The organism is Ferrovibrio sp., from assembly GCF_046297895.1.
Lineage (GTDB): Bacteria > Pseudomonadota > Alphaproteobacteria > Ferrovibrionales > Ferrovibrionaceae > Ferrovibrio.
Genome location: NZ_JBKBHC010000002.1, coordinates 1 through 50,550 on the forward strand (window position 1 = coordinate 1; position 50,550 = coordinate 50,550).

Here is a 50,550-nt window from a genome sequence, read left to right on the forward strand (position 1 = left end):
GCGGCGCGGCGATCGGCGATGCGGGCGGCGGCGGCTGGCGCCCGGGCATGACGGCTTCGCAGCCGGCCAGCAGCAGCGGCAGCGTCACGACGAGACCCGGTATTGCGGTTGGGCGGATGCGAATCGACATGTCCGGGACGATACGCAAGCCGCGTTGAGGGGGGAAGCCATGGGCGATCGGGTTTTCTGAACCTGCCTAAACAACTACAGGCTCCTCCTAAGTAAACACAATAGTAATTCCTGGGATAAACCTGTGACATTGCCGGTATATACTTGTGACTGATGAAATAAAGCGGAGACCTAGAGAAATACACATTGCCGAATACTTCGGAATCGCCAAGTCTGGTCATCGAGCGACGGGCCTCCCGGCCTCCCCAGTCTTATTGGCCAGTCTTTTGATCCAGTCTTTATGGCCGGCCCGTTCGCGCACAGAAGGAGGAATTCCCATGACGACGCATTCCACTGGATATTCGGCCTCCAGGCTCGCCCCGCGCCTGGCCGCCCTCGCCCTGGTCGGCCTGTTCGCGGTCGGCTGCAGCGGCATGAACGACCAGCAGCAGCGGGCATTGTCCGGCGGCGCGCTGGGCGCGGCCGGCGGCGCGGTGATCGGCGCCGTGACGGGCAGCACGGTGACCGGCGCGCTGATCGGCGCCGCGGCCGGCACGGCCGGCGGCCTGCTCTATCACGAGTCGGAAAAGGGCAAGAAGAAGTGAAGTAACGCCTTCAGGGTTTAGCGGAGCGGCGCGTCATGCCTGCCTCAACCCCGCGATGGAGCACCCCCTCCATCGTCGCGCCGTGGCCTGGTCGCCGACCCACCCTCGGCCTGGCCGCTGCCATCGTCGCCTCGGTGCTGTCCGGGGCGGCGATGGCTGATCCGCTGATCCATAATTCCGCTGCCCATTCCGCGCCGGCCGGCATGCTGCGCGGCCCCTCGGCGGCACCTTACGCCGTCTATTCCGCGCGGTTCGGCATCGACCGCGGCACCTGCGACCGCAGCCTGGTGGCCCGCGACATGGCCGGTCGCGACCTGACCGGCCGGCACAGGACCGCCGCCTCGGGCCAGCCGGAAACGCCGCCGGGCCCGGCCGGCCAAGCGGCAATGCTGCGCGGCATGGATGCCATCGACCAGGGCTGCGTCAGCCGCGTGCTGGAATTCGCGCCCGACCGCCAGACCATCCGCTGGTACGGCGCCGGGCGCGCGGGTTACGCCGACACGGCCTATGCCTTCACGCCGCTCGCCACGTTCGAGCGCAACGGATTCTACTGCCGGGACTTCCGCGCCGTCGCCACCCGCGACGGCCGCGACGACCAGGTCTACGGCACGGCCTGCCGCCGGCCCGACGGGGCATGGCAGAAGGACGGCTGAACCGCCACGGCGCGCCGCCGCAGGATTCTGCCGCGCGGATCGTATTCAGAACCATTGCAAGGGAGGCCTCCATGCTGACCAACACGCTGCTGATCTGCATCACCCAGGAAGCGCTGGCCAAGACCCGCGCCCGGCTGGCCGCCCGGCGCAAGGACAAATCCGGCGCCGACGGCACGCCCGCGACCAAACCCACGAGCAAATCCGGGGCCAAAGCGGGGCAGCCGGCGCCGCACCTGGATCTGGCGGCCTATCGGCGCCGCGAGCCGGCCGAGCGGCCGCGCATGGCCGCCCTGCGGCACTGAAGCCTCAGATCAGAACCTTGCGGATGCGGGCCGATACCAGATCGACCGCGCTGACCAGCAGGATGATCATGAGCATCACCGCGCAGGTCTGATCGAAGCGGAACCCGCGAATGACTTCCCACAGCACCACGCCGATGCCGCCGGCGCCGACCATGCCGACCACCGAGGCCGAACGCACATTGGCCTCGAAGCGGTAGAGCGAATACGACACCCAGAGCGGCATCACCTGCGGGATCACGCCATAGACGATCTCTTCCAGCGCGTTGGCGCCGGTGGCGCGGATGCCTTCCACCGGCTGCGGGTCGATGGCCTCCACGGCTTCGGAAAACAGCTTGGCCAGCGTGCCGGTGGTGTGCAGCCACAGCGCCAGCGCCCCGGCAAAGGGGCCCAGGCCGACCGCCACCACGAACAGCATGGCGAAAACCATCTCGTTGATCGAGCGCAGCGCGTCCAGCATGCGGCGCACCGGCTGGTAGATCCAGACCGGCGCGATGTTGGAGGCCGCCAGCAGGCTGAGCGGCACGGCGCAGATCACGGCGAGCAGGGTACCCCAGATGGCGATATGCAGGGTGACGATCAGTTCGTCGAGATAGTAGCGCCAGTCGGTGAAATCGGGCGGGAAGAAATCGCCCAGGAAGGTGGCCATGTTGCCGGCATCGGTGACCAGTTTCATCGGCGCGATCTCGGCGCCGCGCCAGGACCAGACCAGCATCGCCGCGATCAGACCGTAGATCAGCATGCGGCCGAGCGAGGTCTTCAGGCCCGGCTTCGGCGGATGGATCGGATGGTCGTGGATGACGGCAGTGCTGACGGACATGGATCAATCCCCGGCAAGGAAACCGGCGGAGCGACCTGCGCCGCTCCGCCGCGCAATAGGATGGTTACGAACCCATCTGCTTGTTGAGCTCGGCCAGCTTGGCCTCGATCTCGGCCAGCTTCCTGGCCTTCTCGTCGGCGGCCATGTTGGCATCGGCCTCGATCTTCAGCTTGTCGCGGAACAGGCCGAGCTGGCGGATCGGCAGCAGCTGCTTGTTCGACGATTCCTTGAACGGCGCCCATTGCAGGCCCGCCAGAACCTTCTTCTCCGCCTCGTCCTTGGTGCCGTAGGTGAGGAAGAAGGTCTTGATCTTCTTCTTGTCGGCATCCGACAGGTCCTTGCGCCACACGATCGGATCGGACGGGATCAGCGGCGACTTCCAGATCTCCTTGATCTGGGCATACTTTTCCGGCGCCGTCGTCTTCAGGCGATCCATGTTCTCGGTATTGTTGGTGGCGACATCGACCTGCCTGTTGGCCACGGCCAGCGCGTTGGTCTCGTGATTGGCCGTCACCACGCGGGTGAAATGCTTGCGGATGTCGATATTGTTCTGGCCCCAGGCGAAATAGCTCGGCACCAGGAAGCCGGACGTGGAATTCGGGTCGCCGTTGCCCAGCGTGTATTTGCCCGGCGCGGCGAGCAGGTCCTTCAGGGAGTTGATCGGGCTGTCCTTGTGCACCAGCAGCAGCGACCAGTAGCCCGGCGAACCGTCAGCCGCAACCGACTGCACGAAGACCTCGCCGTCGGCGCGGTCGACGGCCTGGATGGCCGAGGCGTTGCCGTACCAGGCGATCTGCACCTTGTTGAAGCGCATGCCCTCGATGATGCCGGCATAGTCAGGTGCGAAGAAGCCGTTCACCTTCATGCCGAGCTGCTTTTCCATGTCGGCCAGGAAGGGCTGCCACACGGTCTTGAGGTTGGCGCTCGACTCGGTCGAGATGATGCCGAAATTCAGCTCCTTCAGGTCGGCGGCCTGGGCACCGCCGGCGGCGGCAAGCGCAACGGCCGCGACGGCGGCTTTCAGCATGGTACGGCGCAGCATAGGTTTGTCTCCCGGTTGGTTGGAACTGCGGAACGAAAGAATCGTCAGGCCAGTGCCGGCAGCATGCGCGGCACCGCGCGGCTGGCGGCGGCGGGTGCCTCGGGGGCCACGTTGTCGGCGGCGGGCTGCGGCAGGCTTCCCGTCTCCAGGGTGCCGAAGTCGAGATCGGTGTCGTTGCCGTAGATGCCGCGCAGCAGCGCGGCGGTAACGGCCGAGGCGGCGCCGTCGAACATCACCCTGCCGTCGCGCAGCGCGATCACGCGGCGGCAGTATTTCAGGGCGAAATCCACCTGATGCAGCGACACCACGACGGTGACACCATCGGCTTCGTTGATGCCGGCCAGCGCCTCCATCACCTTGCGCGAGGATTCGGGGTCCAGCGAGGCGATCGGCTCGTCGGCCAGGATGATCTTGGCCTGCTGCACCAGGGCACGGGCGATGGCGGCGCGCTGCTGCTGGCCGCCCGACAGCGTGGAGGCGCGCTGGAAGGCGCAGGGTGCGATGCCGACGCGGTCCAGGGCTGCGACGGCGATACGACGCTGCTCGTCGGAGAAGCGCCGGAACAGGCTGCGCCAGAGCGGCATGCGGCCGAGATTGCCGGCCAGCACGTTGGTGATCACCTGCAGGCGGCCGACCAGGTTGAACTGCTGGAACACGAAGCCGATGCCGGCGCGGGTCTCGCGGATGCCCTTGCCGAGTCTGCCATGCGCCTGCACCATGCGGCCATCCACCACGATCTGGGCATGCGCGTCGCGGTCGCCTACGGTGAGTCCGGCGACATGGCGCAGCAGGGTGGATTTGCCCGAACCCGAGGCACCGATCAGGGCCACCATTTCGCCGGGCTGGATGGTAAGGGTAATATTGTCGAGCGCCCGCTTGCCGGTCCGAAAGGTTTTCGATAGATGGGCGATCTCGATGGCGGCGCGCATGCGCTTCCCCTCTGCGGTCTGTGTCGTCGCAAGCAGGGGCGCTATAGCAATGCCATGTGACAGTTCGATTGCGGTTCGGCGACGCGGGGGTGAAATCCCCGGCCGTTTGCCGCGCCGTTAACTTACCCACAAGACCCTTTGCCGACTTGTCTAGGGATTCGACCCCGCATGGCGCCCCGCTTCGCCCTCTATGCCGCCCCGCCGGCCAATCATCCGCTGCACGGTTTCGCCGCGCGCTGGCTCGGCTGGGACGCCGAAAGCGGCGAGTCGCATGACGCCCAGCCGGCCGCCGGCCTGCCGGCCGAACGCATAGCCGCGATCACCGCCGAACCGCGCCGCTATGGCCTGCACGGCACCCTGAAGCCGCCTTTCCGTCTGCGGCACGGCTGCGACGAGGGGATGCTGATCGTGGCGCTGGAACAATTTGCCGCCGCCCATGCGCCGGTGCGGCTGCCGCCGCTGCAGGTCGCGGTGCTGGGCAGCTTCATCGCGCTGCGGCCATCCCTGCCCTGCCCTGACATCGATGCGCTGGCCGGCGCTTGCGTGCAGGCCTTCGATGCCTTGCGCGCGCCATCATCGGAAACGGAGCTGGCGCGACGGCGCAGCGCCGGACTGACCGCCCGCCAGGACGCCAACCTGATCCAGTGGGGCTATCCTTACGTGTTCGAGGATTTCCGCCTGCATTTCACCCTGACCGGCCGCATCGAGGATGCGGCCGAGCGTGCGGCCGTGCTGGCACATCTGACGGCCCAGACTGCGCCGCTGCTGCGGCGGGGCCTCGATGTGGAAGACATCTGCCTGTTCGTGCAGATGCAGAGCGACGGCCCCTTCCGCGTTGCCGGGCGCTACCGCCTGACGGGCTAGCCGCGCACGCCCTCGACGATTAGGCGAATCCCGAGCAGCGCCATCACACCGCCGGCCATACGGTCGATCCAGTGCTTGGCATTCAGATACAGCGCCCGCGGCCGGCCGGCGGAAAACGCCACCGCCACCAGCGCATACCAGCCGCATTCCACCACGAACACCGCCGGCACCAGCAGTGCGGCGAGCCAGACGGATGGCTGCGCCGGCATCAGCGCCGCGAAAATGCCGGCATAGACCACGGCGGTCTTGGGGTTGGAAAGCTGGGTGAGCAGGCCCATGCAAAAGGCCCGCAGGGTGCCGCGTTCCGCCGAGCCATTGGTGGTGGCACCGTCATCTGCCACGATCAGCGGCTGCCTGGCGCCGCGCCACAGCCGCCAGGCCAGCCAGCACAGATACAGCCCGCCGGCGAGTTTGAGCGCCAGATACAGCCAGCCCACCTGGGCCAGCAGGGCGATCAGGCCGAGCAGGGCCAAGCCGGCGAACACCGCGCCGCCGATGCCCATGCCGAAAGCGGCGGCCAGACCGGCCGGACGGCCGGCGGCAATCGCCGTGCGCGCCACCAGCACGAAGCTGGGACCGGGGCTGGCCGCGCCCAGGGCAATGGCAACGGTGATGCTGAACAGCGGAAGCAGGATATCCAGATTGTCCATGGGGCGGCGACTCCGGCAAGAAACGGTCGCCAGTATGCCGGATCAGGGCCGCTTTTGCAGCAGGGCCACGAAGGCCTGCACGGTGTCGGCCAGGGCGCCGTCGTTGTTGAGGATCGCCACGTCGTCGCCCTGAAGGCTGAAAGCGGCGGCACGGCTGAGGCGTTCCTCGATTTCGGCAGCACTTTCGCGGCCGCGCTGGTGCAGTCGGCGGCGCAGCACCTCGGGCGAGGCCGTGATGCCCACCACCAGCAGGCCGGGATATTTGCGCCGCGCTTCCGCGATGCTGGCCCGCGAGACATTCACCACCACCTGGCGGCCGGCGGCCAGATCGGCCTCGATGCTGCTCGGGATGCCGTAATGCAGGCCGTGGGCCGGCCAGTGCAGCGCAAAGTCGCCTCGGTCTGCCATGGCGGCGAAATCGGCCTCGCTGGCCGATATGTAATCCTCGCCACCCAGGCCCGGCGCGCGCGTCACCACGCGGCGCGGGAACACCACATCGGGATCATCCTTCAGGGCAGCGCGGGCGCCGTCCAGCACGCTGTCCTTGCCGACCCCGCTGGGGCCGACGACAAGCACAAGGCGCCCGGGCTTGCCCACGCCTTGGCCCATGCGGTCAGGCCGCCGGCTTCAGCGCGGCTGCGATGATCGGGCGGTAATGCGCCAGATCGGGCGTCTTCAGCCGCGGCGACTTGGCGGCGTCATCCCAACGGCGCAGCTTCACGGCATCCGCCGCAAAGGGCCGCGCCATGAAGGCGGCGGCCTCGGCCGCGCTGTAGATGCCGCCCTGCACCTCCAGGCTGGTTTTCGACGCGGGCGACAGGCCGGCCCAGTAGGCCGCCTCGGCCTGGCAGAGATAACGCTTGGCATCGACATGCAGGCGCACGGGCTGCACCACCGCCTCGGGGAAATGCCGCACCAGCCAGTCGGCGGCGACATGCTCATGCCCGGCATCGACGCCCTGCTCGGCCAGGCCCTCGTCGCCCGCGCCGACCAGATGGCCGACATCGTGCAGCAGGGCCGCCGCGATCAGTTCCGGCGTCGAGCCCATGCGTTCGGCATGCATGGCGCATTGCAGGGCATGCTCGAGCTGGCTGACGGCTTCCATGCCGTAGCGCTCGGCGCCGGCCTGCCCCAGCAGGGCGATGATCTGGTCGACGATCTGCATGGCGATACCTCCCGAGGCTACATCACGCGCTGGCCGGCGCGCCAGACCGCACGCACCACCGGGGTGTCGTCGATCAGGCTGACGCGCAGGAGATCGGCGCGTTTGCCCGGCTCGATGGTGCCGCGATCGGTCAGGCCGATCGATTCGGCCGGATTGGTCGCCGCCATCGCCACCGCCTTCGGCAGGTCGATGCCGGGCACCTGTCTGGGCAGCAGGAAGACCGACTGGATCATGCTGCTGGGCACGTAATCCGACGAGATGATGTCGAGATGGCCGCGTTCGGCCAGGCTGCGGGCCGAGATGTTGCCCGAATGCGAACCGCCGCGCACCAGATTGGGCCCGCCCATCATCACCTGCATGCCATGCCGGCGCGACAATTCGGCCGCTTCAAAGGTGGTGGGAAATTCCGCCACCACCATGCCATCGCCGGCCGCCTCGGCCACATGCTCGGGGGTGGCGTCGTCATGGCTGGCCAGCGGCAGGCCTTTCGCGCGGCACAGTTCGACCAGGGCGCGGCGATTCTTCGCGCCATGGGCCTCGGCGGCGGCGATCTGGGTTGCCATGAAGGCATCCATCTGCTCGTCGGTCATGCCGAACTTGCCCTGATAATATTCGCGATACTTCTCGGGCCTGACGAACTGGCGCTGGCCGGGCGTGTGGTCCATCACCGAGACCAGCTTGAGCCAGCTTATGTGCGACATCGGCTCGATCAGCTCCATCAGTGCCCCGAACGACACCTCGCAGCGCAGATGCAGCAGATGCTCGGCGCGCAGCATGCCGTCCTTCTGGCTCGCCTCGATGGCGGCGATCATGTCGCGCAGGATTTCCATGCGCACCGAGCCGTCGCGTACGTCGCCCACGGCAATCGCATCCAGCACGGTGGTGATGCCGGCGGCGGCCACCTGGGCATCGTGGCTGATCACCGCCAGCTTGCCGGGCCAGCGCACGCCGGGGCGCGGGGCGAAATGCTTTTCCAGGTTGTCGGTATGCAGCTCGACCAGGCCCGGCAGCAGGTAGTCGCCGCCGAAATCGACGGCGCCGGCAACGGGCCGGCTGCCGGTGTCGATATCGGCGATCACGCCGTCGCGCACCAGCAGGCTGCCGGCGGGGATTTCGGCAGCGCGGCCAACGATACGGGCGTTGGTGATGACCAGTTCGGGACTCATGCCGCAACTCCATGGGCTTGCAACGGCAACAGGCGGGTGGTGATGGCGGCGCGGGTTTCCGCATCATGCACGATGGCGACGATGGCGGTGCCGCGCCGGCGCGCATCATCGATCAGGTTTATGACAATCTTGCGATTGGTTTCGTCCAGCGAGGCGGTCGGCTCGTCCAGCAGCAGAATCGGGTAGTCGGCGCAGAAACCGCGGGCGATATTGATGCGCTGCTGCTCGCCGCCCGAAAAGGTCGAGGGCGGCAGGCCCCACATCTTTTCCGCGATCTGCAGGCGGGTGAGCAGTTCGGCGGCACGTTCGCGCGCCTTGTCATCGGCCACGCCGCGCGCCAGCAGGGGCTCGGCCACGATATCCAGCGTGGACACGCGCGGGATCACGCGCAGGAACTGCGTCACATAGCCCAGGCTGCGGCGGCGGATGTCCAGCACCCTGCGCGGCGCGGCGTCGACGATATCGACCATCTCGCCATCGTGGCGGATCAGGATGCGGCCCTGCTGCGGCCGGTAATTGCCGTAGATCGAGCGCAGCAGCGTCGATTTGCCGGCGCCCGAGGGGCCGTGCAGGGTGACGCATTCGCCGGCGGAAACGCTTAAAGACGTGCCGCGCAGCACCGGCAGGGCCACGCCGCCGCGCAGATGCAGGGTGAAGGTCTTGTCGAGGTTTTCGACGCGGATCATGTCCATGACGGTCTCACACGCTGAGCACGGAGGAGACCAGCAGCTGCGTATAGGCATGCTGCGGATCGTCGAGCAGCTGGTCGGTCAGGCCGGCCTCCACCACCTCGCCGCGCCGCATCACCATCAGGCGATGGGCCAGCAGGCGGGCCACGCCCAGATCGTGCGTCACCACGATCACCGCCACGTTGTATTCCTGCACCAGGCGGCGCAGCAGGTCGAGCAGGCGCGCCTGCACCGAGACGTCCAGGCCGCCGGTCGGCTCGTCCATCAGCACGATGCGCGGCCGCGTCACCAGGTTGCGGGCGATCTGCAGGCGCTGCTGCATGCCGCCCGAGAAGGTGCGCGGCAGGTCGTCGATCCGCTCGGGCGGGATCTCCACCGCCTGCAGCCAGTCCAGCGCGGTTTCGCGCAAGTTGCCGTAATGCTTCTGGCCCAGGGCCATCAGGCGTTCGCCGATATTGGCGCCAGCCGAGAAATCCATGCGCAGGCCGTCGCGGGCATGCTGCTGCACAAAGCCCCATTCGGTGCGCATCAGATGACGGCGCTGGGATTCCGGCGCGGCGGCCAGATCGACGATCCGGTCGTCAGCCGTGCGATAGAGCACCTTGCCTGAATCGATGCTGAGGCGGCCGGCAATGGCATTGAGCAGAGTGGACTTGCCCGAGCCGGATTCGCCCACGATGCCCAGCACCTCGCCGGGCCAGAGGTCGAAATTCACATCGCGGCAGGCGGCCTGGCGGCCAAAGCTTTTGTTCAGACCCTCGATGCAGAGCAGCGGCATCTCGGTCATTGGCGCATCGGTCATTCCGCGGCACTCCCAAGAGAGGATTCGGCGTAGGGCGCGGCCATGTGGCCGCGATGGCCGGCGGCCCGGCGTTCGCCGCAGTAATCGGTATCCGAGCAGACGAACATGCGTCCGCCCTTGTCGTCCAGGATCACCTCGTCGAGGAAGCTGTCCTGCGATCCGCACAGCGCGCAGGCCTCGGGCCAGCGCTCGACCTCGAAGGGATGGTCGTCGAAGTCCAGCGGCTTGACCTCGGTATAGGGCGGCACAGCATAGATGCGCTTCTCGCGGCCGGCGCCGAATAGCTGCAAGGCGGCATTCATGTGCAGCTTGGGCGTATCGAATTTCGGAATCGGCGAGCAGCGCATCATGTAGCGGCCGTTCACCAGCACCGGATAGTCGTAGGTGGTGGAAATATGGCCGTGCTGCGAGATATCCTCGTACAGCTTCACATGCATCACGCCGTATTCCGACAGGGCATGCATCTTGCGCGTTTCGGTCTCGCGCGGCTCCAGCCAGCGCAACGGCTCGGGGATCGGCACCTGGTAGACCAGGATCTGGCCTTCCTGCAGCGGCGTTTCCGGCACGCGGTGACGTGTCTGAATCAGGCTGGCCTCGCGCGTCTTCTCGGTGGTGGCCACGTTGGTCATGCGCACGAAGAAGCGGCGGATCGACACTGCATTGGTGGTGTCGTCGGCGCCCTGGTCGATCACCTTCAGCACATCGCTGCCGCCGATCACCGCCGCCGTCACCTGCATGCCGCCGGTGCCCCAGCCATAGGGCAGCGGCATCTCGCGGCTGCCGAACGGCACCTGGTAGCCCGGAATGGCCACGGCCTTGAGGATGGCGCGGCGGATCATGCGCTTGGTCTGCTCGTCGAGGAAGGCGAAGTTGTAGCCTTCCAGCGGCGCCTGCGCCGCACCGGCGGCGTAATCCTGCTGCAGGCTCATTGCGCGGCCTCCTCGAATTCCGGCTGCGGCCGGGCATGGGCCCCTGCGGCGACCTCGGCAGCCTCGATCTCGGCCCGCATCATGCGCACCAGCGTCAGTTCCGACTGGAAATCCACGTGATGCGGCAGCTTCAGGTGCTGCACGAAGCCCGAGGCCTCCACATTGTCGGCGTGGTACAGCACAAACTCGGTGTCCTGCGCCGGCGCGGTGACATCCTCGCCCAGCTCCTGCGCGCGCAGGCTGCGGTCGACCAGCGCCATCGCCATCGCCTTGCGTTCGGCATAGCCGAAAGCCAGGCCGTAGCCGCGGGTGAATTTCGGCTTTTCGCTTTTCGAACCGGTGAACTGATTGATCATCTGGCATTCCGTCACCGTGATGTCGGCGATATCGACGGTCAGCCCCAGTTCGGGGATTTCGATCTCCACGCCCACCTCGCCCGAGCGGATCTCGCCCACGAAGGGATGCGAGCGGCCATAGCCGCGCTGGGTGGAATAGCCGAGCGCCAGCAGATAGCCCTCGTCGGCGCGCGCCAGACTCTGCAGCCGCACGTCGCGGCCGGCCGGGAAAGCCAGCGGTTCGCGCGTCAGGTCGCCCACCGTCGCCTCGTCGGCATCGGGCGTTTCCTGCTCGATCAGGCCTTCGGCATTCAGCAGGTCGACCACCTGCGGCAATTCAGCCGCCAGGTCGCCGCGGCCTTCCGCCTGCGGGACCGCGCCGCCGGCCAGCAGGCTGAAATCCAGCAGGCGGTGGGTGTAGTCGAAGGTGGGGCCGAGCAGCTGGCCGCCCGGCATGTCCTTGAAGCAGGAGGAGATGCGGCGCGACACCTGCATCTTCGCCGTATCGATGGGCAGCGAGACCGCCAGGCGCGGCAGCGTCGTGCGATAGGCGCGCAGCAGGAAGATCGCCTCCACCATGTCGCCGCGCGCCTGCTTGATCGCCAGCGCGGCCAGGTCGGGATCGTAGACCGAGCCTTCGGTCATCACGCGGTCGACGCCGAGCGAAAGCTGCTCGCGGATCTGCTCCACGCTCAGCTCGGGCACGGCGGCAGCGCCGCGGCGGTCTTCGGCCAGCAGCCGATGGGCATTCCCGATGGCGGCTTCGCCGCCCTTCACGGCCACATACATGTCAGGCCTCCGTCAACGAAATCGCCGTGCTGCGCGGCAGGCCGACCACCTGCCGGCCGCAGCCGAGATAGATGTCCAGCCCGCGCGGAAACACCGCCGATAGCTGCGCGCGCTGGCGCCACACAGTCGCATCCAGTCCAAAGGGCGGCTGCGCCACGCTGTCCCTGATGCCGGGGCCGCGCCAGGTCATGGCGGCCGATCCTTCCAGCCGCGGCACCTGCACCAGTAGGGTGGCGCCGCGCTCGGGTGCCTCGTCGGTTCCCAGCGAAAAGAGATCCAGCGGCGGCATGGCAGAGGCATCCAGCAAAGCCAGCGCCGCCTGATCGGGTCTGGCCGCCAGCGGCGCCCCGGTATGGAAGCGCAGCCATGCCTTCACCGCATCCGTATCAAGGCCCGCGCCCAGCCAGACCGGCGTGTCGAGATCGGCCAGCGTGAGCAGGCCGGCCGCCAGCACCGGGGCCACGCCCTCGGGATGGCCGCATTCGCCGCCCAGTTCCAGCACACGGCCGGGCCGCGCCATGGCATCGAGCAGGGTGCGGAAGGCCTGCTGGCTCTGATGCACCGGATCGTGGAAACCGGCGGCGGGTGTAGTGATGGACATCTGGCTCATGGTTCAGTCCTCGCCGCGCACCAGCGTGAAGAAATCGACCTTGGTGGCCGCCACCTTGGCCGCGCGGGCCTGCCGCGCCGCCGCCGCAGCCTGCTGCACGGGCGTGAGCAACTCGGTCTCGATCGTCGCGGCATGCTGCGGCTGCTGGGCCAGGGCATCGAACAGGGCGGCCAGTTCGGCGCGCCGCGCGTCGCGCCCGGCGACATAGCCCACCCCCATGATGCCGGCCGCATCGAGCGCCACCACGCAGCGCGTGAGGGTCATTTCGCCCAGATTGAAACGCTGGCCGTTGCCGCCGGCCCGCGCCCGCACCATCGCCAGTCCGGTTTCGGGCTGCTTGAGGCGGCGGAAGGCCGGCTTGGGGTCCAGCCGGTCCCAGGCGCGTTCCAGCATGGCGCGATCCGCGCGCGCCAGCAGGCCGATGCGGCGGCGGCGCGCGGCCTGATCGTCGGCGGCCGGGGGAAGCGGGGCCGGGGGAACTGGGAACTGGGCGGACATCTGGACCTCTTGCGCAAGGGTCTAAATTCGTCTAGACATCTATATATCTAGCCCGCCAGCGCGGTTTCATCAAGCCACGTTTCGGAGAAGCTTTTATGACCGACCCGACAGGCCGAACCGAATCCGGCGCCACCGCAGCCGCCATCATCGAACGCGGCAGCGGCATGGCGGTCTGGCGCCAGATCGCGGCGGCGATGGAGCAGGCGATCCGGCGCGGCGACTACAAGCCGGGTGTGCAACTGCCGACCGAGAAGCAACTGGCGCAGGGCTTCGGCGTGAATCGCCACACCGTGCGGCAGGCGATGAACCGCCTGGCCGAGACAGGCCTGGTCAGCATCGAGCAGGGCCGCGGCATGTTCGTGGCCGAGGACAGCTTCGACTACATGCTGGGGGCGCGCACGCGCTTCACCGAAAACCTGCAGACCATGCAGAAGAAACCGACCCGCGAGATGGTCTTCGCCGAGCAGGTGGCCGCGCCGGCCGACATCGCCCGCGCGCTGGGCATCCCCACCGGCGCGCCGCTGTGGCAGATCGAGACGCTGAACAAGGCCGATGGCAAACCCGTGGGCGTCAGCAGCCATTATTTCCCGGCCGGCCGCTTTCCCGACATGCCCGAGCGCTTCCAGCGCGAGGGCACGATCACCGCGGCGCTGAAATCGGCCGGCGTGAACGACTATCGCCGCCGCAGCACGCGCGTCTCAGCCCGTCTGATCAGCGCGGCCGATGCGCGCCTGGCCGACCTGCCGCGCACCCGCCCGGTGCTGGTGAGCGAAACGGTGAATATCGATCCGCAGGGCAAGCCGGTGGAATTCGTGCGGGCGCGCTTCGTAGCCGACCACGTCACGCTGACCATCGAACATTATGAGTGACGTCAGGGCGCCGGAATGCGCCCCAGCACGGCCAGCCCCTCGCGCGCCAGCACCACCATCTCGCCGCTCTGCGGATAGACGCCGCTGAGCGCCGTCACCACCACCTGATGCGTCACCATGATGACGGGCCTGTCGCGCGGCAGGGCGGCAATCACGCGGCGCAATGCCGCCATCTGCTCTGGCGCGCGGCTGGAATCGCCGAAGAAGGAATTCAGCGACGGTTCGGCTTCCACCGGACCGAGGCCCAGCTCGGTCGCCGTGTCGCGCGCGCGGCACCAGGCGCTGCTTTTCACGGTGGCCGCCGCGATGCCGTTGCGGCGCAGCAATTCGCCGGTGCGGCGGGCCTGGGCGCGGCCCTCGGCCGACAGGTTGCGCTGGGTGGCGCAGTCGTCCACCCGGAAACCGGGCGGATCGCCGGTGCCCGGCGCCAGGGCATGGCGCATCAGCACCAGCGCCCGGCCCTCGCGCAGGGCCTGCCACAATTCCGCATTCGCCGGCGCATCGCTTGCCCGGGCCGGTGCCGCGACGCAGGCCAGCACCAGGATAATGGCAACCTGAACCAGATTCCGCATGCCCTCGCCTCTCCGAAACAGCGGACTAAGTGATAGGTCGGAACACGGACCCGACCAGCGGGATCCGGAAAATTTCGCCGCAGGCTGCAACTGCCATGCTTCAACCGGTTGCCGAAACCCTGAAACTGATCCTGCGTCCGCCGGCGCGGATAGCGCTGCCGCGCCACGGCCGCCTCTCGGCACTGTTTCTCGCCCTGCAGGCCGTGCCGCCGGCCCGGCCGGCGCACGAGATCGAGGACGAGATCTGGGCGATCTGGACCAGCCACGACGATCCCGCGCTGGAGGCCCGCATGCAGCGCGCCATCTCGGCCATCGCGCGGCGCCGCCTGTCCGAGGGCGCGACCCTGCTGGATACCCTGGTGCAGGATGCGCCCGACTGGGCCGAGGCGTGGAACAAGCGCGCCACGCTGCATTTCCTGGCCCAGCGCGATGACCCCAGCATCGCCGACATCCGCCGCACCCTGGAACTGGAACCGCGCCATTTCGGCGCCATCTGCGGCTTCGCACAGATCTGCCTGCGCCAGGGCGAGATTGCCGCCGCCATCGAGGCCCTAGCCGCCGCGCTGTACCTGAACCCGCATCTCGACGGCGCGCGCGCCATGCTGGCGCAACTGTCGCCGGCGCCGCCGCGCCGGCTCAACTGAGTGGCCTTGCGGCGCGCGGGTAAGACCGTCAAGCTGGCACGCCAACCCGGAGACTCTGCTTGACCGACCTGACCGTCATCGATGCCATGCGCGACGACCTTCTGGCCGGCAACCAGACGCGGCTGGCCGCACCCTTCCTCGCGCGCGGCCTGCGGCCGCCCGTGGTGCGCTGGAATCCGGCACCCGACGAGTTGCCGACGCAGCAGCTGCCCTTCCTGCTGCGGCACTGGATGGCCCTGCGCGACCGCCACGGCACCGTGCGGCCCGAGCATATCGACCCCCTCGAACTGCGGCCGGCGCTGGGCTACATCCTGCTGCTCGACGTGCTGGAGGATGGCGCCGATTATCGCTACCGCCTCTATGGCAGCGAGGTGGCCCGCATCGCCAGCTTCGACATGACCGGCAAGCGCACCTCGGAAATGGCGACCGGCTCGCTGGCCAGCGATTTCTACCTTGCCATCTATCGCGCCATGCTGCGGCGGCCCGAGCCGGTCTATAGCTGGCACGAGATGCCGATGGAAATCACCATCAACAGCTGGGACCGCATCGTGCTGCCGCTATGGGATGCCGAAGGCCGCATCGCGCGCATCATCACCTGCAACGTGCCGGGCCTGCCGGTGCCGGTGCCGCCGAAGGCGCTGGCCCCCTAGCCGCGCCCGCGCCGGCGACCCGGCGGGCGGCAAAATTGTACACAATCCGGGTTGACGATCCTGCCCCCGCTCGTTACGGCTTGACCCCGCTGCCGCGCCGCACAACACCGCTTCCGGCGCGGCCCGAGGGATGAGCATGATCGACCTGGCCCTGGAATGGCTCAATCTGGTGCTGCGCTGGATGCACCTGATCTTCGGCATCGCCTGGATCGGTTCGTCCTTCTTTTTCGTCTGGCTCGACAACTCGCTCCGCAAGGGGCTCGACCAGCAGCCCGGCGTGCTGGGCCAGGCCTGGCTGATCCATGGCGGCGGCTTCTATTTCACCGAAAAATACTCGGTCGCCCCGCCGCAGCTGCCCAAGGAACTGCACTGGTTCAAGTATGAGTCCTATTTCACCTGGCTGTCGGGCTTCTTCCTCATGGGCGCGCTGTATTACGTCGGCGCCGACCTCTACCTGATCGACGACAAGGTGCTGCCGCTCGGCCGCTGGGAGGCCATCGGCCTGAGCATCGCCTCGCTGCTGCTCGGCTGGATCGTCTACGACCTGCTGTGCAAATCGCCTTTGGGCAAAAACGACGCGGCCCTGGCCTGCGTGGGCTTCGTGCTGCTGGTGGCGGCCGCCTGGGGCTATACGCAGATTTTCTCGGCGCGCGCCGCCTACCTGCATGTCGGCGCCCTGATCGGCACGATCATGACCGCCAACGTGGCGCACAACATCATCCCCAACCAGCGCAAGGCGGTGGCGCAGATGCTGGCCGGCCAGGTGCCGGACCCGAGCTACGGCAAACAGGCCAAGCAGCGCTCGCTGCACAACAACTACCTGACCCTACCGGTGCTGTTCGCCATGATCAGCAACCATTACCCGGTCACCTACGGCCATCCCTATGGCTGGGTGATCCTGGCCGTGGTGATCGTGATCGGCGGCCTGGTGCGGCATTTCTTCAACCTGAAGAACCAGGGCCGCGGCCAGCGCTACGAATTCCTCGTCGTGGCTTTCCTGCTCACGGTCGGCCTGGTGTTCTTCAGCCAGTGGGATCCGCGCCACAAGACCCTGGCCGGCGGCGCCACATTCGAGGATGCGCAGAAGATCGTGGCCGCGCGCTGCGTCGCCTGCCATGCCGCGCGGCCCACATTCGACGGCATCGCCGAGGCGCCGAAAGGCGTGATGCTGGAAACGCCCGAGCAGATGCGCCGCTTCGCCGCCCTGATCAACCAGCAGGCCGTGCGCAGCGAGGCGATGCCGCCGGGCAACGCCACCGAGATGACCGAGGAAGAACGCGCCATCCTCGGCGCCTGGATCGCGGCCGGCGCCAAGCTGGACTAGGTTCCGCTTCAGTGCCGGTGCCGGTGCCCGCCTGATGCCGGCAAACCGGCATAGCCGCGCAGTTCATCGTACCGCCGCACCTGCGCGTCGCTGAGTGTGGCGCGGGTTTCCAGATGCGTCGCCAGATGCACGGCGCGCAGGCGGCCCTGCAGCCGGCCGATCTGCTCGCTGCGCGTTTCGATCTCGGTCGCATCGATCCGCCGTTCGGCGAACAGACGATCCAATGCCTGTTCCGCCGCGACGATCTGCTGTCCCAGCGCGATGGCGGCAGCGGCCATGCGACGCTGCTGGTCCTCCAGCGCCGCGATCTGGCGCGCATCGAGGCCAAGGGCCTCCCGCAGCTCCAGCGCATGCAGCGGGCCGGGATAGGAATTGAGTTCGGCTGCCTTGGCCAGCCCCATGCCGCGCCCGGCCAACAGATCGGCAATCTCGGACTCGGACAGAGCCTTGATTTCGCGGTCCTGCTGGCCGGCATAGGGCGCGGCATGCTGCGCCATCGCCGGCAGCGACAGGATCAGCATGGCAGACATGAAAAGGATGAAACGGGACATGAAACCTCCGATATGCCGCCGAAGATAGGCGGCAACCGGCCAGTCTCATATGATCCGGATCATAGGCTGCGCGGCAATGTGATGCCGGTTTTATCGCGCCGCAGGCGGCGGTCGCGCTGCAAACGCGCCAGAGCGCGGTAGACCGCTTCACGCGTGAGGCCCAGTTCGGCGGCGATCTCGGTCCAGGTCTGCGTCGGCGCCACCCGGCCGCGCTCGTCGGCCTGCAGGTGAAGCCACATTTCCAGCCGCGCGGCGGCGGAACGGACATTGCGCAGTTCCAGCCGCAGGCGCAGGTCGCGCACCTGCCGGCTCATCTGCGCAGCGAAGGCCAGCGCGGCTTCCGGATCCTGCCGCAGGCCGGCCAGCAGATCGCGCTTGGCCAGCGCCGTCACCACGCTCTCCACCTCGGCCACGGCATCGCAATGATAGCGGTCGGAAAACAATGCGGCTTCGGCGAAGCTCTCGCCATGGCGCGCCACATGCAGCGTGACGTGGCTGCCATCGGGCAGATGCCGCACCAGACGCAGGCGTCCGGATTCCACCCGGAAAATCGCCGTCGCGCGGTCGCCCTGACGGAACAGGCTTTCGCCGGCGGCCAGATGCCTACGCCGCGCCGTCGCCGCGTGGCGGGCCAGCCAGTCTCCGGCAGACGAGGGTGATCCCGCCACCTTAATACGGCACCTTGTCGGGTTTGGAATCCCATTCGCGGAACACGGCCAGCGCCTCGTCGCGCAGGATCTGCTCGCATTTCATGGTGCGGCGTTCGCGCGGCAGGGCGAGCTGGCGATAGAGGAAGGCATCGTCGAAATTGATCGCCGCCGCATCAGCCTGCTCGTTGGCGTAATAGACCGTGTCGATGCGCGCCCAGTAGGTGGCGGCCAGGCACATCGGGCAGGGTTCGCAACTGGTATAGAGCACCGCGCCCTTCAGGTCGAAGCGGCCCAGTTTCGCGCAGGCCTCCCTGATCGCCGTCACCTCGGCATGGGCGGTGGGATCGTTTGTAGATGTGACGCGGTTCCAGCCCTCGCCGACGATTGCGCCATCCAGCACCACCACGGCACCGAACGGCCCACCATGGCCGGCATTCATGTGTTCGCGGCTCAAATGAATCGCGCGGCGCATGAAGGCGGCATGGTCGGTCATGGCTTACGAGCCTCGATAGGTGGAAAAGCTCCAGGGCGAAACCAGCAGCGGAACGTGGTAATGCCCGTCGGGTTCCGCCAGGCCGAAACGGATCGGCACGATGTCGAGGAAGGCAGGCTGCGGCAAAGCCGCACCCAGCTTGCGGAAATAATCGCCGGCCTGGAACACCAGTTCATACTGGCCGGGCCTGAATTCCTCGCCGATCAGCAAAGGCGCGTCGGTGCGGCCATCGGCATTGGTGAGCACTTTTTTCACCAGCCGGCGTGTTTCACCCTCCAGCGCATAAAGCTCCACGGCCACGCCGGCGGCCGGCTTGCCGTTCATGGTATCCAGCACATGGGTGCTCAGGCGGCCCATCCGTCTCTCTCCTTCACTGACCCAGCAGCGCTTCGAGCCGGATGCGGGCGATCTTGCCCACCTCCGACAGCGCCGTGGTGAATTCGGTATCGCGGTCGTTGCCGATCCGCTGTTCGAAGGCGGCGAAAATCTGCGCCTTGGTGCGCAGCTTCACCGCGATGATGAAGGGGAAGCCGTGTTTGTCCAGATAGGCGGCATTGAGCTGCACGATTCTGGCTTTCTCCTCCGGCGTGAGCCGCGTCAGGCCGACGCTGTCCTGCTCGGATGTCGAATGCGCGGTCAGCGTGCCGGCCTCGGCTTCCTTGCCGGCGAGCTGGGGATGGGCGCGCAACAGGGCCAGCTTCTCGGCGTCGCTCGCGGCCCACATCGCCTCCACCATGGCACCATGCAGGCTGTCGAGGCTGGAAAACGGCCGCCGGGCGGAAACGCGCTCGGCCACCCAGGGCGAATGTTCGAAGATGCCGGCCAGCGCCGCCACGAAATCGGCAGCGGGCATGCGGTTCAGGTCGACAAGGGTCAGCGCGGCATGCGGCATGCGGCCTCCGGATTGCGGCGTCCTGTATAGCCTATCCGGACTGGCGGGGGAAATCCTGGCGGGGGAAATGCTGGCGCAGGCCGCGCCACAGCGCGGTGGCCTCGGCGCCGCCGGGATCGCGCGCCTGCGGCCGCACGGCGGTATGCACCATCACCAGCCGGCGCGCCGGATCGACAAAGATGGTCTGCCCGCGCACGCCGAGCAGGGCGAAGCTGCCGTCATTCTCGGGGAAGACCCAGGTCTGGAAGCCATAGCCGAACCAGCGGCCGGTCTGCGTGCTGGTGAAATGCGCCCGCGTCATCTCGCGCAGCCAGTCGGCCGGGATCACCTGGCGCTCGCCCACCCTGCCGCCATTGGCCAGCAGCATGCCCAGGCGCGCATAATCGCGCAGCACCGCGCTGAAATTGGCATAGGTGGTTTCCTGCCCGGTGCGGTCGATCACCCAGCTTGCATCGGCCTCGGCGCCGATGGGCTGCCAGATGCGCTCGGACAGATACCCCGCGACCGGCCGCTTCAGCGCGCCGGTCAGCACCAGGCCCAGCACCTGGGTCTCGGCCGAGGCGTAAGACCAGCGCACGCCCGGTTCGGCCTCGCGCGTGTCGAACTGGCGCACCGCGCCGGCACCGCCGGGACCGAACAGCACGGCGCGCGACAGCCTGACCGTATCGTCCAGACCGTCATACTCCTCGCGGAAACGCACGCCCGACGACATGGTGAGCAGGTGGCGGATCGGCGTGCGGCCGTATTCGCTGCCCTTCAGCGCCGGCACGTAGCGTTCGGCCGGATCGTCGATGGCGGCGATGGCGCCATCGGCCACCGCCAGGCCGACCAGCAGCGCCGTCACCGTCTTGGCCATGGAGAACGACGTCAGCCGATGCGTATCGGTGCGGCCATACTGGTAACGCTCGACATGGATGGTGTCGCCCACCGCCACCAGCAGGCCGGTGGCTGGATTGCGGGCCAGATAACCGTCGATGGTCTGCGATCCGCCGCCGCGCATCGGCGGCACGGCATAGCGCACTGCCGGTTCGACTGCCGCGCGGCGCCAGGGGCTGGGCGTCTGCGCGCGCGGCACCGGGCGGGCGGAGAAAATATCGTCCAGGCGCGAAAAGCCGTCGACGCTGTAGGCGGGCTGCCACCAGGTGGCGGCGGTGGCGCGCGGATACTGGCCGGCGGAATTGGTGTAGCGTTCGAGATCGGGACCGCCGGGATTGAAGCGGATGCCAGGCTGCTCCGCCGGCATCGCAGCCGGCGCCGATGCGCGGTAATCCGACTGCATCTCGCGACAGCCGGCGGCCAGCGCCAACGGCAACAGCAGGACAAGGCGGAGGGAGGCGGGCGACATGGGCGGAACCGATCGGGTCAGGTTCCGCCAGCATGACGCGATGGCTGGCCGGGTCAAGCCCGGCCATGACAAACCATAACCGTCATGCCCGGACTTGATCCGGGCATCCATGTCAAACTCTTGTTCACAGAATGAGAATCGCGCGGAAATCGTTGACGTTGGTCAGCGTCGGTCCGGTGGTGACCAGTCCGCCGGCGGCCTGGAAGAATCCATAGCCGTCGTTGTCGGCCAGGCAGGCCTTCGCGTCGATGCCCTTGATCGCGGCGCGCAGGATGCTGTCGGGTGCGAGGATGGCGCCGGCATTGTCCTCGCTGCCGTCGATGCCATCGGTGTCGGCGGCCAGCGCGTAGACATTCTCCATGCCGTCCAGCGCGACGGCGAGGGCGGCGAGGAATTCGGCGTTGCGGCCGCCGCGGCCCTTGCCGCGCACGGTCACCGTCGTCTCGCCGCCTGAGAGCAGCACGCACGGCGCGGCGCAAGGCTGGCCATGACGACGCACCTGGCGGGTGATGCCGGCCATCACCGTGGCCACCTCGCGCGCCTCGCCTTCGATGGCATCGCCCAGGATCAGCGGTGTGACGCCGGCCGCGCGCGCCACCTTTGCCGCAGCCTCCAGCGCCATCTGCGGCGTGGCGATCATCACCGTCTGCGTGTTGGCGAAGACCGCATCGCCGGGCTTGGGCGTTTCGCCTTCGCCGGCCTGCAGATGCCGCTGCACGCTGGCGGGCAGGTCGATGGCGTATTTCTCGATCACCGCGCGGGCATCGGCGAAGCTGGTCGGATCGGGTACGGTGGGGCCCGAGGCGATCACCGCCGGATCGTCGCCCGGCACGTCGGAAATCAGCAGCGACACCAGCCGCGCCGGCGCGGCCGCAGCGGCCAGCCTGCCGCCCTTGATGGCGGAGAGATGTTTCCGTACGCAGTTCATTTCCGCTATGTTGGCGCCCGATTTCAGCAGGGCCTGGTTCACCGCCTGCTTGTCGGCCAGCGACAGGCCCGGCGCGGGCAGCGCCAGCAGGGCCGAGCCGCCGCCCGAGATCAGGCAGATCACCAGATCCTCGGCGCCCAGCCCCCGCACCTTGTTCAGGATCAGGTCGGCGGCCTTTTCGCCGGCGGAATCGGGCACCGGATGCGCGGCCTCCACCACCACGATGCGCTCGCAGGGCAGGTCGTGGCCGTAGCGCGTGACCACGATGCCATCCAGCGGCGCATCCTGCGGCCAGTGCCGCTCCAGCGCCTGCGCCATGCTGGCGGCCGCCTTGCCGGCGCCCACCACCACCGTGCGACCCATCGGCGGCGACGGCAGATGCGGCGGCAGGCAGACGGCCGGATCGGCGGCGGCGCGCGCCGCTTCGAACATCGCTTTCAGCAGTGCTTCCGGGTCGAGCATCGGTTTTCCACAATTCCCCCTTGCCCTGCATGGCTAATCCATGCCGCCGCGCTTGGCCAGAGCCGGGCGGCGGTGTTATCGTTCCGGGAAAGTGTATACAATCCCCAGCCGATATTCCCGCAAGGATCGCTTCCATGGCCGCGAACCGTTTTGCCGACCGCATGCTGGCCCAGCTCGATGAACTGGGCCGGATCAGCGAAAGCCCGGATTTCCTCGTGCGCACCTTCCTGGTGCCCGAACAGAAGCAGGCCCATGAACGGGTGGCCGAGTGGATGCGCGAGGCCGGCATGGAGGTGGAACACGATTCCGCCGGCAACGTGGTGGGGCGCTATGTCGGCACCGACCCCAAGCTGCCCGCACTGATGACCGGCTCGCATCTCGACACCGTGCGCAACGCCGGCAAATACGACGGCATGCTGGGCGTGATCGCGCCGATTGCCTGCATCGCCGACCTGCACAGGCGCGGCAAGCGCCTGCCCTTCACGATCGAGGTGGTGGGCTTCGCCAACGAGGAAGGCACCCGCTTCGGCTCGTCGATGACCGGCAGCCGCGCCATCGCCGGCACCTTCGATCCCGCCATCCTGGAGGTGAAGGACCGCCAGGGCATCAGCATGGGCGAGGCCTACAGGGCCTTCGGCCTCGATCCGCACAAGGTGGGTTTCTGCGCCCGCAAGCCGGGCAGCATCGCCGCCTTCGTGGAACTGCATATCGAACAGGGCCCGGTGCTGGAGAACGAGGGCCTGGCCCTGGGCGTGGTGACGGCGATTTCCGGCGCCCGCCGCCTGCGCGTCGAGATCACCGGCCTGGCGGGCCATGCTGGAACGGTGCCGATGGGCCAGCGTCAGGATGCCCTGGTGGCGGCGGCAGAGATCGTGCAGTTCATCGAGGAACGCTGCACCGGCACGCCCACGCTGGTCGGCACGGTCGGCATGCTGGAGGCCCTGCCCGGCGCGATGAACGTGATTCCCGGCAAGGCGGTGTTTTCCATCGACATCCGCGCTGGCGAGGATGACGTGCGCGATACCGCCGCCGATGCCGTGCTGCGCGAGATCGAGCTGGTCTGCGCCCGCCGCAAGCTGACCTTCACGGTCACCGAGCTGTACAAGAGCACCGCCACGCCCTGCCACCCGAAGCTGATGGACATGACCGAGGCCGCCATCAAGGCCCAGCATCTGCCCACCATGCGGCTGCCCTCGGGCGCCGGCCACGATGCCGCCACGCTGGCGCCGCTCTGCCCGGTGGCGATGATGTTCATGCGCTGCACGCGCGGCATCAGCCACAACCCGCTGGAAGCCGTGCTGCCCGACGACGTCGAGCTGGCCACCCGCGCCCTGCTGCATTTCATCGAGCATTTTGACCCGTCCTTCGCCGCCAACTGAACGAGTTTTCCATGTCCCTCGACAAGGCCACCATCGCGGCCATCCACGATTTCGTTGCCGCCCAGCAGGGCAACATGCAAAGCCTGCTGGCCGAACTGGTGAAGGTGCCGTCCGACAATCCGCCGGGTGACTGCGCCCCGCATGCCAAACGCGCCGCCGAACTGCTGGAGAAGCTGGGCTTCGCCGTCGAGCGCCATCCGGTGCCCGACGATCTGGTGAAGCAGAACGGCATGATCTCGTGCACCAATCTGGTGATCCGCAAAAGATTCGGCAGCGGCGGCCCGGTCGTGGCGCTGAATGCCCATGGCGACGTGGTGGCGCCCGGCGAGGGCTGGAGCGTCGATCCCTACGCGGCCGTGGTGAAGGATGGCGTGATGTATGGCCGCGGCGTGGCGGTGTCGAAATCCGATTTCGTCACCTATGCCTATGCCCTGCTGGCCCTGGAGCAATCCGGCGCCAAACTGAACGGCACCGTCGAACTGCACCTGACCTATGACGAGGAGGCCGGCGGCGCCATCGGGCCGCAATGGCTGATCGAACAGGGCATCTCGAAGCCGGATTACGCCTTCTCGGCCGGCTTCTCCTATGCGGTGACCACCGCCCATAACGGCTGCCTGCACCTGGAAGTCACCGTCAACGGCAAGTCGGCCCATGCCGCCCGCCCCGATACCGGCCATGACGCGCTGGAAGCCGCCACCAAGGTGCTGACCGCGCTCTATGCCTATCGCGATACGCTGTCGGGGATTCACTCAAAGACCGAAGGCATCACCTCGCCTTCGCTGGTGGTGGGCCTGATCAAGGGTGGCATCAACACCAACGTGGTGCCCGACAAGGTCAGCCTGCGGCTCGACCGCCGCATCATCCCGGAAGAAAACCCCGAGCAGGTGGAAGCCAACCTGCGCAACCTGATCGCCCATGCGGTGCAGGACCTGCCCGGCATCACCGCCCATGTCAGCCGCATCATGCTGGCCCGCCCCTTCGGCATTGTGCCGGGCGTGGAAAAGCTGATCAACATCCTGACCCGCCATGCCAGCGAGATCATGGGCAAACCCGTGGGCACCGAGGGCATCCCGCTCTATACCGATGCACGGCATTATTCGGCCGCCGGCGTGAAGACCGTGCTGTATGGCGCCGGCCCGCGCAACCTGCTGGAAGCCAACGGCCACCGCGCCGACGAGAAGCTGGTGTTGAGCGATCTTTACAAGGCCACCGAGGTGGTGGCGCGCACGCTGGCCGAACTGCTGGGCTGAAACCATGGCCAAGAAAAAAGCCGCGAAGAAAAAAACCGCGAAGAAAAAGCAGGCGCCCGACATCGTCGCCAAGGCGCTGGGCAGCAAACCCTATCCGCGCGACCTGAAAGGCTACGGCGCCAACCCGCCCGACCCGAAATGGCCGAATGGTGCGCGCATCGCGGTCAGCTTCGTGGTGAATTACGAGGAGGGCGGCGAGCGCAGCATCCTGCATGGCGACCGCACCTCGGAAGTCTTCCTCACCGAAGTGCCCGGCGGCGTGCCGCGCGAGAAGATGCGCGACGAGCAGGTGGAATCGGTCTACGACTACGGCAGCCGCGCCGGCCTGTGGCGCATCTTGCGCCTGTTTGCTGAACGCGGCATTCCCTTCACCTCCTGGGCCGTGGGCATGGCGGTGGCGCGTTACCCGGAAGCGGCCGCCGCGATGCACGAACAGGGCCATGAAGTGGCCAGCCATGGCTGGCGCTGGTTCGATTACAGCAAGATCCCGCTGGCCACCGAACGCGCCCATATGAAGCTCGCCATCGAGGCGATCAGACAGGCGACAGGCGACCGGCCGCTGGGCTGGTATACCGGGCGGCTTTCCAGCAACACGCTGAAGCTCGTCGCCGAGGACGGTGGCTTCGCCTATTGCTCGGACTCCTACGACGACGACCTGCCCTACTGGACCCGCATCGGCAAAAAGCCCCTGCTGATGCTGCCCTATACCTTCGACAACAACGACATGAAATTCGGCCAGCTGCATGGTTTTGCCACCGGCGCCGATTTCGAGAGCCATGTGAAGGATGCCTTCGACCTGCTCTACCGCGAAGGGCAGGACGGCGCGCCGAAGATGATGACCGTGGCGCTGCATTGCCGCCTGATCGGCCGGCCTGGCCGGGCGGCGGCGCTGGCGCGGCTGATGGACTACATGCAGCGGCACGAGAAGGTGTGGTTCGCCCGCCGCATCGACATCGCGCGCCACTGGATGCAGGCGCATCCGTTCAACGCCGGGTAACCCCGTCCTGCACCGTCATGGCCGGGCTTGACCCGGCCATCCATGCCTTGTTTCGTTGAAAATGAATTCGTGGATGCTCGGGCCAAGCCCGAGCATGACGATTTCTTCTATCGGGTCTTCTTCCCCACCAGCCCGTCCCAGGCGGCCATGGCGCCGTCCACCACCGCCTGCAGGTCGGCGCGCCGGGCGCCGTCGCGGGCCTGGATCGACAGGCCCTGGATCACCGTGGCGTAGAAGGCGGCGATGCGGCGCGCATCGCTGCCGGCGGGCACGTCGCCCTCGCGGATGCCGCGCCGGATCCGCGCCTGTATGGCCTCCAGCGCCTGGCGGCGGCAGCGCGTCAGCAACTTGCGCACCGGCGCACTGTCGGGTGTGCCCACGGTGGCGGCCAGCACGATCATGCAGCCGGCCGGCTTGGCCGGATCGGTATAGTCGGTCACATGCCGGCGCAGCATCGCCTCAATGGATTGCCGCGCCGTGGGCTGGTCAGCCAGCGCGCGGCCGGCCGCCACACCCTCGGTGGCCTGATACAGCCCGACCGCCTCCTCGAACAGCTTTTCCTTGCAGCCGAAGGCGGCATAGAGGCTGGGCGCGTTGATGCCCATGGCCCTGGTCAGGTCGTTCAGCGAGGCAGCCTCGTAGCCGCGCTGCCAGAACACCGCCATGGCGTGTTTCAGCGCGGCGGCGCGGTCGAAGCTGCGCGGACGGCCGGCCATATCCGGTTCCTGCCTTTCCATTCGATTCTGTAGCAAATGATAAATAATGGGATTGACCCGCCCAGACAAGGCCCCTATCTGTCGTCCTCCATTCTGTATCAATCACTATAAAATGGAGAACCAGACATGACCGAGCTTTCCGGCAAGACCGCCTTCGTCACCGGCGCCAGCAGGGGGATCGGCGCTGCCATCGCGCTGAAACTGGCCGAAGCGGGCGCCGATGTCGCGCTCACCTACACGGCTTCGCCCGACAAGGCGCAGGCGGTGGCGCAGCAGATCGGCCGGCTGGGCCGCCGCGCGCTGGCCCTGCCGGCCGATGCCGCCGACCCGGCCGCACTGAAGGCCGCCATCGACAAAGCGGCGGCGGAATTCGGCCACATCGACATTCTGGTCAACAATGCCGGCATCGCCGAGATGGGCGCGCCGCAGGATCACGACCTGGCCGCCATCGACCGCATGCTGGCGGTCAACACCCGCGCGCCCTTCCTGGCGGCGCAGATGGTGCTGCCGCACATGCCCGATGGCGGCCGCATCGTCAGCATCGGCTCCTGCCTGGGCGAAAATGTGCGCTTCCCCGGCATCACGCTCTATTCCATGAGCAAGGCGGCGCTGACCGGCATGACACGCGGCCTGGCGCGCGACCTCGGCCCGCGCGGCATTACCGTGAATGTGGTGCAGCCCGGCCCGATCGACACCGACATGAATCCGGCCGATGGCGGCGATGCCGCTTCGCAGGCGGCGCTGACCGCGTTGGGCCGCTACGGCAAGCCGCACGAGATCGCCGCCGCAGTGGCCTTCCTGGCCGGACCGGGCGCCAGCTACATCACCGGCGCGCAGATCGCCGTGGATGGCGGCACCAATGCCTGATCGGGAAACATAAATCCGACTAACAACAAGCGTCATGCCCGGGCTTGACCCGGGCATCCACGACCTGCTCAAGAAAACGTGGATGCCCGGCACGAGGCCGGGCATGACGATTTTTAGAACCGCTAGCGCCGCGTGGCGGCCATCTGCGCGAAGACGCCCTGCAGGTCGACCGGCCGGCGTTTCGCCGCCGCCAGGTCGAGGCCGTCTTCCAGCCTTTGCAGATGTTCTTCCATGTAGCGCACGGCGCCGGCGACGTCGCGGGCGGCGAGTTTATCCAGCAGCGCGCCGTGTTCGGCATGGCTGCACATCGTGTTGCCCGGCGCCTCGTAAACCGCGATGATCAGCGAGGTGCGCGAGATCAGCGCGCGCAGGAAGCCACTGAGCGGTTCGTTGCCGATCAGCCTGGCCAGTTCGAGGTGGAATTCGCCCGACAGCCGGATGCCGGTGCTGCGGTCGCGCGCCGTCTCGGCGGCATGTTCGCGGGCCACGAAACGACGCAACGCGGCAAGCTGCGGCCGGGTGACACGGCGGGCCAGTTCGGCGGCGATGCCGGTTTCGACGATGCGGCGCGCGGCAAACACCTCGCGCGCCTCCTGCACGCTGGGCTTGGCCACCGAGGCGCCGCGATTATGCTGCAGCGTCACCAGATTCTCGTGCGACAGCGCCAGCAGCACCTTGCGGATGCGCGTGCGGCTGACGCCGAAGGCCCGGGCCAGCACATCCTCGGGCAGCTTGGTGCCCGGCATGATGATGTGGTCGACGATGGCGGTGTAGACGCTGTGGTAGATGGTGGCGTCGTCGATGGCGCCGCGCCGGCCGGCCGGGGCGCTTGCGCCGCGCCGGCGGGCCATGCGCTGGGGCACGGCCTGTGCTTCGGCCGCGGTGATCTTGCGGCCAGCCACAGGAATCTGTTTAGCCGGGATCTGTTTCACGCCAGCCTGCTTCATGGTTGCCCGCACCATATGCTGCGCCCCCGCGCGTCGACTGCGCCGCTGCCGGCCGTCGAATCGGCCGGACAATCCGGTGGCCGGATTGTATACGGTTGGCCGATTCAGGGTCCAGCGGGCAAACACGTATGCAGCATCGATGCCGACGCATTGGCGCAGACGGCATATCGCGCTACACACGGGCAGCCATGACCAACATTGCCGCCAGCCAGCATCCCGCCGCCTCGTTCATGCCTGCGATTGCCGCCGGGCTGCTGTCGGCCTTCGTCGGCTTCGCCTCGTCCTTCGCCGTGATCCTGCAGGGACTGACCGCCGTGGGTGCCAGCCAGGCCCAGGCCGCCTCGGGCCTGATGGCGCTCAGCCTTGCCATGGGTTTCTGCGCGATCATTCTGAGCTGGAAGACGCGCCTGCCGATCAGCATTGCCTGGTCCACGCCGGGCGGCGCGCTGCTGGCATCCTCGGCCATCGCCGAGTGCGGCTTCAATGCCGCCGTGGGTGCCTTCATCGCCTGCGGCATCCTGCTGACGCTGGCCGGTTTGTGGAAACCGCTCGGCCGCGCCGTGGCCGCCATCCCCGCAGCCTTGGCCAACGCCATGCTGGCCGGCATTCTGCTCGGGCTCTGCCTCGCGCCGGTGAAGGCGGTGGCGGCGATGCCGGTGGCGGGGCTTTCCATCGTGATCGTCTGGGCGCTGGTGGCGAAATGGAAACGGCTCTATGCCATGCCGGCCGCCGTGCTGGTGACGCTGGGCTTCATCCTCGCCGGCGGCGAGATCTCGGCCGACCGCCTGGGCGACCTGTGGCCGCAGGCCGAGGTCGTCATGCCGGTGTTTTCGCCTTCCGCCATGCTGGGCATCGCGCTGCCGCTGTTCATCGTCACCATGGCGAGCCAGAACATCCCCGGCATCGCCGTGCTGCAGGCCAATGGCTACAGACCCGATCCCACGCCGCTGTTCCGCGCCACCGGGCTCTTCTCGCTGTTGGCCGCGCCCTTCGGCGGCCATGCGGTGAACCTCGCCGCCATCACGGCGGCGATCTGCGCCGGACCCGAGGCGCATCCCGATCCGAACAGGCGCTGGGTGGCCGCCCTGGTGGCCGGGATTTTCTATGTGCTGTTCGGCTTAGGAGCCACGGCGGCAACGGCGATCTTCAGCGCCGCGCCGCCGATCCTGATCCAGGCGGTGGCGGGCCTTGCCCTGCTGGGCGCCTTCGCCGCCTCGCTGGTGGCCGCCTTGAGCGACACCGAAAGCCGCGAGGCGGCGGCGATCACCTTCATCGTGGCCGCCAGCGGGCTCACGCTGTTCGGGATCGGCGGCGCCTTCTGGGGGCTGATCGCCGGCGGCGCCATGCTGGCGCTGGCGCGGTGGCGGCGCGGCTGAACCTGCAGCGTCTTGGCTACCGCGCCTTGCCGGTTTTCGCATAGGCCGCCATCACCCGTTCGGCGGCGTGGCGGGCGCGCTGCTCCATCTCGGCCTTCGTCGGCGGTTTGACCAGACCCATCAGCAGGCGCAGCAGCAGGTCACCCCACAGCAGCGAGAAGAAAAAGGCGCTGACCTCGACCGGCGGCGCAGGCGCCAGCAGCCCGTCTTCCTGCGCCTTCTTGATCAGGTCGATGAACATGCGGCGCATCGGCTCGCGGCCGCGTTCGTCCAGCGCCCGGGCGATCTCGGGCGTTCTCAGCGCTTCCGTTATGGCGAAGCGGAACACGGTCAGCACATCCGGATCGCAGATGCCAGCCATCGCCGCGGTGCCGAATTTCGTCAGCGTGGACAGCAGCGCCTGCGGGTCTGACGGCCGCGGCAGCGCCAGCGGCACCTGCATCTGGCGCGTGCGCCACTTGATGCATTCCACCACGATGGACTGCTTGTCGGCAAACAGGGCGTAAAGCTCGCGCTTGGAAACCCTGGCGCGGGTGGCGATCTCCAGGGTGCTGGCGCCATCAAACCCCAGTTCGCGGAAGGCCGCGAACCCGGCCCGCAGCACGCGGTCCCGCATTTCGGCACGCTCTTCGGATTCTGCTGTTTTGGCTGTTTTGCCCACGAGGCCCTCTTGACTGGTACTATAGCGTACCATATAGCTTTGTCATGTTGGTACCCGTGAGTACCATTCCACCCCCAAGAGGCCCCGTCATGCCGAACCTCCTCACCATCCTCCAGAACACGCCCATCTGGGTGTTCGTGTTGTTTGCCATCCTGCTGGCGCTCGGCCTGATCGGCCTGCGCACCCGAACGGTGCAAGTCTGGCGCCTGCTGGTGGCGCCCGCCGTGTTCATTGCCTGGGGCGTCTATGGCCTGCTGCTCAGGCTGGATGCCTCGGCCCTGCTGCCGCTGTACTGGGCCGCCGCACTGGCGGTCGCCTCGCTGGGCGCATGGTATGGCACCAACCTCGACTCGATGCAGCCCGACCCGGCGCAGCGGCGCGTGCGCGTGGAGGGCTCGATCTTCCCGCTGCTGCGCAACATGGTGCTGTTCTTCGCCAAATACGCCATCGGCATCGCCATCGGATTCGGCCTATCCGACCCGATGACCCTTTACCCTGTCGATGTGGCGGTTTCCGGCGTGAGCGCGGGCTATTTCATCGGCTGGCTGCTGCGTTTTGCCCAGCGCTACCGGAAAGGCGCCATTCCTGCCTGAACGCCCAGCGGGAACCCGGGTTGCGGCGGATGGTTTCCTCTTCTGCAGCAGAGGAGGAAACCATGCCCGATCGCATCACCCCACCCCGTCCGCCACGCCAGTTCACCCTGGAACCCGGCGATGGCGGCAGCCCGCATGGCCCGGCCCATACCACGCCGCTGGTGAAGGGCTCGCCCGCGCAGCGGCGCTACGGCCCCGGCACCTATGGCAATGACCAGTTCGCCGCCGAGCATCATGACGACATCAGCAACGATCCCGCTCTGCCCGAAGGTCTGCAGGACAGGCAGGGCGAGGTTAAGCGCCCGACTCTGCGCCCTAAGGAAAAGCGTTACGGCCGCATCGGCGGAGACGGCAAAGGCTAGCGCCCTACCGCCTGGCTTCCAGCGCCATGCGCACGGCCAGGCCGGCCAGCACGGTGCCCATCAGCCAGCGCTGGATCAGCAGCCAGAGCGGCCGCGTGCTTAAGAATCCCGCGATGCTGCCGGCGGTGAGCGCGATCAGGGCATTGATGCTGACGCTGATCGAGATCTGCGTGAAGCCCAGCATCAGCGACTGGCCCAAGACATGGCCCGCTTCGGGATCGATGAACTGCGGCAGCAGCGAGAGATAAAGCATCGCGATCTTCGGATTGAGCAGATTGGTGATGAAGCCCATGGTGAAGAGTTTTCGCGGTGAATCCTGCGGCAGCTGCTTCACCTGAAAGGGCGAGCGGCCGTTGGGTTTCAACGCCTGCCAGGCCAGCCAGAGCAGATAGGCCGCGCCGCCGTAACACAAGGCCTCGTAGGCATAGGGCACCACCAGCAGCAAAGCCGTGATGCCGAAGGCGGCGGCCAGCATGTAGACCACGAAACCCAGCGCCACGCCGCCCAGCGAGATCAGTCCGGCCATGCGCCCCTGGCAGATCGAGCGCGAGATCAGATAGATCATGTTCGGCCCGGGCGTGAGCACCATGCCAAAAGCAACAAGCGCGAAGGCGATCAGGTTGGCGGTGGTGGGCATGGGCAGGCTCCGGCTGGGGTGCGAACAGCCTAACGCGGAGATCGGCGATGTGCAGCGGAAGAATTGTGCGCTGACAATCCGATCATTTCCCTCATTCGTCATGCCCGGCCCCAGAGACTTTTTCTTGTCCGGGCATCCACGTCTTGCCCCTGCAACACCGGAGTCGTGGATGGCCGGGATAAACCCGGCCATGACGGCGGAGATTATGCTCCCGTCGCCTTCTCGAACACGATCAGCTTCGCCGGGCCGATCCCGTCATCGATGGCGCGCCAGCTTAAGCTTTCATAGAACCCGCGCAGGTGCGGCCGTGCGGTGAGGAACAGCGTTTCCACGCCCAAAGCCCGGCAGCGCATGGCGGCATCGTCCAGCAGGGCGCGCGCCACGCCGCAGCCACGCGCCTCTTCATCCACCCAGAGCGCGGCGATCCAGGGCGTGAGATCCAGCCGCGCCGGTTCGTCGCTGGCGATCACCGAGACGGTTCCGCAAAACATCCCGTCGCGCTCGGCCGCCAGGGTGAAGGGCATGCCGTCTGTTTCCATGTGCCGGGCGAAGCCGGCACGGATATCCTCGAACGGCACGTCCTTGTGGCGCCAGAAGGCGGCCCAGATGCGCTGCGCCACCGTATCGGCAAAGGCCGGGCGGTCGCGCAGGTCGGAAATCAGCAGGCCGGTCATGCCTCCTTGCTGGCGGGACGAACGGGCCCTGTCAATCGGACGCTGTCAAACGGGGGCTTGATCGCGGCCATGTTCGCATTATGTTCCATGTTGCCGCCGGTCTGCCCGGCTGCCCTTTAGAAACAGGCCAGGCCGTTGGAGCAGATTCACCGATTCACGACATTTCAATGGGTTAACATAACAAAACCATCGCAAAACGACGCAAAACCGCTGCCGCCCGACGCAAAACTGGCCGCCCGCCCCGCCATCCCGCCTCCGCCGGAAGGCCAGTTGCCCGGCGGGGCCGGAGGGCGTAAACACGGCGCGGCTTTCCGGCGCCGTTCCCGCGCCCCGAGTCGCGTTCCTCCCGGTCCCGTTCTTCCCTGCTGAGGCATCCGCATGATCCCGCGCTACACCCGACCCGAAATGGCCGCCATCTGGGAGCCGGAGCAGAAATTCCGCATCTGGTTCGAGATCGAGGCCCATGCCTGCGACGCGCAGGCCGAACTGGGCGTGATTCCGAAGGCGGCCGCGAAGGAGGTGTGGAAGAAGGGCAAGTGGGAGATCAAGCGCATCGACGCCATCGAGCGCGAGACCAAGCATGACGTGATCGCCTTCCTCACGAATCTCGCCAAATATGTCGGCCCCGCGGCGCGCTTCGTGCACCAGGGCATGACCTCGTCGGACGTGCTGGATACCTGCTTTAACGTTCAGCTCGTGCGCGCCGCCGACCTGCTAATTGCCGGCGTCGACCGTGTGCTGGCCGCGCTGAAAGAGCGCGCCTTCGAATTCAAGCTGCTGCCCACCATCGGCCGCAGCCACGGCATCCATGCCGAGCCCACCACCTTCGGCCTCAAGCTGGCCGGCTTCCACGCCGAGTTCCAGCGCGCGCGCAAGCGCCTGGTGATGGCGCGCGAGGAAGTGGCCACCTGCGCCATCTCGGGCGCGGTCGGCACCTTTGCCAATATCGACCCCTTCGTCGAGGAATGGGTGGCGGCCAAGCTGGGTCTGGCCCCCGAGCCGGTCTCCACCCAGGTGATCCCGCGCGACCGCCATGCGGCCTATTTCGCGCATCTGGCCGTGGTGGCCTCGTCGGTCGAGCGGCTGGCGGTCGAGATCCGCCACCTGCAGCGCAGCGAGGTGATGGAAGCGGAAGAGTTCTTCTCGCCCGGCCAGAAGGGCTCGAGCGCCATGCCGCACAAGCGCAACCCGGTGCTGACCGAGAACCTGACCGGCCTGGCACGCCTGGTGCGCTCGGCCGTGATCCCGGCGCTGGAGAACGTGGCGCTGTGGCACGAGCGCGACATCAGCCATTCTTCCGTCGAGCGCGGCATCGGGCCGGATGCCACCATCCATCTCGATTTCGCCCTGCACCGCCTGGCCGGCGTGATCGAAAAGCTGGTGGTCTATCCCGACAACATGATGAAGAACCTCGACCGCTTCGGCGGCCTGGTGCATTCCCAGCGCGTGCTGCTGGCGCTGACCCAGGCGGGCCTGAGCCGCGAGGACAGCTATCGCCTGGTGCAGAAGCATGCGCTGAAGATATGGCAGCATGGCGGCGACTTCCTGCAGGCCCTGCTGGCCGAGAAGGAAGTCACCGCCAAGCTCAAGCCCGCCCAGCTCACCGCGCTGTTCGACCTCGGCTACCACCTCAAGCATGTGGATACGATCTTCGCCCGCGTCTTCGGCAAGGAAGGCGTGACGCCGGGCATCGGGGCCAAGCCTGCCCGCAAGGCCGCACCGAAGAAGACGGCGGCGCCGAAGGCCAAGACAAAGAAGCGTTGACATCCCGATCGCGGCGGCCTCTCCTGAAAGAAAAGGGAGAGGACGCCATGATCGAGGCCCTGCGCACGCCGGACGAGCGGTTTGAAAACCTGCCGGGCTACGATTTCCGGCCGCATTACCTGACCCATGAGAATGGCCTGCGCATGCATTACCTCGACGAGGGGCGGCATGCCGGGCGCACCTTCCTCTGCCTGCATGGCCAGCCAACCTGGAGCTACCTGTACCGGCGCATGATCCCGGTCTTCACGGCGGCCGGCCACCGCGTGGTGGCGCCCGACCTGTTTGGCTTCGGCAAGTCCGACAAGCCGCGCGATGAGAGCATCTACACTTTCGATTTCCATCGCGACAGCCTGGTCGCGCTGATCCGCGCGCTGAACCTGCGCGACGTGGTGCTGGTGGTACAGGACTGGGGCGGGCTCTTGGGCCTCACCATCCCGATGAAGATGCCCGAGCGGTTCTCCGGTCTCGTGGTGATGAACACGGCGCTCGGCACCGGCGACGTGCCGCTCGGCGAGGGCTTCCTAGCCTGGCGCGACTGGAACAACAAGAACCCCGATATGCAGATCGCCCGGCTGATGCAGCGCAGCTGCCCGCATTTGAGCGAGGCGGAAGCCGCTGCCTACGAGGCGCCCTATCCCGATGCCGATTACAAGGCCGGCGTGCGGCGCTTTCCCAACCTGGTGCCGGATTCACCCGAGGCGCCGGGCGCCGCGCTGTCGCGGCGGGCGCGCGATTTCTGGATGAAGGAGTGGACGGGCAAGAGCCTGATGGCGATCGGCATGACCGACCCCGTGCTCGGCCCGCCGGCGATGCGGGCCCTGCACAAGATCATCAAGGGCTGTCCCGAACCGCTGGAACTGCCCGAGGCCGGCCATTTCGTGCAGGAATGGGGCGCGCGCGTCGCGACGGAAGCGCTCGCCAGATTCTGAACTCCAATCTTCTCCCCGGCCTCAAGCCGGGGTCCCATTTTCATAGCATGCGCAGAATGGGATCCCGGGTCAAAAGCCCGGGATGACGGCAGCAGGCCGCCGTCACTTCGCGAAGATCATCTCGTCGTGGGCGAAGGCCTTGAATTCGAGCGCGTTGCCCGAGGGGTCGAGGAAAAACATGGTGTGCTGTTCGCCCACCTCGCCCTCGAAGCGCACGTAGGGCTCGATGATGAACTTGATGCCGGCGGCCTGCAGCTTCTCGGCCAGGGCCTTCCAGTCCGGAATGGTCAGGATGACGCCGAAATGCTTCACCGGCACGTCATGGCCGTCCACCGCGCCGGCCTGCTTGTAGCCGACTTCCTCGGGCGCCAGATGCGCCACCACCTGATGGCCGTAGAAGTCGAAATCGACCCAGGTGTCCGACGAGCGGCCCTCGGCGCAGCCCAGCAGTTCGCCGTAGAATTTGCGCGCCTCGGCAATGTCGCGCACCGGGAAGGCGAGATGGAAAGGGCGGATCGCCTTGGTGGTTGCGGCGGCGGTCTTGGTCGGGGCAAGGGCGTTCATCGGGGCCTCTGAATATCCGGGGGCTGAAACCGGCCGGATCATAGCGGCTGGCGCATCGGCCACAATCGATTTAATCTCGTCTCGCTATGAGTTTTTCTCATGACTTGCCCTCGCTGAACGCCCTGCGCGCCTTCGCCGCGGCCGGTCGGCATTTGAGCTTCACCCGCGCCGCCGAGGACCTGCATGTCACCCAGGGCGCGGTGAGCCGGCTGGTGAAGCAGCTGGAAGCGGAACTGGGCGTGACGCTGTTCCAGCGCGGCCCGCGCGGCCTGCAGCTCACCGAAGCCGGGGCCGCCTATCTGCCGGCCCTGAGCGATGCCTTCGAGCGCATGAGCGCCGCCACGCGCCTGATCGCCCGCGCCGGCCGCCCGGCCAACCGGCTGGCCATCACCATGCTGCCGACCTTTGCCATGCGCTGGTTCATGCCGCGGCTGGCCGATTTCCAGCATCTGCATCCCGAGATCGCCGTGGACGTGACCAGCGCCGACCGGCCGATCGACTTTGTCGCCGAGCCGGTGGATGTGGGTATTCAGTATGGCGGCGGCAGCGCCACCTGGCCCGCCGAGCTGAAGGCGGAATTCCTGTTTGCCGAAACCGTGATCCTGGTCGGCGCGCCGGCCCTGCTGAAAGCCAGGCCGGTGAAGAAGCCCGAAGACGTGAAGCGCCATGTGCTGCTGACCCATTCCACGCGGCCGGAAGCCTGGAGCGAATGGTTCGAGGCCGCCGCCCTGAAACCGCCCGCCCAGATCCGCGGCCCGGCCTTTGAGCATTTCTTCATGTCGATCGAGGCCGCCGTGAACGGCCTGGGCCTGGCCCTGGTGCCCGACATCTTCGTGCAGGCCGAGCTGGGCAGCGGCCGGCTGATCGAGCCGCTGCCGAAATGCCGCGTCCGGCGCAAGGGCGGCTATTACCTGCTGCACCTGGCCGGACGCGAACGCGAACCGGCGATCCGCGCCTTCCGCGACTGGCTGTTGCGCTGACGTGATGGCCCGCACAATAACCCCGAAGGCGGCTTTACGCGGCACACCCGCCGCGATAGCTGGTGCAGCCCATCCCGCTCCGTCATGAGACCATGCGCCAGTCCCGCTTCTATCCCCTGCTGCTGCTGATCGCCACCGGCGTCGCACTCGGTTTTGCACCACCCTTTGCCAAACTGGCGGCGGGTGCCGGCATTCCGATGATCGGCTTCGCCTTCTGGCAGAATCTGCTGGGCGGCCTGCTGTTGCTGCTGCTGGCCATCGCCAGCGGCGCCCGGCCGCCGCTGCAGCCGCGGCACCTGCGCTATTACGCCATCAGCGGCCTGATCACGCTGGCATTGCCGAACGTGATGGTCTTTCTGGCGGTCTCGCAGGTCGGCGCCGGCCTGCCCAGCATCGTCTATGCCTTCCCCGCCATGCTGACCTACATCTTCGCGCTCACCCTGCGCATGGAAAAGCTGGCCTGGCTGCGCGCCGGCGGCATCGCGCTTGGCCTGGCCGGCATCCTGATGATCCTGCTGCCGCGTTCAGGCCCGGTGGACGATGCCGCGCTGCCCTGGATGCTGCTGGCGCTGATTGCACCGGTATCGCTGGCGGCCGGCAACATCTATCGCACCCGCGCCTGGCCGCAGGATGCCGCCCCGCTGGCGCTGGCCGCCGGCACGCTGCTGGGCGCGGCTTTATGGCTGCTGCTGGGCGGCGTGGCCTTCGGCGCGGTCCATCTGCCCATGGGCAGCCTGGATGCCGACTGGGTGCTGGCCGCCGCCGGCCTGTTCGCCTGCCTGAGTTTCATCCCCTATTTCGAGCTGCAGCGCGTGGCCGGGCCGGTCTATTTAAGCCAGATCGGCTATGTGATGGCCGCGACCAGCCTGGGGATCGGCACCTTCGTCTTCGGCGAGCGTTACGGCCTGATCACCTGGCTGGCCGTGCTGGTGATCGTGGCCGGCATCGCGCTGGTGAACCGGCGGCCGGCGGCGCAATAAAAAGCCGCCAGCAACCCTGGCGGCTTTTCCGTCTCCGTGACTTTGTCTTTACGGCGTGCGGTCGAGCGCCCGTCAGGGCGTTCTCTCGATCATCGTGCCGACGCCATGGGCGGTGAAGAGCTCCAACAGCAGCACATGCGGGATGCGGCCATCGAGGATATGCGCGGCACTCACGCCGCCGCGTACAGCATCGAGGCAGGTCTCCACCTTCGGGATCATGCCGCCCGAGATGGTGCCGTCGCCCATAAGCACCAGCGCGTCCTTGGCGGTGAGGCTGGGGATCAGCTTCTTGTCCTTGTTCAGCACGCCGGCCACGTCGGTCAGCATCAGCAGCTTGCTGGCGCCGACCGCGGCGGCAATCGCGCCGGCCGACGTATCGGCGTTGATGTTGTAGGTTTCGCCATTCTCGCCGACACCGATGGGGGCGACCACCGGGATCAGATTGGAACTTTGCAGGCTGCGCAGGATGTCGGGATTGATGCGCATCGGCTCGCCGACGAAGCCGAGGTCGAGCAGCTTCTCGATATTCGAGCCGGGATCGCGCACGGAGCGGCGCAGCTTGCGTGCCTCGATCAGGCGGCCATCCTTGCCCGAGATGCCGATGCCGGTGCCGCCGGCGGCATTGATCGCGGTGACGATCTGCTTGTTGATCGAACCGGCCAGCACCATCTCGACGATCTCGACGGTGGCCTGATCGGTCACGCGCAGGCCGTCGACGAATTCGGACTTGATCTTCAGGCGCTCCAGCATGGCGCCGATCTGCGGCCCGCCGCCATGCACCACGATGGGATTGATCCCGACCTGCTTGATCAGCACGACATCGCGGGCAAACTGCATCGCCAGGGCCTCGTCGCCCATGGCATGGCCGCCGTATTTGATCACCATGGTCTGGCCGGCGAAGCGGCGCATGTAGGGCAGGGCCTCGGAGAGAACCAGGGCGGTTTCCTGCAGATGCGCTTCCAGCGGCTTCGGGCCGGTCGTTTTCATGGTGCTTCTCGGCGTTTCAGGTTGGTGCAGCGGTTATACGAGGGTCTAAGCCAGGGCCGCAAGCTCGGCCCGCATGTTCGGGATGCCGAAGCCGATTTCGCTGGAGGTGACGCGGATGACGGGATGGGCGGCGACGTGACGTTTCAGTGTCTCTGCCGTGACGGCCCTGACCTTGGCCAGGTCGGCGGCCGAGGACTTGTCGGCCTTGGTCAGCACCACCTGATAGACCACGGCCGACTTGTCGAGCAGGGTCATGATCTCTTCGTCGCCGGCCTTCAGGCCGTGTCGGCTGTCGACCAGCAGGCAGACGCGCTTGAGTTCGGGCCGCCCCTTCAGATACGCCCGGGTCGTGTCGGTCCAGGCCGCCGCCTTGGCCTTGCCGACTGAGGAATAGCCATAGCCCGGCAGGTCGACGAGGCTGAGCGTGCCGTTGCCCAGATCGAAGAAATTGAGCTGCTGCGTGCGGCCCGGCGTGTTGGAGGTGCGGGCCAGCGCCTTGCGGCCGCAGAGTGCGTTGACCAGCGAGGACTTACCCACGTTTGAGCGCCCGGCAAAGGCGATTTCCGGTCCGCGGGCGGGCGGCAACTGCGCCATGGTCATGGCGCCGGCGAAGAACTCGCAGGGCCCGGCAAACAGCAGCCGACCGCGTTCCAGCGCGGCCGGGCCGAATTCCTCTTCCACGGCCGGCAGGTCGGCCATGCGGCTTACTTCTTCGGCTTGGACGCGGGCTCGGGCGTCTCGGCGCCGCCGCCGATCTTCACACCCATCCGCTTCATGATCACATACTGCTGCAGGATGCTGAGCGTGTTGTTCCAGCTCCAGTAGATCACCAGGCCGGCGGCGAAATGGCCGAGCATGAAGGTGAACACCACCGGCATCAGCGCGAAAATCTTCTGCTGCACCGGATCGGGCGGCGTCGGGTTCATCTTCATCTGCAGCCACATGGAGACGCCCATGATGATCGGCCAGACGCCGATGGAGATGATCGACAGCGGCCCGAGATCAGGCACGGCCCAGGGCAGGAAGCCGAAGCCGTTGATCCACGAGGTGGGATCGGGCGCCGAGAGATCGCGGATCCAGCCATAGAACGGCGCGTGGCGCATCTCGATGGCGATGTAGAGCACCTTGTAGAGCGCGAAGAAGACCGGGATCTGCAGCAGGATGGGCAGGCAGCCAGCGGCCGGATTGACCTTCTCCTTCTTGTACAGCGCCATCAGTTCCTGCTGCATCTTGGCGCGATCCTCGCCATAGCGCTCGCGCAGCTTCTGCATCTCGGGCTGCAGCTTCTTCATCGCGCTCATCGCCACGTAGGATTTGTAGGCGAGCGGGAAAAACAGCAGCTTGACGATCACGGTGACGGCCAGCATGGCCAGGCCGATATTACCGAGCACGCCCTTGAGGAAGTCGATGCTGTAGAACATCGGCTTGGTCAGGAAGTGGAACCAGCCCCAGTCGACCGACAGTTCGAAGCGCAGGATCTTGTGCTGCTCTTCGTAGCGGTCGAGCAGGTTCACTTCCTTGGCCCCGGCAAACAGCAGCGTGGTGGCGCTGACGCTCTTGCCCGGCTCGAGCTGCTGGCCGGCACCGAGATAGTCGGCCTGATAGCGGTCGGTGCCGTTGTTGGGCTTGGCATGGGTGAAGCGTGCCTTCACGGTTTGCTCGACGCCGGGCACCAGCACGGTCTGCCAGTATTTGTCGGTGAAGCCGATCCAGCCGCCCACGGTGTCGTATTCGCGCACCTTGTCGTCGGCCAGGTCGCCATAGCCCAGTTCGCGCAGGGTGCCGTTGTCGCCGGCCTTGTCGCGGAATACGCCGAGCGGGCCTTCATGCAGGATGTAGAGGCCGTCGGTCTTGGGCGTGCCGTGGCGCGAGACCAACGCATAGGGGAACAGGGTGAGCGCCTTGTCGCCCTTGTTCTCGACTGACTGGGTGACGGTGAAGAGATAATTGTCGTCGATCTCGATCTTGCGCACGAAGACCAGGCCCTGGCCGTTATCCCAGCGCAGCGTCACCGGCTGGCCCGGCTTGAGCACCTCGCGGTCCGCGGTCCAGCGCGTCTGCGCGTTCGGCAGCGCCACGCCGTTGCCCGCCACGGTCCAGCCGAATTCGGCGTAATAGGGCGACGGCCCGCCGGCCGGCGAGAGCAGATGGATCGGCTTGCTGTCGGGCTGGATGGTTTCCTTGTATTCAGGCAGCACGACGTCGTCGATGCGGGCGCCCAGCAGATTGATCGAGCCGACCAGCCGCTTGCCCTCGATCTTCACGCGCGGGCTTTCGGCCAGCGCCTTCTCGCGGCTCACCGCCAGGTCGGCGGCCTGCTGCGCCAGGCTCGGCATCTGCGGCAGGCCCGAGGCGCCCGGCACGCTGGCGCCATCGGCGGCCGGGGCCTGACCCGGGGCCTGGCCCGGGGTCTGGCTCTGCTGGGTTGCCTGCTGCTCGCGCAGGCGCTCCTGCCGAGGCGCCTCCACCAGGAACTGGAAGCCGAACAGGATCGCCACCGACAGGACGATCGCGATGATGAGATTCTTCTGGTCGGACATCAGACTGAGCCTTGCTGTACGGAGGTGTTGTCAACGGAAACCGGGGGAACCGGGTCGTAGCCGCTGCTGCCGAAGGGATGGCAGCGCGCAAGCCGGCGCACGGCGAGATAGCCGCCGCGCGCCGCGCCGTGCTTTTCCAGCGCCTCAAGCGCGTAGCATGAGCAGGTCGGCTGATAGCGGCAGTTATGCCCGACCCACGGCGAGAGGATCAGGCGATAGGCCTTGATGGGCAGGCTGAGCAGGCTGGCCAGAAATGTCATGCCGCGCTTCCCTCCCCCGCTGCGGCAGCCATGACGGGCTGCCAGAGTTTCAGTTTCCTGAGGGCGCTTTCGAGATCGCGGCGCAGCGCCTGGAACTCGCGAGCCGGCGTGGCCTGGCGGGCCACCAGCACGTAATCATGGCCACTGGCGGCATGCAGCGGCAGGATCTCGCCAGCCAGGGCCTTCAGACGGCGTTTGGCCCGGTTGCGGGCCACGGCATTGCCGACCTTGCGGGAGGCGGTGAACCCGACACGGCGGCACCCGGCTTCGCCCGGTGCGGCCTGTAGCAGCAGACCGGGCAGCGCCACACGCCGCTCGGCCGCCTGCACCCGGAGATAATCCGCGCGGCGGCGGAGTCGTTCGACACCGCCCGTCGCCATCGCGGATAAATTAGGCCGAGAGCTTCTTGCGGCCGGCAGCGCGGCGGGACGCCAGCACCTTCTGGCCGCCCTTGGTGGCCATGCGGGCGCGGAAACCATGGCGGCGCTTGCGCACCAGCTTGGAGGGTTGATAGGTCCGTTTCACAGCGGCTCTCCGTCTGACAGCCGTCTTTATCCCGGAAAACCGCGGAAAAAGACGAATACACGCAAATAGAACCGGGGGCCTGCGGACCCCCGGCAAAATCGGTCCCGCTGTATACGGGGTCGGGCCGGTGGAGTCAACGCGCCTTTATGCAAAGCCCGGCCAGCACAAAGCCCGGCAAAACCGGGGTTTTTCCCAAGCGACGGGCCGGGCCGGGATTCGAGTTGACGGGTGGGGGGTAAGCCCCTATAACCGGCCGCCAAATTTACGACTCACACTGGAAAGTTAGAGGTTCATCATGGCCCGTCGTTGCGAAGTGACCGGCAAGGGCGTTCAGACCGGCAACAACGTCAGCCACGCCAACAACAAGACCCGGCGTCGCTTCCTGCCCAACCTGCATGTCGTGTCGCTGATCAGCGAGGCGCTGGGCCGCGATGTGACCCTGCGCGTCTCCAGCCACGGCCTGCGCTCGGTGGAGCATAACGGCGGCATCGACAACTGGCTGCTGAAGACCCGCGACGACCGCCTGTCGGACGAAGCCAAGGTGCTGAAGCGCAAGATCAAGAAGGCCCTGGCCGCCAAGGCCGCCTGATCCTCCTAAGCTTTCGGATTGCAAACGCCGCCGGCAGAGATGCCAGCGGCGTTTTTCATTGGCTGGCCGGCGTGATGCAGGCGACCTTGTTTAACTCGTCATTGTTCGACTCAAAAACCAGCAGGATGGTTCTTTGCTGGGTGTCAAGCTGCGGATTGTCGTCCGAGATCACGTAGACCCAGGCCTTGTTGTGCACACATCGCACGCTGAGGCCTTCCATGTTGTCGACAGGACTGTGGGGCCTACCAGGCTCAGATATGGTCCCTTCCAAGGCCATAAGCACTTCGGCTTTCAATACTGGCAGCTTTTCTTTCGACCACTCCGGACACACCGCCTCACTCTGATCACGGCAAAGCACGGCATTCATTTCACTTTGTTTTACCCATTTCAGTCTGGTTGCAGGAATGCGCGTTATACCTTCATGTTTCGTAACTGGTTTGGAAAGAAAGCGACGCTCTAGCACCAGAACACCGCCACCGGGCAAAGCAAATGCATCCGTAACCTGAAAAAAATCTGTTTGGCGCCAAGCTAATTTTTGAATAACCAAAGCATGCTGCGCTGATGTGGCATCTGGTGTTGATAATTTGGGCAGAAACCAGACCAAAGATACGGTTTCAACAGAATCGTTCTTGCCCTCTGCGAATAGTAACGCACTCAAATCAGGCAGTAGAGCGACGGCCTCAAGGCCCCGATCCTTCAACAAACTATTAGGGATGTGCCCCAAATTTATTGGCGGCCCAAATTTTTTATCAGCAGTCGCCCAGGCCAGAATCTCCTGGCGTGTGGATTTGTCGTCCTCAAACGAAACAAGCCATCGCCTGCTTTTGGCATGCCATTGAAGTGCTTCCGGATTATGGGGAAGCCGGTTATCGGTTATCTTCGTGACTCGTATATTCTTCAAACCAGTAGGCAGGTCATTCTGAGTTTCAATATCGGCCTCTAGCCAGTGCCTTTGATCCGATATGGCCGTAAATGTCCGACCATCCTCTGAGATAAAAAGACCAGAGTATCCACCCAGACAGTTTTCGCCTTGGCATTTACCTGACTTGAAACTTGAGCTCGAGAAATGAAATCCGGCCAGAAGCACAAAATCGCTTCTACTCGAGTCAGACCGCAGATTGGAAATCCGTGAGAGGTCGATGCTGGTCTGCGCCCCTGCAGACGAAATTCCGATAAGGGTAATATAGATTGCACAACCAATGAACAGAGTGCAGGTCAGCATTTGTTTCATCGGCAGCTCCTTTTTGCTGCACAATGCTAGTCACAAAGCTGAGGGTTGTGATTCAGATTCTTGCTTCAATCAAAAAACTTACGCTTGTATGCGCACTCACTCCTCCAGCCGGAACACCATCAGCAGCGTGCGCTGCAGGCTGTTGCGGTTGTCGTCCGACATCACATAGAGCCACAGGCTGCCGTCATCGGCGCGGCGCAGATCCAGCGCTTCCATATTGTCGACCGAGAACGGCCGCGCCCATTCCGCCAGCGTTTCCGGCTGCAGCACCGCACCAGGACGGATGGAGGCCATGGCCACGCGGCTGATGCGCGCCTTCGGCCCGGTCAGCGGCGTGAAGTAGCGCTCCAGCACCAGCACGTCGCCACCGGGCAGGGCGACGGCATCGGTGGGCCGGAAGCCGTCGCGGGCTGGCCAGGACAGGTCCGACCAGGCCTCGCCCTGCATTCCGCCCTGGCGCAGCCATACGGATGTATGGCCCGCCCCGGCCTCCTTCTCCTCGCTCAGCACCAGCAGGTCACCACTAGGCCATACGGCCACCGCCTCGGCCCCGCCATTGCCGGGCTGGGCCTCGAAGCCGGGTGGCAACGGCAAGGCATGGCGCGCGGCGGAGCCGGGTTCGTCATAGGTCCACAAGCGATGGGACCGTTCGAAACCGACCAGCCATGAGCCATCGGGCAGGCGGCGCAGGGCCTCGGCGTCGTTCAGCCCCTTGCGCAGGAGCGGCTGGCCGCGGGCATCCTTGAGCGGAACCTGCCGGGCGGCGGCGACCGCGACGGGCAGACCGGCCGCATCTCGGTCGAAATCCAGACGCAGCCAATGGCCCAGATCGGATACCGCCCACAGCCCGGCGCCGTCGGAATCAACGACTATTCCGGAATATCCGCCAAAAACATCGCCGTCGGCGGCCAGGATCAGGCCACCGAGGTAGCGCAGCGCGCCGACCCGAACCCGCTCAGGTTGGCCGGGATCGAGCGAAAGTTCCGCGCTGCGCACCGCCAGGGTTTCCGCGGCAGATTGCCCCATGGCCCGCCCCGGCAGCGGTTGGCCGCTGCCGAGCAGAAGAAGCAGGACTAGACTTATCAATTGTTTAGATTTGAATCCCATGATGACCCGCATGTTTCTCCGCAGCCCTGCCGGGGCCTGACCAGCCATGACGGCAGCACCGATCCTGCCTCCCAGAATCGCGCCGGCCGGCCGTGGCGTCATGGCGCTGCCGACCCTGTTCGTCGCCATGCTGGTGATCCTGCTCGGCAGCGTGCTCGGCGTGCAACTCTATCGCCAATATCATGACGAGATCGCGAATGGCGAGGCCACGGCCCGCTCGCTGGCGGTCATGATGGAGGAGCATGCCAGCCGCAGCTTCTCGGCTGTCGACGTCTTCCTGCTGAACTATACCGAGACGCTGGGCGGCATGGCCGGCACGCAGCCCTTCCATTCCCTGGCCGCGTTGCGCGAGCGGATGAATGCCCGCCTGGCGGAATTGCCGCAGGTGCGCGCCTTCCTGGTGCTGGACCAGGACGGCACTTCCATCAGCGACAGCGGCAGCCTCGATCCGCGTCCGTTCAATGGCGCCGACCGCGAATATTTCCGCGTCCATGCCGAGCGGCGTCATACCGGCCTGTTCATCGGCCTGCCGGTGCAGAGCCGCATCAATGGCCAGTGGGCGCTGAGCGTCAGCCGGCGCTTCAACAAACCCGATGGCAGTTTCGGCGGCGTGGTGGTGGCCGCCGTCGACCCCTTCTATTTCGTGAATTTCTACCGCGAGGCGGCAATCACCCACGACACCTCGCTGACCCTGCATCATGCCGCAGGCATCCGCATCGCCCGCACGCCGGAGATCGGACCCGGCATCGGCAGCGATGCGCGCAGCGTGCCGCTGTTCAGCGGCGAATACGACAGCGTCGATGCCGGCCTGTATCTCACCACCGGCCTGCCCGACGGCGTGCCGCGCTATCTGGCCTTCCGGCGCGTGCCGGGTTTTCCGCTGATCGTCGCCGCCGGCGTGTCGCGCGACGACATCTTGGCCACCTGGAACGAGAATCTCGCCTTCAGTGCCGCCGCCATGCTGCTGGCCGTGCTGGCCGGCCTTGGCTTCCTGATCATCCTGCAGAACCAGATCCGCCGCGCATCATGGGCAGAGCAGCGGTTGCGCGATGCCGTGGAATCGATGCCGGACAGTTTCGTGCTGTTCGACAAGAACGACAACCTGGCCCTGTTCAACCACAACACCCTCGACATGCTGCCGAACTTCAAGGCCTTCATCGGTCGGGAGGGTGTGAGTTACCGAGAAGTGCTTGAAATCACCGCGCCCGATTTCGGCGCGGCCTCAACACCGGAGGCCCGGCAACGCCACCTGGCATTCCGGACCAACCGCCTGCAGCGGGAAAAGCGCGGTTACCTGTATGAATGGCGCATGGCGGATGGCCGATGGCTGCGCTTCTCGATCAGCCCGACCAGCGAGGGCGGCTCGGTCGGCATCACCAGCGACGTCACCGCCCTGAAGATCGCCGAACAGCGCCTGCGCGACGCCATCGAGGCGCTAGGCAGCGGTTTCGTTCTGTACGGCAACGACGGCCGCCTGATGGTGGCCAACCACCGCTTCTACGAACTGACCAACCACGATCCCGAACAGATCCGCCCCGGCACCCATGTGGAGGAAATGCTGGAAATCATCACCCAGCGCCGCGTGGCGCGCTGGCCGGATTTCGATACCGCTGCCTTCAAGGAAATGCAGCGCAGGGAATTCTGGCACCCGTCGGGCAAACCGATGGATTCGGAAGTTCGCCCCGGCTACTGGTTGCGGACGCAGCGGCATCGCACCATCGACGGCGGCGTGATCTCGGTGATCGACGATATCACCGACCTGAAGCAGGCAGAACAGAACCTGCGCGATGCGATCGAAAGCCTGTCGGATGGATTCGTGCTGTATGGTCCCGATGGCCGCCTGCGGCTGGCCAACAGCCACTTCTACGGCCTGACCGGCCATAATCCCGAGATTATAAAGCCCGGTGCGACCTACGACGATGTGTTCCGGGAAATCCTGAACATGCGGCAGAAGCACTGGCCCAGTTCCGATCACGCCGGATTTGCCGCCGCGCTGGAACGCGATTACCGCAACCCGTCGGGCCGGCCGATCGACGGGGAGATCCGCCCCGGAATCTGGCTGCGCAGCGTGCGCCATCGTACCGCCGACGGCAGCACGATCTCGGTGGTGAGCGACATCACCGACCTGAAGCTGGCCGAGCAGCGCCTGCGCGACGCCATCGAGGCCCTGACCGAAGGCTTCATCCTGTACGACCGCGATGGTTACATGGTGATGGCCAACCAACGCTACTACGAGATGACGCGGCAGGATCCGGCCCTGGTAAAACCCGGTATCCACTTCCGCGACATCATGCGCATCACCGCCGAGCGGAGCAGGGAATTCGCGCCGGGCTTCGACGCCAAGGGCTATATCGATGCGATCAGCGCCGAATTCTCGCAGCCGACCGGGCAGCCGGTGGACAGCGAACCCTATCCCGGCGTCTGGCTGCGCATGCAGCGCTGCCGCACGCTGGATGGCGGCGTGATCACCGTATTCAACGACATCAGCGACCTGAAACTGGCCGAGCGACGGCTGCGCGATGCGATCGAATCGCTGGCCGAAGGCTTCGTGCTGTACAGCCGCGACGGCCGTATCATCACCCTGAACCGGCGGTTTTACGAACTGACCGGCCACGATCCGGCCCTGGTCGGGCCCGGCACCCACAACGACCAGATCCTGGCCGGCATCCTGGCCCAGGGCCAGGCGCAGGGCCGCATGGCCGAGGCCCAGGCCTATGTCGATGCCCTGCGCCGTGATTTCGAACAACCGAGCGGACAGCCCTTCGACATCGAGGCCAGGCCGGGATTCTGGCTGCGCACCGTGCGCCACGGCACGCCCGAAGGCACCGTGATCGGCATGGTGTCTGATATTTCCGATTTCAAGAACGCCGAGCAGCGCCTGCGCGACGCCATCGAATCGCTGGCCGAGGGCTTTGCCCTCTATGACCGCGACGGCCGTCTGGCCATGGTCAACAGCCGTTTCTACGACCTGACCGGACATGACCCGCAGACGGTCCGCGTCGGCATCCATTTCGACGAGATGATGAAACTGGTGGCCCGCCAGCAGGACCGCATGGATGAAAGCGTGGACGTGAATGACTACGTCGCGCGCCTGAAGGCGGACTTCCACGCTCCGTCGGGGCAGCCGATCGACGTGCAGCTCAGGCATGGCCGCTGGCTGCGCAATCAGCGCCGCCGCACCGCCGAGGGCGGCGTGATCGCCATCATCGACGACATCACCGATCTGAAACTGGCCGAACAACGCCTGCGCGACGCCATCGAGGCCATCAACGAGGGTTTCGTTTTCTACGATGCCGATGATCGTGTCGTGCTGTTCAACCGACGCTTCGTCCAATACTTCCCGGCCCTGCAGGACATCATCCAAGTCGGCATAACCTTCGAGGAGATGATCCGCACGGCGCTGGCCCGCGGTGCCATCGCCGTTCCCGAGGGCGAAAGGGAGGCCTGGATCGCCGAGCGACTTTGGCAGCACCGCAACCCGGAAGGTGTCTCGATCGAGCGGCAGATGAGCGATGGCCGCTGGCTGCTGATCCACGAGCAGCGCACCGTCGATGGGGGCCTGGTTGGAATCGGCACGGACATTACCGCGATCAAACAGGCCGAGCGACAGATGTTCGATGCCATCGAAAGCATCCCCGACGGCTTCGTGCTTTACGACAAGGACGAGCGCCTGGTTCTGTGCAACTCGAAATATCGCGAGTTCTACAGCGAGATCAGCGACCTGCTCGTGCCCGGCGCGAAATTCAGCGACATCCTGCGCACCAGCATCCAGCGCCAGATGGTGGACATGGAGCCCTCCTTCCTGGAGGAATGGCTGGCCGAGCGGGTGGAACTGTTCCGCAAGGGCAGCGGCAGCACCGAAACGCGGCTGGCCAACGGCCGCTGGCTCCGCAACACCGAACGCCGCACCAGCGACGGCGGCGTGGTCGGCATCCGCACCGACATCACGGCCCTGAAGCAGCAGCAGGAGATTCTGCAACGCAACATCACCGACCTGGAAGCCGCCAATCGCCAGGTCGAACAGCAATCCTTCCGCCTGCGCGAACTGGCCGACCGCTTCTCGGAGGAGAAGGAGCGCGCCGAGGAGGCCAGCCGCGCGAAATCGGAATTCCTGGCCATGATGAGCCATGAGATCCGCACGCCGATGAACGGGGTGCTGGGCACCATCGGCCTGCTGCAGAACACCGAGCTGTCGCAACAGCAGCACAAGCTGGTGGTGACGGCACGCGAATCCGCCGAGCATCTGCTCACCCTGATCAACGACATCCTCGACTTCTCCAAGCTGGAGGCCGGGCGCATCGACTTGGAATCGATCGATTTCGATCTGCCGCGCCTGATCGAAAGCGCCGTCTCGATGATGAACCCGCGCGCGGTGATGAAGGGCTTGCGGCTGAGTACCTGCGTGGCGCCGGAAGTGCCGCGCTTTGCCAAGGGCGATCCGGCGCGCCTGCGCCAGATCCTGTTCAACCTGACCGGCAACGCGATCAAGTTCACCGACCGCGGCGAGGTGGAGATCATCGTCGATGCCGTGCGGCTGGATGAAGAACGCTTCAGCCTGACCATCAAGGTCCGCGACACCGGAATCGGCATCGCGCCCGACAAGATCAAGCATCTGTTCGGCCGCTTCAGCCAGGCCGACAGCTCGATTGCGCGCCGTTTCGGCGGCACCGGCCTTGGCCTGGCGATTTCCAAGCAGCTGGCCGAACTGATGGGCGGCAAGATCGGCGTGGAAAGCACCGAGGGCGAAGGCAGCATATTCTGGTTCACCCTGCCCCTGCGCGACGGCCAGCCCGTTGAAATCGACATCCCGGCCGAGCAGGCCGTCGGCCCGGCCACGCAGAAGTCGCTGCGCATCCTGGTGGCCGAAGACAATCAGGTGAACCAGATGGTGATCGGCCTGATGCTGCGCCAGCTCGGTCACCAGGTCGATCTGGTGACCAATGGCATCGAGGCCTGCGAACAGGTGCAGAAGGCTCCTTACGATCTTGTGCTGATGGACATGCAGATGCCGGAGATGGACGGCCTGACCGCCACCCAGACCATCCGCCGCCTGCCGCAGGATTGCGCCAGGCTGCCGATCATCGCGCTGACCGCGAATGCGATGGAAGGCGACCGCGAGCGCTACATTGCCGGCGGCATGGACGATTACGTCGCCAAGCCGATCGCGCTGCCGCAGTTGATCGCCGCGATCAACCGCGTGCTGGGCACGCCTTCGGCCACGGCCGCGTGGCGGGCCGCGGCGGGGCCCCCCGCCGCGGGCGCCGCCCGGGCGGGGGGTACCCCGGGGCGAACACCCCCCACC

Annotated in this window: 56 protein-coding genes; 21 read left to right on the plus strand and 35 right to left on the minus strand. The window is 66.5% G+C overall.

Annotated features, from left to right (window positions below; genetic code table 11):
• Positions 1 to 446 precede the first annotated feature (446 nt).
• The 3 genes from ACK4FK_RS02540 (at position 447) to ACK4FK_RS02550 (ending at position 1,668) form a co-directional block, all read left to right on the plus strand.
• Positions 447 to 713, plus strand: coding sequence for a glycine zipper family protein (locus ACK4FK_RS02540; RefSeq protein ID WP_409740660.1), 267 nt, complete (start codon positions 447 to 449; stop codon positions 711 to 713).
• Positions 714 to 748: 35 nt separating this feature from the next.
• Complete coding sequence (locus ACK4FK_RS02545; RefSeq protein WP_409740663.1) at positions 749 to 1,366, plus strand: hypothetical protein; 618 nt, start codon at positions 749 to 751, stop codon at positions 1,364 to 1,366.
• A gap of 71 nt (positions 1,367 to 1,437) precedes the next feature.
• Positions 1,438 to 1,668 (plus strand): hypothetical protein, encoded by a 231-nt coding sequence (locus ACK4FK_RS02550; RefSeq protein WP_409740665.1) that lies wholly within the window; start codon positions 1,438 to 1,440, stop codon positions 1,666 to 1,668.
• 4 nt (positions 1,669 to 1,672) lie between these two features.
• Here ACK4FK_RS02550 and phnE read toward each other — a convergent pair whose 3' ends face one another.
• The 3 genes from phnE to phnC form a co-directional block, all read right to left on the minus strand.
• Positions 1,673 to 2,485, minus strand: a complete 813-nt coding sequence (gene phnE, locus ACK4FK_RS02555; RefSeq protein ID WP_409740667.1) for a phosphonate ABC transporter, permease protein PhnE — start codon at positions 2,483 to 2,485, stop codon at positions 1,673 to 1,675.
• Between the two features lie 64 nt (positions 2,486 to 2,549).
• Positions 2,550 to 3,527 carry a phosphonate ABC transporter substrate-binding protein gene (gene phnD / locus ACK4FK_RS02560; protein ID WP_409740670.1) on the minus strand — a complete coding sequence of 326 codons (978 nt, stop codon included), beginning with the start codon at positions 3,525 to 3,527 and terminating at the stop codon, positions 2,550 to 2,552.
• 44 nt (positions 3,528 to 3,571) lie between these two features.
• Positions 3,572 to 4,456 carry a phosphonate ABC transporter ATP-binding protein gene (gene phnC / locus ACK4FK_RS02565; RefSeq protein ID WP_409740673.1) on the minus strand — a complete coding sequence of 295 codons (885 nt, stop codon included), beginning with the start codon at positions 4,454 to 4,456 and terminating at the stop codon, positions 3,572 to 3,574.
• 168 nt (positions 4,457 to 4,624) lie between these two features.
• Here phnC and ACK4FK_RS02570 point away from each other — a divergent pair, with 168 nt between their 5' ends.
• Complete coding sequence (locus ACK4FK_RS02570) at positions 4,625 to 5,320, plus strand: DUF1045 domain-containing protein (protein WP_409740676.1); 696 nt, start codon at positions 4,625 to 4,627, stop codon at positions 5,318 to 5,320.
• Here the strand turns inward: ACK4FK_RS02570 and ACK4FK_RS02575 are convergent.
• From ACK4FK_RS02575 to phnG, 10 genes are read right to left on the minus strand one after another with little or no spacing between them, the layout of a single operon-like run.
• Entirely contained in the window at positions 5,317 to 5,970 is a 654-nt protein-coding gene (locus ACK4FK_RS02575) for a LysE family translocator (RefSeq protein ID WP_409740679.1), read from the minus strand. The genes ACK4FK_RS02570 and ACK4FK_RS02575 overlap by 4 nt on opposite strands.
• A 42-nt stretch (positions 5,971 to 6,012) precedes the next feature.
• On the minus strand, positions 6,013 to 6,579 hold the full coding sequence (gene phnN, locus ACK4FK_RS02580; protein ID WP_409740681.1) for a phosphonate metabolism protein/1,5-bisphosphokinase (PRPP-forming) PhnN: 567 nt from the start codon (positions 6,577 to 6,579) through the stop codon (positions 6,013 to 6,015).
• A gap of 4 nt (positions 6,580 to 6,583) precedes the next feature.
• Positions 6,584 to 7,135: a phosphonate degradation HD-domain oxygenase gene (locus ACK4FK_RS02585; RefSeq protein ID WP_409740683.1), complete on the minus strand. Its 552-nt coding sequence runs from the start codon at positions 7,133 to 7,135 to the stop codon at positions 6,584 to 6,586.
• A gap of 17 nt (positions 7,136 to 7,152) precedes the next feature.
• Entirely contained in the window at positions 7,153 to 8,301 is a 1,149-nt protein-coding gene (locus tag ACK4FK_RS02590; protein ID WP_409740686.1) for an alpha-D-ribose 1-methylphosphonate 5-triphosphate diphosphatase, read from the minus strand.
• Entirely contained in the window at positions 8,298 to 8,993 is a 696-nt protein-coding gene (phnL, locus tag ACK4FK_RS02595) for a phosphonate C-P lyase system protein PhnL (RefSeq protein WP_409740689.1), read from the minus strand. The genes ACK4FK_RS02590 and phnL overlap by 4 nt, the downstream gene beginning before the upstream one ends.
• 7 nt (positions 8,994 to 9,000) lie before the next feature.
• Complete coding sequence (gene phnK / locus ACK4FK_RS02600; RefSeq protein ID WP_409740692.1) at positions 9,001 to 9,792, minus strand: phosphonate C-P lyase system protein PhnK; 792 nt, start codon at positions 9,790 to 9,792, stop codon at positions 9,001 to 9,003.
• Positions 9,789 to 10,721: an alpha-D-ribose 1-methylphosphonate 5-phosphate C-P-lyase PhnJ gene (locus ACK4FK_RS02605; protein ID WP_409740695.1), complete on the minus strand. Its 933-nt coding sequence runs from the start codon at positions 10,719 to 10,721 to the stop codon at positions 9,789 to 9,791. The genes phnK and ACK4FK_RS02605 overlap by 4 nt, the downstream gene beginning before the upstream one ends.
• Positions 10,718 to 11,845 (minus strand): carbon-phosphorus lyase complex subunit PhnI, encoded by a 1,128-nt coding sequence (locus ACK4FK_RS02610; protein WP_409740697.1) that lies wholly within the window; start codon positions 11,843 to 11,845, stop codon positions 10,718 to 10,720. The genes ACK4FK_RS02605 and ACK4FK_RS02610 overlap by 4 nt, the downstream gene beginning before the upstream one ends.
• Before the next feature lies 1 nt (position 11,846).
• Positions 11,847 to 12,455, minus strand: a complete 609-nt coding sequence (phnH, locus tag ACK4FK_RS02615) for a phosphonate C-P lyase system protein PhnH (RefSeq protein WP_409740699.1) — start codon at positions 12,453 to 12,455, stop codon at positions 11,847 to 11,849.
• A gap of 3 nt (positions 12,456 to 12,458) precedes the next feature.
• Positions 12,459 to 12,953 carry a phosphonate C-P lyase system protein PhnG gene (gene phnG / locus ACK4FK_RS02620; RefSeq protein WP_409740702.1) on the minus strand — a complete coding sequence of 165 codons (495 nt, stop codon included), beginning with the start codon at positions 12,951 to 12,953 and terminating at the stop codon, positions 12,459 to 12,461.
• A gap of 95 nt (positions 12,954 to 13,048) precedes the next feature.
• Here phnG and phnF point away from each other — a divergent pair, with 95 nt between their 5' ends.
• Positions 13,049 to 13,822: a phosphonate metabolism transcriptional regulator PhnF gene (gene phnF / locus ACK4FK_RS02625; protein WP_409740705.1), complete on the plus strand. Its 774-nt coding sequence runs from the start codon at positions 13,049 to 13,051 to the stop codon at positions 13,820 to 13,822.
• Between the two features lie 2 nt (positions 13,823 to 13,824).
• On the opposite strand, the gene ACK4FK_RS02630 is transcribed toward phnF, so the two are convergent.
• Positions 13,825 to 14,394 carry a histidine phosphatase family protein gene (locus ACK4FK_RS02630; RefSeq protein ID WP_409740708.1) on the minus strand — a complete coding sequence of 190 codons (570 nt, stop codon included), beginning with the start codon at positions 14,392 to 14,394 and terminating at the stop codon, positions 13,825 to 13,827.
• A 95-nt stretch (positions 14,395 to 14,489) separates the two neighbouring features.
• On the opposite strand from ACK4FK_RS02630, the gene ACK4FK_RS02635 reads away from it, so the two are divergent.
• The 3 genes from ACK4FK_RS02635 to ACK4FK_RS02645 all read left to right on the plus strand — a co-directional run bounded on the left by ACK4FK_RS02635 (position 14,490) and on the right by ACK4FK_RS02645 (position 17,012).
• Complete coding sequence (locus tag ACK4FK_RS02635) at positions 14,490 to 15,038, plus strand: hypothetical protein (RefSeq protein WP_409740711.1); 549 nt, start codon at positions 14,490 to 14,492, stop codon at positions 15,036 to 15,038.
• Positions 15,039 to 15,097: 59 nt separating this feature from the next.
• A complete protein-coding gene (locus ACK4FK_RS02640) occupies positions 15,098 to 15,688 on the plus strand; it encodes a PAS domain-containing protein (protein ID WP_409740713.1) in 591 nt (196 codons plus the stop codon).
• Between the two features lie 136 nt (positions 15,689 to 15,824).
• Positions 15,825 to 17,012, plus strand: coding sequence for a urate hydroxylase PuuD (locus tag ACK4FK_RS02645; protein WP_409740715.1), 1,188 nt, complete (start codon positions 15,825 to 15,827; stop codon positions 17,010 to 17,012).
• 8 nt (positions 17,013 to 17,020) lie between these two features.
• Here the strand turns inward: ACK4FK_RS02645 and ACK4FK_RS02650 are convergent, their stop codons facing one another.
• From ACK4FK_RS02650 to ACK4FK_RS02680, 7 genes are all read right to left on the minus strand, one after another.
• Positions 17,021 to 17,563, minus strand: a complete 543-nt coding sequence (locus tag ACK4FK_RS02650) for a hypothetical protein (RefSeq protein WP_409740716.1) — start codon at positions 17,561 to 17,563, stop codon at positions 17,021 to 17,023.
• A 59-nt stretch (positions 17,564 to 17,622) separates the two neighbouring features.
• The gene (locus tag ACK4FK_RS02655; RefSeq protein WP_409740719.1) at positions 17,623 to 18,231 is read right to left on the minus strand and encodes a Crp/Fnr family transcriptional regulator; all 609 of its coding nucleotides are present in this window, start codon (positions 18,229 to 18,231) and stop codon (positions 17,623 to 17,625) included.
• A gap of 1 nt (position 18,232) precedes the next feature.
• Positions 18,233 to 18,706 carry a nucleoside deaminase gene (locus tag ACK4FK_RS02660; protein ID WP_409740722.1) on the minus strand — a complete coding sequence of 158 codons (474 nt, stop codon included), beginning with the start codon at positions 18,704 to 18,706 and terminating at the stop codon, positions 18,233 to 18,235.
• 3 nt (positions 18,707 to 18,709) lie between these two features.
• On the minus strand, positions 18,710 to 19,063 hold the full coding sequence (uraH, locus tag ACK4FK_RS02665) for a hydroxyisourate hydrolase (protein WP_409740724.1): 354 nt from the start codon (positions 19,061 to 19,063) through the stop codon (positions 18,710 to 18,712).
• 13 nt (positions 19,064 to 19,076) lie between these two features.
• A complete protein-coding gene (gene uraD / locus ACK4FK_RS02670) occupies positions 19,077 to 19,598 on the minus strand; it encodes a 2-oxo-4-hydroxy-4-carboxy-5-ureidoimidazoline decarboxylase (protein ID WP_409740727.1) in 522 nt (173 codons plus the stop codon).
• Between the two features lie 31 nt (positions 19,599 to 19,629).
• A complete protein-coding gene (locus tag ACK4FK_RS02675; RefSeq protein ID WP_409740728.1) occupies positions 19,630 to 20,943 on the minus strand; it encodes a serine hydrolase domain-containing protein in 1,314 nt (437 codons plus the stop codon).
• A 124-nt stretch (positions 20,944 to 21,067) separates the two neighbouring features.
• Positions 21,068 to 22,333: a glycerate kinase gene (locus tag ACK4FK_RS02680; protein WP_409740730.1), complete on the minus strand. Its 1,266-nt coding sequence runs from the start codon at positions 22,331 to 22,333 to the stop codon at positions 21,068 to 21,070.
• 134 nt (positions 22,334 to 22,467) lie between these two features.
• Between ACK4FK_RS02680 and ACK4FK_RS02685 the strand changes: the two genes are divergently transcribed.
• Genes ACK4FK_RS02685 through puuE form a run of 3 tightly spaced genes read left to right on the plus strand, consistent with a single transcriptional unit; the run spans position 22,468 to position 25,959 of the window.
• Positions 22,468 to 23,712 (plus strand): allantoate amidohydrolase, encoded by a 1,245-nt coding sequence (locus ACK4FK_RS02685; protein WP_409740733.1) that lies wholly within the window; start codon positions 22,468 to 22,470, stop codon positions 23,710 to 23,712.
• A gap of 11 nt (positions 23,713 to 23,723) precedes the next feature.
• On the plus strand, positions 23,724 to 24,962 hold the full coding sequence (locus tag ACK4FK_RS02690; protein ID WP_409740736.1) for an ArgE/DapE family deacylase: 1,239 nt from the start codon (positions 23,724 to 23,726) through the stop codon (positions 24,960 to 24,962).
• 4 nt (positions 24,963 to 24,966) lie between these two features.
• The gene (gene puuE / locus ACK4FK_RS02695) at positions 24,967 to 25,959 is read left to right on the plus strand and encodes an allantoinase PuuE (protein WP_409740738.1); all 993 of its coding nucleotides are present in this window, start codon (positions 24,967 to 24,969) and stop codon (positions 25,957 to 25,959) included.
• A 107-nt stretch (positions 25,960 to 26,066) separates the two neighbouring features.
• Here puuE and ACK4FK_RS02700 read toward each other — a convergent pair whose 3' ends face one another.
• Positions 26,067 to 26,675: a TetR/AcrR family transcriptional regulator gene (locus tag ACK4FK_RS02700; protein ID WP_409740740.1), complete on the minus strand. Its 609-nt coding sequence runs from the start codon at positions 26,673 to 26,675 to the stop codon at positions 26,067 to 26,069.
• Between the two features lie 126 nt (positions 26,676 to 26,801).
• Here ACK4FK_RS02700 and ACK4FK_RS02705 point away from each other — a divergent pair, with 126 nt between their 5' ends.
• Complete coding sequence (locus ACK4FK_RS02705) at positions 26,802 to 27,542, plus strand: SDR family NAD(P)-dependent oxidoreductase (RefSeq protein WP_409740742.1); 741 nt, start codon at positions 26,802 to 26,804, stop codon at positions 27,540 to 27,542.
• 122 nt (positions 27,543 to 27,664) lie between these two features.
• Here the strand turns inward: ACK4FK_RS02705 and ACK4FK_RS02710 are convergent, their stop codons facing one another.
• A complete protein-coding gene (locus tag ACK4FK_RS02710; RefSeq protein WP_409740745.1) occupies positions 27,665 to 28,504 on the minus strand; it encodes a GntR family transcriptional regulator in 840 nt (279 codons plus the stop codon).
• A gap of 173 nt (positions 28,505 to 28,677) precedes the next feature.
• Here ACK4FK_RS02710 and ACK4FK_RS02715 point away from each other — a divergent pair, with 173 nt between their 5' ends.
• Positions 28,678 to 29,865, plus strand: a complete 1,188-nt coding sequence (locus tag ACK4FK_RS02715) for a benzoate/H(+) symporter BenE family transporter (protein WP_409740748.1) — start codon at positions 28,678 to 28,680, stop codon at positions 29,863 to 29,865.
• A gap of 16 nt (positions 29,866 to 29,881) precedes the next feature.
• Here the strand turns inward: ACK4FK_RS02715 and ACK4FK_RS02720 are convergent, their stop codons facing one another.
• Positions 29,882 to 30,526, minus strand: a complete 645-nt coding sequence (locus ACK4FK_RS02720) for a TetR/AcrR family transcriptional regulator (protein ID WP_409740751.1) — start codon at positions 30,524 to 30,526, stop codon at positions 29,882 to 29,884.
• A gap of 89 nt (positions 30,527 to 30,615) precedes the next feature.
• On the opposite strand from ACK4FK_RS02720, the gene ACK4FK_RS02725 reads away from it, so the two are divergent.
• Both ACK4FK_RS02725 and ACK4FK_RS02730 read left to right on the plus strand, forming a co-directional pair.
• Positions 30,616 to 31,119 (plus strand): DUF6622 family protein, encoded by a 504-nt coding sequence (locus tag ACK4FK_RS02725; RefSeq protein WP_409740754.1) that lies wholly within the window; start codon positions 30,616 to 30,618, stop codon positions 31,117 to 31,119.
• Between the two features lie 62 nt (positions 31,120 to 31,181).
• Positions 31,182 to 31,481 carry a hypothetical protein gene (locus tag ACK4FK_RS02730; RefSeq protein ID WP_409740758.1) on the plus strand — a complete coding sequence of 100 codons (300 nt, stop codon included), beginning with the start codon at positions 31,182 to 31,184 and terminating at the stop codon, positions 31,479 to 31,481.
• A 4-nt stretch (positions 31,482 to 31,485) separates the two neighbouring features.
• On the opposite strand, the gene ACK4FK_RS02735 is transcribed toward ACK4FK_RS02730, so the two are convergent.
• Together ACK4FK_RS02735 and ACK4FK_RS02740 are read right to left on the minus strand one after the other, a co-directional pair.
• On the minus strand, positions 31,486 to 32,118 hold the full coding sequence (locus ACK4FK_RS02735) for a LysE family translocator (RefSeq protein WP_409740760.1): 633 nt from the start codon (positions 32,116 to 32,118) through the stop codon (positions 31,486 to 31,488).
• 203 nt (positions 32,119 to 32,321) lie between these two features.
• Complete coding sequence (locus ACK4FK_RS02740; RefSeq protein WP_409740763.1) at positions 32,322 to 32,792, minus strand: GNAT family N-acetyltransferase; 471 nt, start codon at positions 32,790 to 32,792, stop codon at positions 32,322 to 32,324.
• A gap of 378 nt (positions 32,793 to 33,170) precedes the next feature.
• On the opposite strand from ACK4FK_RS02740, the gene purB reads away from it, so the two are divergent.
• The gene (gene purB, locus ACK4FK_RS02745) at positions 33,171 to 34,556 is read left to right on the plus strand and encodes an adenylosuccinate lyase (RefSeq protein ID WP_409740766.1); all 1,386 of its coding nucleotides are present in this window, start codon (positions 33,171 to 33,173) and stop codon (positions 34,554 to 34,556) included.
• Positions 34,557 to 34,603: 47 nt separating this feature from the next.
• Entirely contained in the window at positions 34,604 to 35,485 is an 882-nt protein-coding gene (locus tag ACK4FK_RS02750; protein WP_409740769.1) for a haloalkane dehalogenase, read from the plus strand.
• 102 nt (positions 35,486 to 35,587) lie between these two features.
• On the opposite strand, the gene ACK4FK_RS02755 is transcribed toward ACK4FK_RS02750, so the two are convergent.
• Entirely contained in the window at positions 35,588 to 36,049 is a 462-nt protein-coding gene (locus tag ACK4FK_RS02755) for a VOC family protein (RefSeq protein ID WP_409740771.1), read from the minus strand.
• An 86-nt stretch (positions 36,050 to 36,135) separates the two neighbouring features.
• Here ACK4FK_RS02755 and gcvA point away from each other — a divergent pair, with 86 nt between their 5' ends.
• Both gcvA and ACK4FK_RS02765 read left to right on the plus strand, forming a co-directional pair.
• Entirely contained in the window at positions 36,136 to 37,029 is an 894-nt protein-coding gene (gene gcvA, locus ACK4FK_RS02760) for a transcriptional regulator GcvA (protein ID WP_409740773.1), read from the plus strand.
• Between the two features lie 92 nt (positions 37,030 to 37,121).
• Positions 37,122 to 38,009 carry a DMT family transporter gene (locus ACK4FK_RS02765; protein WP_409740776.1) on the plus strand — a complete coding sequence of 296 codons (888 nt, stop codon included), beginning with the start codon at positions 37,122 to 37,124 and terminating at the stop codon, positions 38,007 to 38,009.
• 72 nt (positions 38,010 to 38,081) lie between these two features.
• Here the strand turns inward: ACK4FK_RS02765 and argB are convergent, their stop codons facing one another.
• From argB to rpmH, 6 genes are read right to left on the minus strand one after another with little or no spacing between them, the layout of a single operon-like run.
• The gene (gene argB / locus ACK4FK_RS02770) at positions 38,082 to 38,996 is read right to left on the minus strand and encodes an acetylglutamate kinase (protein ID WP_409740779.1); all 915 of its coding nucleotides are present in this window, start codon (positions 38,994 to 38,996) and stop codon (positions 38,082 to 38,084) included.
• A gap of 45 nt (positions 38,997 to 39,041) precedes the next feature.
• Positions 39,042 to 39,695, minus strand: a complete 654-nt coding sequence (yihA, locus tag ACK4FK_RS02775) for a ribosome biogenesis GTP-binding protein YihA/YsxC (protein WP_409740782.1) — start codon at positions 39,693 to 39,695, stop codon at positions 39,042 to 39,044.
• A 5-nt stretch (positions 39,696 to 39,700) separates the two neighbouring features.
• Complete coding sequence (yidC, locus tag ACK4FK_RS02780; protein WP_409740785.1) at positions 39,701 to 41,536, minus strand: membrane protein insertase YidC; 1,836 nt, start codon at positions 41,534 to 41,536, stop codon at positions 39,701 to 39,703.
• Entirely contained in the window at positions 41,536 to 41,796 is a 261-nt protein-coding gene (gene yidD / locus ACK4FK_RS02785; protein WP_409740787.1) for a membrane protein insertion efficiency factor YidD, read from the minus strand. The genes yidC and yidD overlap by 1 nt, the downstream gene beginning before the upstream one ends.
• Positions 41,793 to 42,176, minus strand: a complete 384-nt coding sequence (gene rnpA / locus ACK4FK_RS02790; RefSeq protein WP_409740790.1) for a ribonuclease P protein component — start codon at positions 42,174 to 42,176, stop codon at positions 41,793 to 41,795. The genes yidD and rnpA overlap by 4 nt, the downstream gene beginning before the upstream one ends.
• A 10-nt stretch (positions 42,177 to 42,186) precedes the next feature.
• On the minus strand, positions 42,187 to 42,321 hold the full coding sequence (gene rpmH, locus ACK4FK_RS02795) for a 50S ribosomal protein L34 (protein ID WP_409740793.1): 135 nt from the start codon (positions 42,319 to 42,321) through the stop codon (positions 42,187 to 42,189).
• A gap of 295 nt (positions 42,322 to 42,616) precedes the next feature.
• Between rpmH and rpmB the strand changes: the two genes are divergently transcribed.
• Positions 42,617 to 42,910 carry a 50S ribosomal protein L28 gene (gene rpmB, locus ACK4FK_RS02800; protein ID WP_409740796.1) on the plus strand — a complete coding sequence of 98 codons (294 nt, stop codon included), beginning with the start codon at positions 42,617 to 42,619 and terminating at the stop codon, positions 42,908 to 42,910.
• A 55-nt stretch (positions 42,911 to 42,965) separates the two neighbouring features.
• Here the strand turns inward: rpmB and ACK4FK_RS02805 are convergent, their stop codons facing one another.
• Both ACK4FK_RS02805 and ACK4FK_RS02810 read right to left on the minus strand, forming a co-directional pair.
• Complete coding sequence (locus ACK4FK_RS02805; protein ID WP_409740798.1) at positions 42,966 to 44,141, minus strand: esterase-like activity of phytase family protein; 1,176 nt, start codon at positions 44,139 to 44,141, stop codon at positions 42,966 to 42,968.
• Between the two features lie 96 nt (positions 44,142 to 44,237).
• Positions 44,238 to 45,167: an esterase-like activity of phytase family protein gene (locus ACK4FK_RS02810; protein ID WP_409740801.1), complete on the minus strand. Its 930-nt coding sequence runs from the start codon at positions 45,165 to 45,167 to the stop codon at positions 44,238 to 44,240.
• A gap of 127 nt (positions 45,168 to 45,294) precedes the next feature.
• Here ACK4FK_RS02810 and ACK4FK_RS02815 point away from each other — a divergent pair.
• On the plus strand, positions 45,295 to 50,550 hold a 5,256-nt coding region (locus tag ACK4FK_RS02815), incomplete at its 3' end, for a PAS-domain containing protein (protein ID WP_409740804.1).

What these genes read in the sequence shown, in the direction of transcription:
- ACK4FK_RS02585 (WP_409740683.1), bottom strand. Translation starts at nt 7,135, where the DNA reads ATGCAGATCGTCGACCAGATCATCGCCCTGCTGGGGCAGGCCGGCGCC.
- ACK4FK_RS02645 (WP_409740715.1), top strand. Translation starts at nt 15,825, where the DNA reads ATGATCGACCTGGCCCTGGAATGGCTCAATCTGGTGCTGCGCTGGATG.
- yihA (WP_409740782.1), bottom strand. Translation starts at nt 39,695, where the DNA reads ATGGCCGACCTGCCGGCCGTGGAAGAGGAATTCGGCCCGGCCGCGCTG.
- rnpA (WP_409740790.1), bottom strand. Translation starts at nt 42,176, where the DNA reads ATGGCGACGGGCGGTGTCGAACGACTCCGCCGCCGCGCGGATTATCTC.
- uraH (WP_409740724.1), bottom strand. Translation starts at nt 19,063, where the DNA reads ATGGGCCGCCTGAGCACCCATGTGCTGGATACCATGAACGGCAAGCCG.
- yidC (WP_409740785.1), bottom strand. Translation starts at nt 41,536, where the DNA reads ATGTCCGACCAGAAGAATCTCATCATCGCGATCGTCCTGTCGGTGGCG.
- ACK4FK_RS02590 (WP_409740686.1), bottom strand. Translation starts at nt 8,301, where the DNA reads ATGAGTCCCGAACTGGTCATCACCAACGCCCGTATCGTTGGCCGCGCT.
- phnC (WP_409740673.1), bottom strand. Translation starts at nt 4,456, where the DNA reads ATGCGCGCCGCCATCGAGATCGCCCATCTATCGAAAACCTTTCGGACC.
- ACK4FK_RS02675 (WP_409740728.1), bottom strand. Translation starts at nt 20,943, where the DNA reads ATGTCGCCCGCCTCCCTCCGCCTTGTCCTGCTGTTGCCGTTGGCGCTG.
- puuE (WP_409740738.1), top strand. Translation starts at nt 24,967, where the DNA reads ATGGCCAAGAAAAAAGCCGCGAAGAAAAAAACCGCGAAGAAAAAGCAG.
- ACK4FK_RS02750 (WP_409740769.1), top strand. Translation starts at nt 34,604, where the DNA reads ATGATCGAGGCCCTGCGCACGCCGGACGAGCGGTTTGAAAACCTGCCG.
- phnF (WP_409740705.1), top strand. Translation starts at nt 13,049, where the DNA reads ATGACCGACCCGACAGGCCGAACCGAATCCGGCGCCACCGCAGCCGCC.
- gcvA (WP_409740773.1), top strand. Translation starts at nt 36,136, where the DNA reads ATGAGTTTTTCTCATGACTTGCCCTCGCTGAACGCCCTGCGCGCCTTC.
- ACK4FK_RS02570 (WP_409740676.1), top strand. Translation starts at nt 4,625, where the DNA reads ATGGCGCCCCGCTTCGCCCTCTATGCCGCCCCGCCGGCCAATCATCCG.
- phnG (WP_409740702.1), bottom strand. Translation starts at nt 12,953, where the DNA reads ATGTCCGCCCAGTTCCCAGTTCCCCCGGCCCCGCTTCCCCCGGCCGCC.
- phnD (WP_409740670.1), bottom strand. Translation starts at nt 3,527, where the DNA reads ATGCTGCGCCGTACCATGCTGAAAGCCGCCGTCGCGGCCGTTGCGCTT.
- ACK4FK_RS02680 (WP_409740730.1), bottom strand. Translation starts at nt 22,333, where the DNA reads ATGCTCGACCCGGAAGCACTGCTGAAAGCGATGTTCGAAGCGGCGCGC.
- ACK4FK_RS02740 (WP_409740763.1), bottom strand. Translation starts at nt 32,792, where the DNA reads ATGACCGGCCTGCTGATTTCCGACCTGCGCGACCGCCCGGCCTTTGCC.
- ACK4FK_RS02715 (WP_409740748.1), top strand. Translation starts at nt 28,678, where the DNA reads ATGACCAACATTGCCGCCAGCCAGCATCCCGCCGCCTCGTTCATGCCT.
- phnH (WP_409740699.1), bottom strand. Translation starts at nt 12,455, where the DNA reads ATGAGCCAGATGTCCATCACTACACCCGCCGCCGGTTTCCACGATCCG.
- ACK4FK_RS02545 (WP_409740663.1), top strand. Translation starts at nt 749, where the DNA reads ATGCCTGCCTCAACCCCGCGATGGAGCACCCCCTCCATCGTCGCGCCG.
- phnL (WP_409740689.1), bottom strand. Translation starts at nt 8,993, where the DNA reads ATGGACATGATCCGCGTCGAAAACCTCGACAAGACCTTCACCCTGCAT.
- ACK4FK_RS02710 (WP_409740745.1), bottom strand. Translation starts at nt 28,504, where the DNA reads ATGGTGCGGGCAACCATGAAGCAGGCTGGCGTGAAACAGATCCCGGCT.
- yidD (WP_409740787.1), bottom strand. Translation starts at nt 41,796, where the DNA reads ATGACATTTCTGGCCAGCCTGCTCAGCCTGCCCATCAAGGCCTATCGC.
- argB (WP_409740779.1), bottom strand. Translation starts at nt 38,996, where the DNA reads ATGAAAACGACCGGCCCGAAGCCGCTGGAAGCGCATCTGCAGGAAACC.
- ACK4FK_RS02630 (WP_409740708.1), bottom strand. Translation starts at nt 14,394, where the DNA reads ATGCGGAATCTGGTTCAGGTTGCCATTATCCTGGTGCTGGCCTGCGTC.
- ACK4FK_RS02725 (WP_409740754.1), top strand. Translation starts at nt 30,616, where the DNA reads ATGCCGAACCTCCTCACCATCCTCCAGAACACGCCCATCTGGGTGTTC.
- ACK4FK_RS02700 (WP_409740740.1), bottom strand. Translation starts at nt 26,675, where the DNA reads ATGGCCGGCCGTCCGCGCAGCTTCGACCGCGCCGCCGCGCTGAAACAC.
- phnE (WP_409740667.1), bottom strand. Translation starts at nt 2,485, where the DNA reads ATGTCCGTCAGCACTGCCGTCATCCACGACCATCCGATCCATCCGCCG.
- ACK4FK_RS02575 (WP_409740679.1), bottom strand. Translation starts at nt 5,970, where the DNA reads ATGGACAATCTGGATATCCTGCTTCCGCTGTTCAGCATCACCGTTGCC.
- purB (WP_409740766.1), top strand. Translation starts at nt 33,171, where the DNA reads ATGATCCCGCGCTACACCCGACCCGAAATGGCCGCCATCTGGGAGCCG.
- ACK4FK_RS02690 (WP_409740736.1), top strand. Translation starts at nt 23,724, where the DNA reads ATGTCCCTCGACAAGGCCACCATCGCGGCCATCCACGATTTCGTTGCC.
- ACK4FK_RS02735 (WP_409740760.1), bottom strand. Translation starts at nt 32,118, where the DNA reads ATGCCCACCACCGCCAACCTGATCGCCTTCGCGCTTGTTGCTTTTGGC.
- uraD (WP_409740727.1), bottom strand. Translation starts at nt 19,598, where the DNA reads ATGCCGCATGCCGCGCTGACCCTTGTCGACCTGAACCGCATGCCCGCT.
- ACK4FK_RS02705 (WP_409740742.1), top strand. Translation starts at nt 26,802, where the DNA reads ATGACCGAGCTTTCCGGCAAGACCGCCTTCGTCACCGGCGCCAGCAGG.
- ACK4FK_RS02765 (WP_409740776.1), top strand. Translation starts at nt 37,122, where the DNA reads ATGCGCCAGTCCCGCTTCTATCCCCTGCTGCTGCTGATCGCCACCGGC.
- rpmB (WP_409740796.1), top strand. Translation starts at nt 42,617, where the DNA reads ATGGCCCGTCGTTGCGAAGTGACCGGCAAGGGCGTTCAGACCGGCAAC.
- ACK4FK_RS02755 (WP_409740771.1), bottom strand. Translation starts at nt 36,049, where the DNA reads ATGAACGCCCTTGCCCCGACCAAGACCGCCGCCGCAACCACCAAGGCG.
- phnK (WP_409740692.1), bottom strand. Translation starts at nt 9,792, where the DNA reads ATGACCGATGCGCCAATGACCGAGATGCCGCTGCTCTGCATCGAGGGT.
- ACK4FK_RS02610 (WP_409740697.1), bottom strand. Translation starts at nt 11,845, where the DNA reads ATGTATGTGGCCGTGAAGGGCGGCGAAGCCGCCATCGGGAATGCCCAT.
- ACK4FK_RS02550 (WP_409740665.1), top strand. Translation starts at nt 1,438, where the DNA reads ATGCTGACCAACACGCTGCTGATCTGCATCACCCAGGAAGCGCTGGCC.
- ACK4FK_RS02660 (WP_409740722.1), bottom strand. Translation starts at nt 18,706, where the DNA reads ATGACCGACCATGCCGCCTTCATGCGCCGCGCGATTCATTTGAGCCGC.
- ACK4FK_RS02730 (WP_409740758.1), top strand. Translation starts at nt 31,182, where the DNA reads ATGCCCGATCGCATCACCCCACCCCGTCCGCCACGCCAGTTCACCCTG.
- ACK4FK_RS02605 (WP_409740695.1), bottom strand. Translation starts at nt 10,721, where the DNA reads ATGAGCCTGCAGCAGGATTACGCCGCCGGTGCGGCGCAGGCGCCGCTG.
- ACK4FK_RS02685 (WP_409740733.1), top strand. Translation starts at nt 22,468, where the DNA reads ATGGCCGCGAACCGTTTTGCCGACCGCATGCTGGCCCAGCTCGATGAA.
- ACK4FK_RS02650 (WP_409740716.1), bottom strand. Translation starts at nt 17,563, where the DNA reads ATGTCCCGTTTCATCCTTTTCATGTCTGCCATGCTGATCCTGTCGCTG.
- phnN (WP_409740681.1), bottom strand. Translation starts at nt 6,579, where the DNA reads ATGGGCCAAGGCGTGGGCAAGCCCGGGCGCCTTGTGCTTGTCGTCGGC.
- ACK4FK_RS02635 (WP_409740711.1), top strand. Translation starts at nt 14,490, where the DNA reads ATGCTTCAACCGGTTGCCGAAACCCTGAAACTGATCCTGCGTCCGCCG.
- ACK4FK_RS02540 (WP_409740660.1), top strand. Translation starts at nt 447, where the DNA reads ATGACGACGCATTCCACTGGATATTCGGCCTCCAGGCTCGCCCCGCGC.
- ACK4FK_RS02810 (WP_409740801.1), bottom strand. Translation starts at nt 45,167, where the DNA reads ATGGGGCAATCTGCCGCGGAAACCCTGGCGGTGCGCAGCGCGGAACTT.
- ACK4FK_RS02805 (WP_409740798.1), bottom strand. Translation starts at nt 44,141, where the DNA reads ATGAAACAAATGCTGACCTGCACTCTGTTCATTGGTTGTGCAATCTAT.